The organism is Ottowia flava (assembly GCF_008017535.1).
Taxonomy (GTDB): domain Bacteria; phylum Pseudomonadota; class Gammaproteobacteria; order Burkholderiales; family Burkholderiaceae_C; genus Ottowia; species Ottowia flava.
This window is the reverse complement of the sequence record NZ_VRUA01000001.1, coordinates 57,672-113,574: the sequence shown is the minus strand read 5'-3', so window position 1 is coordinate 113,574 and position 55,903 is coordinate 57,672. Positions and strand designations below refer to the sequence as shown.

The 55,903-nt window shown below is 67.2% G+C and carries 51 protein-coding genes (1 of these 51 running past the window's edge); 22 read left to right on the top strand and 29 right to left on the bottom strand.

The genetic code is table 11. From position 1 onward, the window contains the following. Positions 1 to 1,012, top strand: the 3' portion of a protein-coding gene (locus FVQ98_RS00465) for a chorismate transformation enzyme, FkbO/Hyg5 family (RefSeq protein WP_147911459.1). 74 nt of this gene lie to the left of the window's left edge; 1,012 of the gene's 1,086 nt are visible here — the last part of the coding sequence; its start codon lies off the left edge, out of view; it ends in the stop codon at positions 1,010 to 1,012. A 168-nt stretch (positions 1,013 to 1,180) separates the two neighbouring features. Here the strand turns inward: FVQ98_RS00465 and FVQ98_RS00460 are convergent, their stop codons facing one another. From FVQ98_RS00460 to FVQ98_RS00445, 4 genes are all read right to left on the bottom strand, one after another. Then, the gene (locus tag FVQ98_RS00460) at positions 1,181 to 1,483 is read right to left on the bottom strand and encodes a hypothetical protein (protein ID WP_147911762.1); all 303 of its coding nucleotides are present in this window, start codon (positions 1,481 to 1,483) and stop codon (positions 1,181 to 1,183) included. 326 nt (positions 1,484 to 1,809) lie between these two features. Then, positions 1,810 to 2,214 carry a phage holin family protein gene (locus FVQ98_RS00455; RefSeq protein WP_147911458.1) on the bottom strand — a complete coding sequence of 135 codons (405 nt, stop codon included), beginning with the start codon at positions 2,212 to 2,214 and terminating at the stop codon, positions 1,810 to 1,812. Between the two features lie 327 nt (positions 2,215 to 2,541). Continuing rightward, positions 2,542 to 3,231: a hypothetical protein gene (locus FVQ98_RS00450; RefSeq protein WP_147911457.1), complete on the bottom strand. Its 690-nt coding sequence runs from the start codon at positions 3,229 to 3,231 to the stop codon at positions 2,542 to 2,544. Positions 3,232 to 3,619: 388 nt separating this feature from the next. Next, positions 3,620 to 4,660: a hypothetical protein gene (locus tag FVQ98_RS00445; RefSeq protein WP_147911456.1), complete on the bottom strand. Its 1,041-nt coding sequence runs from the start codon at positions 4,658 to 4,660 to the stop codon at positions 3,620 to 3,622. A 442-nt stretch (positions 4,661 to 5,102) separates the two neighbouring features. On the opposite strand from FVQ98_RS00445, the gene FVQ98_RS00440 reads away from it, so the two are divergent. After that, positions 5,103 to 6,146 carry a mandelate racemase/muconate lactonizing enzyme family protein gene (locus FVQ98_RS00440; protein WP_147911455.1) on the top strand — a complete coding sequence of 348 codons (1,044 nt, stop codon included), beginning with the start codon at positions 5,103 to 5,105 and terminating at the stop codon, positions 6,144 to 6,146. 41 nt (positions 6,147 to 6,187) lie between these two features. Then, a complete protein-coding gene (locus tag FVQ98_RS00435; RefSeq protein WP_147911454.1) occupies positions 6,188 to 7,210 on the top strand; it encodes a Bug family tripartite tricarboxylate transporter substrate binding protein in 1,023 nt (340 codons plus the stop codon). Between the two features lie 249 nt (positions 7,211 to 7,459). Here the strand turns inward: FVQ98_RS00435 and FVQ98_RS00430 are convergent, their stop codons facing one another. Continuing rightward, positions 7,460 to 7,828, bottom strand: coding sequence for a hypothetical protein (locus FVQ98_RS00430; RefSeq protein ID WP_147911453.1), 369 nt, complete (start codon positions 7,826 to 7,828; stop codon positions 7,460 to 7,462). Positions 7,829 to 8,029: 201 nt separating this feature from the next. On the opposite strand from FVQ98_RS00430, the gene FVQ98_RS00425 reads away from it, so the two are divergent. Next, positions 8,030 to 9,832, top strand: a complete 1,803-nt coding sequence (locus FVQ98_RS00425; RefSeq protein WP_147911452.1) for a GmrSD restriction endonuclease domain-containing protein — start codon at positions 8,030 to 8,032, stop codon at positions 9,830 to 9,832. Between the two features lie 174 nt (positions 9,833 to 10,006). On the opposite strand, the gene FVQ98_RS00420 is transcribed toward FVQ98_RS00425, so the two are convergent. The 4 genes from FVQ98_RS00420 to FVQ98_RS00405 form a co-directional block, all read right to left on the bottom strand. Then, entirely contained in the window at positions 10,007 to 10,180 is a 174-nt protein-coding gene (locus tag FVQ98_RS00420; protein ID WP_255507554.1) for a hypothetical protein, read from the bottom strand. A 252-nt stretch (positions 10,181 to 10,432) separates the two neighbouring features. After that, on the bottom strand, positions 10,433 to 10,630 hold the full coding sequence (locus FVQ98_RS00415; RefSeq protein ID WP_147911451.1) for a hypothetical protein: 198 nt from the start codon (positions 10,628 to 10,630) through the stop codon (positions 10,433 to 10,435). Next, positions 10,588 to 11,229 (bottom strand): zeta toxin family protein, encoded by a 642-nt coding sequence (locus tag FVQ98_RS00410; RefSeq protein WP_222707532.1) that lies wholly within the window; start codon positions 11,227 to 11,229, stop codon positions 10,588 to 10,590. The genes FVQ98_RS00415 and FVQ98_RS00410 overlap by 43 nt, the downstream gene beginning before the upstream one ends. After that, the gene (locus tag FVQ98_RS00405; protein WP_147911450.1) at positions 11,217 to 13,094 is read right to left on the bottom strand and encodes a glutamine--tRNA ligase/YqeY domain fusion protein; all 1,878 of its coding nucleotides are present in this window, start codon (positions 13,092 to 13,094) and stop codon (positions 11,217 to 11,219) included. The genes FVQ98_RS00410 and FVQ98_RS00405 overlap by 13 nt, the downstream gene beginning before the upstream one ends. Positions 13,095 to 13,366: 272 nt before the next feature. On the opposite strand from FVQ98_RS00405, the gene FVQ98_RS00400 reads away from it, so the two are divergent. Then, positions 13,367 to 13,729 carry a hypothetical protein gene (locus FVQ98_RS00400; RefSeq protein ID WP_147911449.1) on the top strand — a complete coding sequence of 121 codons (363 nt, stop codon included), beginning with the start codon at positions 13,367 to 13,369 and terminating at the stop codon, positions 13,727 to 13,729. Positions 13,730 to 14,291: 562 nt separating this feature from the next. Here FVQ98_RS00400 and FVQ98_RS00395 read toward each other — a convergent pair. Beyond that, positions 14,292 to 14,984, bottom strand: coding sequence for a GntR family transcriptional regulator (locus FVQ98_RS00395; RefSeq protein WP_147911448.1), 693 nt, complete (start codon positions 14,982 to 14,984; stop codon positions 14,292 to 14,294). A 154-nt stretch (positions 14,985 to 15,138) separates the two neighbouring features. Between FVQ98_RS00395 and FVQ98_RS00390 the strand changes: the two genes are divergently transcribed. The 4 genes from FVQ98_RS00390 to FVQ98_RS00375 all read left to right on the top strand — a co-directional run bounded on the left by FVQ98_RS00390 (position 15,139) and on the right by FVQ98_RS00375 (position 19,758). Continuing rightward, positions 15,139 to 16,122, top strand: coding sequence for a Bug family tripartite tricarboxylate transporter substrate binding protein (locus tag FVQ98_RS00390; protein WP_147911447.1), 984 nt, complete (start codon positions 15,139 to 15,141; stop codon positions 16,120 to 16,122). A 10-nt stretch (positions 16,123 to 16,132) separates the two neighbouring features. Continuing rightward, the gene (locus tag FVQ98_RS00385) at positions 16,133 to 17,290 is read left to right on the top strand and encodes a hypothetical protein (protein ID WP_147911446.1); all 1,158 of its coding nucleotides are present in this window, start codon (positions 16,133 to 16,135) and stop codon (positions 17,288 to 17,290) included. A gap of 152 nt (positions 17,291 to 17,442) precedes the next feature. Then, positions 17,443 to 18,765 (top strand): Rieske 2Fe-2S domain-containing protein, encoded by a 1,323-nt coding sequence (locus FVQ98_RS00380; RefSeq protein WP_147911445.1) that lies wholly within the window; start codon positions 17,443 to 17,445, stop codon positions 18,763 to 18,765. Positions 18,766 to 18,768: 3 nt separating this feature from the next. Next, positions 18,769 to 19,758: a PhnD/SsuA/transferrin family substrate-binding protein gene (locus FVQ98_RS00375; protein ID WP_147911444.1), complete on the top strand. Its 990-nt coding sequence runs from the start codon at positions 18,769 to 18,771 to the stop codon at positions 19,756 to 19,758. Positions 19,759 to 19,782: 24 nt separating this feature from the next. Here FVQ98_RS00375 and FVQ98_RS00370 read toward each other — a convergent pair whose 3' ends face one another. From FVQ98_RS00370 to FVQ98_RS00360, 3 genes are read right to left on the bottom strand one after another with little or no spacing between them, the layout of a single operon-like run. Beyond that, on the bottom strand, positions 19,783 to 20,283 hold the full coding sequence (locus FVQ98_RS00370) for a MarR family winged helix-turn-helix transcriptional regulator (RefSeq protein ID WP_147911443.1): 501 nt from the start codon (positions 20,281 to 20,283) through the stop codon (positions 19,783 to 19,785). A 4-nt stretch (positions 20,284 to 20,287) separates the two neighbouring features. Further along, positions 20,288 to 21,484 carry a Gfo/Idh/MocA family protein gene (locus tag FVQ98_RS00365; RefSeq protein ID WP_147911442.1) on the bottom strand — a complete coding sequence of 399 codons (1,197 nt, stop codon included), beginning with the start codon at positions 21,482 to 21,484 and terminating at the stop codon, positions 20,288 to 20,290. Continuing rightward, on the bottom strand, positions 21,481 to 22,449 hold the full coding sequence (locus tag FVQ98_RS00360) for a PDR/VanB family oxidoreductase (RefSeq protein ID WP_147911441.1): 969 nt from the start codon (positions 22,447 to 22,449) through the stop codon (positions 21,481 to 21,483). The genes FVQ98_RS00365 and FVQ98_RS00360 overlap by 4 nt, the downstream gene beginning before the upstream one ends. A 177-nt stretch (positions 22,450 to 22,626) precedes the next feature. Here FVQ98_RS00360 and FVQ98_RS00355 point away from each other — a divergent pair, with 177 nt between their 5' ends. From FVQ98_RS00355 to FVQ98_RS00345, 3 genes are read left to right on the top strand one after another with little or no spacing between them, the layout of a single operon-like run. Continuing rightward, positions 22,627 to 23,595: a Bug family tripartite tricarboxylate transporter substrate binding protein gene (locus FVQ98_RS00355; RefSeq protein WP_147911440.1), complete on the top strand. Its 969-nt coding sequence runs from the start codon at positions 22,627 to 22,629 to the stop codon at positions 23,593 to 23,595. A 21-nt stretch (positions 23,596 to 23,616) separates the two neighbouring features. Further along, on the top strand, positions 23,617 to 24,354 hold the full coding sequence (locus FVQ98_RS00350) for a sulfite exporter TauE/SafE family protein (protein ID WP_147911439.1): 738 nt from the start codon (positions 23,617 to 23,619) through the stop codon (positions 24,352 to 24,354). Between the two features lie 6 nt (positions 24,355 to 24,360). Then, on the top strand, positions 24,361 to 24,828 hold the full coding sequence (locus tag FVQ98_RS00345; protein ID WP_147911438.1) for a bacteriohemerythrin: 468 nt from the start codon (positions 24,361 to 24,363) through the stop codon (positions 24,826 to 24,828). A gap of 18 nt (positions 24,829 to 24,846) precedes the next feature. Here FVQ98_RS00345 and FVQ98_RS00340 read toward each other — a convergent pair whose 3' ends face one another. From FVQ98_RS00340 to FVQ98_RS00305, 8 genes are all read right to left on the bottom strand, one after another. Then, positions 24,847 to 25,695: a LytR/AlgR family response regulator transcription factor gene (locus FVQ98_RS00340; RefSeq protein WP_147911437.1), complete on the bottom strand. Its 849-nt coding sequence runs from the start codon at positions 25,693 to 25,695 to the stop codon at positions 24,847 to 24,849. 19 nt (positions 25,696 to 25,714) lie between these two features. Continuing rightward, a complete protein-coding gene (locus FVQ98_RS00335; protein WP_187265577.1) occupies positions 25,715 to 26,278 on the bottom strand; it encodes a retropepsin-like aspartic protease family protein in 564 nt (187 codons plus the stop codon). A 212-nt stretch (positions 26,279 to 26,490) separates the two neighbouring features. Next, positions 26,491 to 27,594, bottom strand: a complete 1,104-nt coding sequence (locus FVQ98_RS00330; RefSeq protein WP_255507553.1) for a sensor histidine kinase — start codon at positions 27,592 to 27,594, stop codon at positions 26,491 to 26,493. Then, positions 27,555 to 27,824, bottom strand: a complete 270-nt coding sequence (locus FVQ98_RS00325; protein ID WP_147911434.1) for a hypothetical protein — start codon at positions 27,822 to 27,824, stop codon at positions 27,555 to 27,557. The genes FVQ98_RS00330 and FVQ98_RS00325 overlap by 40 nt, the downstream gene beginning before the upstream one ends. A gap of 80 nt (positions 27,825 to 27,904) precedes the next feature. Next, on the bottom strand, positions 27,905 to 28,399 hold the full coding sequence (locus FVQ98_RS00320; RefSeq protein ID WP_147911433.1) for a DUF4188 domain-containing protein: 495 nt from the start codon (positions 28,397 to 28,399) through the stop codon (positions 27,905 to 27,907). Positions 28,400 to 28,412: 13 nt separating this feature from the next. After that, positions 28,413 to 29,102 carry a glutathione S-transferase family protein gene (locus FVQ98_RS00315; protein ID WP_147911432.1) on the bottom strand — a complete coding sequence of 230 codons (690 nt, stop codon included), beginning with the start codon at positions 29,100 to 29,102 and terminating at the stop codon, positions 28,413 to 28,415. A 47-nt stretch (positions 29,103 to 29,149) separates the two neighbouring features. Next, the gene (locus FVQ98_RS00310; RefSeq protein WP_147911431.1) at positions 29,150 to 29,449 is read right to left on the bottom strand and encodes a 2TM domain-containing protein; all 300 of its coding nucleotides are present in this window, start codon (positions 29,447 to 29,449) and stop codon (positions 29,150 to 29,152) included. Continuing rightward, positions 29,446 to 30,132, bottom strand: coding sequence for a DUF6622 family protein (locus FVQ98_RS00305; protein WP_147911430.1), 687 nt, complete (start codon positions 30,130 to 30,132; stop codon positions 29,446 to 29,448). Before FVQ98_RS00305 ends, FVQ98_RS00310 begins: the two co-directional genes overlap by 4 nt. A gap of 306 nt (positions 30,133 to 30,438) precedes the next feature. On the opposite strand from FVQ98_RS00305, the gene FVQ98_RS00300 reads away from it, so the two are divergent. From FVQ98_RS00300 to FVQ98_RS00290, 3 genes are all read left to right on the top strand, one after another. Continuing rightward, positions 30,439 to 31,044, top strand: coding sequence for an ankyrin repeat domain-containing protein (locus FVQ98_RS00300; protein ID WP_147911759.1), 606 nt, complete (start codon positions 30,439 to 30,441; stop codon positions 31,042 to 31,044). Positions 31,045 to 31,166: 122 nt separating this feature from the next. Further along, entirely contained in the window at positions 31,167 to 31,991 is an 825-nt protein-coding gene (locus tag FVQ98_RS00295) for an undecaprenyl-diphosphate phosphatase (RefSeq protein WP_147911429.1), read from the top strand. Positions 31,992 to 32,223: 232 nt separating this feature from the next. Continuing rightward, positions 32,224 to 32,541, top strand: coding sequence for a DUF2322 family protein (locus tag FVQ98_RS00290; RefSeq protein WP_147911428.1), 318 nt, complete (start codon positions 32,224 to 32,226; stop codon positions 32,539 to 32,541). A 43-nt stretch (positions 32,542 to 32,584) separates the two neighbouring features. Here the strand turns inward: FVQ98_RS00290 and FVQ98_RS00285 are convergent, their stop codons facing one another. After that, positions 32,585 to 32,899 (bottom strand): hypothetical protein, encoded by a 315-nt coding sequence (locus FVQ98_RS00285; protein WP_147911427.1) that lies wholly within the window; start codon positions 32,897 to 32,899, stop codon positions 32,585 to 32,587. A gap of 203 nt (positions 32,900 to 33,102) precedes the next feature. Here FVQ98_RS00285 and FVQ98_RS00280 point away from each other — a divergent pair, with 203 nt between their 5' ends. The 7 genes from FVQ98_RS00280 (at position 33,103) to FVQ98_RS00250 (ending at position 46,338) form a co-directional block, all read left to right on the top strand. After that, positions 33,103 to 34,716 (top strand): efflux RND transporter periplasmic adaptor subunit, encoded by a 1,614-nt coding sequence (locus FVQ98_RS00280; RefSeq protein ID WP_147911426.1) that lies wholly within the window; start codon positions 33,103 to 33,105, stop codon positions 34,714 to 34,716. 14 nt (positions 34,717 to 34,730) lie between these two features. Further along, positions 34,731 to 38,033, top strand: a complete 3,303-nt coding sequence (locus tag FVQ98_RS00275; RefSeq protein ID WP_147911425.1) for an efflux RND transporter permease subunit — start codon at positions 34,731 to 34,733, stop codon at positions 38,031 to 38,033. Beyond that, the gene (locus tag FVQ98_RS00270) at positions 38,030 to 41,347 is read left to right on the top strand and encodes an efflux RND transporter permease subunit (RefSeq protein WP_147911424.1); all 3,318 of its coding nucleotides are present in this window, start codon (positions 38,030 to 38,032) and stop codon (positions 41,345 to 41,347) included. Before FVQ98_RS00275 ends, FVQ98_RS00270 begins: the two co-directional genes overlap by 4 nt. Beyond that, a complete protein-coding gene (locus tag FVQ98_RS00265; protein ID WP_147911423.1) occupies positions 41,344 to 42,867 on the top strand; it encodes an efflux transporter outer membrane subunit in 1,524 nt (507 codons plus the stop codon). The genes FVQ98_RS00270 and FVQ98_RS00265 overlap by 4 nt, the downstream gene beginning before the upstream one ends. Positions 42,868 to 42,944: 77 nt before the next feature. Continuing rightward, positions 42,945 to 43,841, top strand: coding sequence for an HTD2 family dehydratase (locus FVQ98_RS00260; protein ID WP_147911422.1), 897 nt, complete (start codon positions 42,945 to 42,947; stop codon positions 43,839 to 43,841). 88 nt (positions 43,842 to 43,929) lie between these two features. Next, positions 43,930 to 45,093, top strand: coding sequence for an acyl-CoA dehydrogenase family protein (locus FVQ98_RS00255; protein WP_147911421.1), 1,164 nt, complete (start codon positions 43,930 to 43,932; stop codon positions 45,091 to 45,093). Between the two features lie 51 nt (positions 45,094 to 45,144). Next, on the top strand, positions 45,145 to 46,338 hold the full coding sequence (locus tag FVQ98_RS00250; protein WP_147911420.1) for a CaiB/BaiF CoA transferase family protein: 1,194 nt from the start codon (positions 45,145 to 45,147) through the stop codon (positions 46,336 to 46,338). A gap of 15 nt (positions 46,339 to 46,353) precedes the next feature. Here the strand turns inward: FVQ98_RS00250 and FVQ98_RS00245 are convergent, their stop codons facing one another. The 7 genes from FVQ98_RS00245 to nth all read right to left on the bottom strand — a co-directional run bounded on the left by FVQ98_RS00245 (position 46,354) and on the right by nth (position 55,854). After that, entirely contained in the window at positions 46,354 to 46,950 is a 597-nt protein-coding gene (locus FVQ98_RS00245; protein ID WP_187265576.1) for a hemerythrin domain-containing protein, read from the bottom strand. Positions 46,951 to 47,255: 305 nt separating this feature from the next. Continuing rightward, the gene (locus FVQ98_RS00240; RefSeq protein WP_147911418.1) at positions 47,256 to 48,227 is read right to left on the bottom strand and encodes a Bug family tripartite tricarboxylate transporter substrate binding protein; all 972 of its coding nucleotides are present in this window, start codon (positions 48,225 to 48,227) and stop codon (positions 47,256 to 47,258) included. A gap of 30 nt (positions 48,228 to 48,257) precedes the next feature. Beyond that, a complete protein-coding gene (locus FVQ98_RS00235) occupies positions 48,258 to 48,995 on the bottom strand; it encodes an enoyl-CoA hydratase/isomerase family protein (RefSeq protein ID WP_147911417.1) in 738 nt (245 codons plus the stop codon). A gap of 27 nt (positions 48,996 to 49,022) precedes the next feature. Next, entirely contained in the window at positions 49,023 to 51,149 is a 2,127-nt protein-coding gene (locus FVQ98_RS00230; protein WP_222707531.1) for an acetate--CoA ligase family protein, read from the bottom strand. 28 nt (positions 51,150 to 51,177) lie between these two features. Next, entirely contained in the window at positions 51,178 to 52,158 is a 981-nt protein-coding gene (locus tag FVQ98_RS00225) for a Bug family tripartite tricarboxylate transporter substrate binding protein (protein WP_147911415.1), read from the bottom strand. Positions 52,159 to 52,240: 82 nt separating this feature from the next. Further along, positions 52,241 to 54,625: a molybdopterin-dependent oxidoreductase gene (locus FVQ98_RS00220; RefSeq protein WP_147911414.1), complete on the bottom strand. Its 2,385-nt coding sequence runs from the start codon at positions 54,623 to 54,625 to the stop codon at positions 52,241 to 52,243. Between the two features lie 587 nt (positions 54,626 to 55,212). Continuing rightward, entirely contained in the window at positions 55,213 to 55,854 is a 642-nt protein-coding gene (gene nth / locus FVQ98_RS00215) for an endonuclease III (protein WP_147911413.1), read from the bottom strand. Between the last annotated feature and the right edge of the window lie 49 nt (positions 55,855 to 55,903).

The window sequence follows — 55,903 nt, the reverse complement described above, 5'->3', positions numbered from 1 at the left end:
GGGCATGCGACTGGGCGCAGCCGTGAACGCGGGCGACGTCACTGGCGCGCTCGCCCATCCAGCCGATCCAACGTCCTGGGTCGATTGCGCGCTGCCGCTTCTGCAGCCTGGTGCGGGCGTTGACGGACCCGGCGCGGCGCCTGTTGACGACCTGTGGCTCGCCGGCGGCGATGCCGAGGCGCTGCACAGCGGCCACACGGGCGCCGTGCGCTGGTGGCAGCGTGGCGCGTGGCTGGCGGCGGCGGTGGATTGGCCCGAGGTGGACGACGGCGCGGGCCTGCAGGCGCTGTCGGGCGCGGCGTACGACGCGCTGTTTGGCGTGCTGCAGGCGCGCGGCACGCCGCACGTGCTGCGCTTTTGGAATTACGTGGCGCGCATCAACGAGCCTGCGGTGGGGCTCGAACGCTACCGCCACTTCAACCTGGGGCGCCAGCAGGCGTTTGAACGCGCGCGCCGCAGTGCGTTTGAAGGTTCGCCCGCGGCCAGTGCGGTGGGCAGCCCGGCGGGCGCGCCGCTGCAGGTGCGGGTGATCGCGTCCACAGACCGGCGCAGCACGGCGGTCGAAAACCCGCGCCAGGTGTCGGCCTACCGTTACCCATCCGCCTACGGGCCGGCGGCGCCCACGTTTTCGCGCGCGGCGCTGCTGACGCGGCGCGACGGCAGCCCGCTGCTGGTCATCTCCGGCACCGCGTCGATCCTGGGGCATGAAACCGTCCACCTGGGCGACGTGCACGCGCAAACGCACGAGGCCTGCCGCAACCTGCAGGCGGTGCTGGCCGCCGCGCGCAAGCTGCCGGGCGGGCAGGCGCTGGAGACGTTGGCCAACGCAGCGCTCACCATCTACGTGCGCCACCCGGCCGACCAGCCGCGCGTGGCGCAGGCCCTGGCCGAGCAACTGGGTGCCGATGCCCCGGCGCTGGCCCACGCCGCCTGGTTGCAGGCGGATATTTGCCGCGCCGATTTGCTGGTGGAGATTGAGGCGGTGGTGCAAGGCCCGCCACTGGTCAAATAAGCCTCTGGGCCTAAATCAACCAGCGCGGGCAGCTACTCAAAAGATAGCGATCTGTGCGGAACGCGCTGGGGCGCGTGGCATTGGCGCAGGCGCAGGCGCAGGCGCTCACGGGGCGCTGAAGCAGAAGCAGTCGTTGAGCACGCGCGGCGCGCGCCGCCCGCCACCCCTTCATGCTTGCCAAACGCCCCAGCCGGCCGACCGCAGGTCGATCCCGATCTCCACCTCGCGCGCCGCCGCTTCGTCGTAGCGCAGGGGGTTGAAGCCCTCGTACAAATCCGGCAGCAGGCGCTGGCCGTAGCGCAGCACGTAGCGGTTGTGCTGGATGCCGGCCTTGTGCTTGTCAAAGCGCACATCCGGGTCCAGCCCGGTCATGCCGACGTAGACGCAGGGCTTGCCGCTGACGTACCCGGGGTTGCTGCGCAGAAAGCGCGCTTCGTTCAGCACCTCGGGCGACAGCTCGATCACGTACACATGGTAGTGCGGGCGGCCACGGCTGACGGGCTTGGGGGCGACGGTGTCGGCACGGGAGGATGCCGGTTTCGCCGCGCGCGTCTTGCGCGCGGGTTGGCGGGGGACGCTGGGTTGGGCGGGGGTTTTCGCCGTTGCGGCCTGCGCCGCCTGCACCGGCTTCGCGGACGCGCGAGCCTTCTTCTTCGGTGCCGCGGGCGGGACGGCGGCCGGATCGGCTGCGTCCGTGGCGCCGTCAACGGCGCCCGGCGCCCGCGCCGCCTTGCGCTGCGGCGCGCGCGGCTTCGCGTCGGCAGCGCCAGCGCGCGCCATGGTCAGCGTGCCGCGGCTTACACCCAGCCGCCCGGGCCGGGGCTGGTCTGGATGGTGAATTCGGGCGTGCCGCCCAGGATGAAGGCGCCCAGCACGAAGCTGATCAGCGCCATGAAGATGCTGGCCCAGAACGCCGTCCAGAAGCCATTCAGGTGAAAGCCGCTGACCAGCTTGGCCACCAGCATCAACATCAGCGCGTTGATCACCAGCAGGAACAGGCCGAACGTGACTACCGTCAGCGGCAGCGTCAAGAACACCAGCAGCGGCCGCACCACCGCATTGGCCAGGCCCAGCAGCAGCGCCGACACGATCAGCGCGCCCGCGCCGTCAAAACGCATCTTCTTGAACACATGGCTGGCCACCCACAGCGCAAACGCGGTGATGAGCCAGTGCAGAAGGAAGGGGGTGAGGTTGGCAAACATGGTCGGGCCGGTATTGGGGACAGCCGTTTATCGCACACTCCTGCGGGGCGGTGCGTCAATGCAGGCCGCGGTTGCAGACGATGGCGGGCGATGCCAACCGGCTGCAGCTTGCCGAACAGGCCGATGCAGGCGGCCGCATCCCGGGCGTCCAGCGCTGCAGGGCGTACCGGATACCAAAAAAAAAGCCACGCAGCAAGCGCTGCGTGGCGTGCGGCCAGGGTTGCCGCCACTTTGAATCCAACCGTCGTTCGCTCTCGTAAAGACCGTCGCCCGGCGGCCGCGGGTGCTGCGTCATGCCACGCTGTGGCGGCGCGACATGCGGCGATGTCAACGAGGGAAGCGGCGCCGTGCGAAGCCCGCGAGCATCACGCCCATGACGGCCAGTGCACCCGGCCACAGGGTCGGCACCGGCTGAGGTGCGATGGAAGTGAAGGTGTAGTGGGTGCAGCCGAGCGTGATCCGGTTGATCTGGTAATCCCCCAGCACGCCCGAGCCCAGCGAATAGCCGATCGCGCGCACGCGGGCGTTCGGGAAGGCGTTGAGCCATTCGTTCGAAGTGCCGAACCAGTTTGAGCCATTGCCGCCACCGGTGTGGGGGGCCCCATCCTTCACAAACTGGGTCGAGCCGTTGGACAGCCACCAGTTATTGCCATAGACCGTCTCGCCCACCAAGATGCCGTCCGTCACGCCGTCGTTGTTGAAGTCCACCACCAGTTGCGTCGATGGCGGGGTCGTGCCGGTGATCGAGGTGAAGCTGGCGGTCTGGGCAATCGTCTCTGCGCCCATGCCGCTGAGCGGGAAGTTGGTGGCGTAGTAGCCGGCCGCCTTGTCGGTAGTCGTACTCCCTCCGGTCCAGATGTGCATCGAACTGGGTGCCAATTCGTTGTGGCCGGTGGCGCGGGTCTCACTGAAATTCCAACTTCCGATGTTGGCCGGTGTAGTGACCACCGATTGGTAGCTTGTGCATGCCGGAATCGTGGCCTGCGCCTGCGCGCCCGATGCCCAAGCCAATGTCATGGCCCCCAAAACCCCCCCCGCTGCGACGCGGATCGAATGCTTGCAGTGCGTGCTTCCCATGCTTCCCCCAAATCTGAGTATGAAGATGTACATATTATGTATCTGAATGCACAAAATTCGCACATAAAAGAGATCTAAAGTATTAAAAAAACCACAAGTGCGGTGTTGGCCGTCAGGTGGGCAGACGGTGTCGGCTGCCGTTATCTGCAAAAAATGGCACCAGCGCTACAACCATCTGCGCGGGCAGCTTTTAAAAAGATAGCAAATTGCAATGGCGGAAAGCGATCGCCGTCGGCGCTACACGGCCGTCCGCGCGGGGGCGCCCAGCCGCGCGGGCAATAAAAAAGCCAGTCGGTGGACTGGCTTTCATGGGCGAAGGCAAATGCGGTCAGTTTGGCCGGCGACGCAGGCGCCATCCGCTGACCACCGTCACCAGCAGCGCCAGTGCGCCCAGCGCGCGCCAGTCGTTGACGGGCACCGCCACCGCCGCCGCCGACACCACCACCGTGGCCTCTCCCGCCACGCAGTTGGGCGGCGTGCTGGCCGGCAGGGGACACAGGCTGTACGGGAAGCGGTAACTGCCTGGCGCGGTCCCCGCGGGCACGGTGATGGTGCCGTCGGGGTTCATCGTCATGCCCGCAGGTGCTGTTCCGGGAACCAGCGTGGCGTTGGTGCCCAGCACCACCGCCGCGCCGCCCACGGTGTCGTTGTCGATCACCGATGGCGTCGTTTGCGTGGTGGTGTTCACCACGGGAAAGTTGTCCGGCGCCGCCGTCGTGCAGTTCACCACCATGTTGGTCGCGTTCGACGCAAAGCCCGTGTTGCCGCCAAAGTCGTTGACGGCAAAGACGATCGTGTTCGCGCCCGGTTGCCAGCCGCTCGCCACCGTGATGGCGTGCTTCTCGGTGTGGCGGTAGTTGGTGCCGTCGGCTGGGCCGAAGCCCGCGTAGATCGGCGTGGTGGGGCTTGGAGGCGCCTGCACCTGCACGTCGTTGACGTAGACCGACCACAACTGGTCGTCCGTCTGGGTGTCGTAGGTCAGCGAAAAGGTCGACGGGTCGACCGACGCGTCCAGGTTGATCGTCTGCTTGAAATAGAAATAGTGCGGGCTGCCGGTATTCGACGCCCCCGTGTTGTTGATCGAGATCCAGCTGGCGGCCGGGTCCCACCGGTAACCCGAATCCGACCCGTCGGCGGGAGGTGGCTCGTTCAGCGGCGTGGCGGACACCGCCGCCGCGTAACCCGTCGTCGGCGGGGTGGTCGGCGGTGGCGTGGTGCGCGTCACTGGGCCGACGGGCCCGGCGATGGTCCAGCCGGTGGTGGACGTGCTGAGCGCGGTCAGCGGCGTGCTGCAGGTGACGGGCACGCCTTGCGCGAAGGCCGCTGTGCCGACCATCACCAGCCCCAAGGCTGAGACAAGCTTTTTCATTATTTCCCTCTCCATGGATGACCAAGCCATCCTACTGAGCGGGCGCAGCGGCGACAGACAGGCGCGTGGCGCAAGGGACCCGCATCTGCGACATGGGTGTGTTCCAAAGTAAACATGGGTGCAGCGCCGCGGCACCAAAGTACGCAGAAATGGTCAGTTTTCTGGGTGGGAAATGGATACAAATTGGTGGCTGAATTAACACATTGGCTTCGGCCAATGGCCCCAAAAAACGGGGTGGTGCGCGCGTTCAGCCGCAGCGCGCGGCGTTCGCGGGCCACGCCTGCGGCGACCGCTGACAGACCGCGGGCGCTGGCTGTTGTGCCGCCAGTGGCGCGGTCAATCCGGCGGGCCAGGCGGTGCGCCCGGAAGGCTGCGTAGAAACCCTAATGGGTAGGGCAAGCTTGATATGTAACATTAAATGGAAAGTTAGCTAAGTAAATTCGTGGCCGTTCTTTCCCTTCATCCCTACCACCTTCCGCTGTCCCAACCCTACCGCTGGGCCAAAGGCGTCCAAACCCACCGCACCGGTTTCATCGCCCGCATGGCGCTCGACGGCGCCACCGGCCTTGGCGAGGCGGCGCTGCTCCCGCACGTGCTGCACGACCCTGCCGCCTTCGTGCGCCAGGCCGAGGCGCTGCTGGAGGGGCTGGACCCGCTGGCGCCCGACTGGCTGGACCAGTTGGCGCTGCGCGAATGCCCGCCCGCTATCCGCTGCGCGCTGTCGTCGGCGCTGTTCAGCTGGCAGGCGGCGCGCCAGGGCTTGCGCCTGGCCGAGCTGTTCGCGGGCGGCGACATGGTCGAAGAGGCCGTGCCCGTCAACGCCCTGGTGACCGACGCCACGCCCGACGCCTGCGTTGCCGCTACGCGCGCGCACGTCAGCGCCGGCATCCAGACCATCAAGCTCAAGTGCGGGCACGACCGCGACGCCGACCTGCGCCGCGTCGCCGCCATTCGCGACGCCTTCCCCGACATCGCCATCCGCATCGACCCCAACCAGTCGTGGGACCCGGCCTGGGCCGCCAGCCAGCTGCGCCAGCTGCGCCCCTTTGGCCTGCAGTACTGCGAAGAGCCGCTGCCGCCCGGCACGCCCATGGTCACCTACCGCCGCCTGCGCGAAGAGGCCGAAGTGCCGATCGCGCTGGACGAAAGCATCACCGACACCGCCGCGGCCGAACTGGCGCTGACGCAGGGTGCGGCCGACGTCTTCGTGCTCAAGCTGCAGCGCCTGGGCGGGCTGGACCGCCTGCTGGCCGTCGCGCGGCTGGGCCGGGCGCATGGCGTGGATTCGGTCGTCACATCGACCATGGAAACCACCGTCGGCATCACCGTCGGCGTGCACGCCGCCGCGTTGGTGCAGACGCCGGGGCTCGACTCCGGCCTGGCCACGTCCAGCTTCTTTGCCGACAACCTGGCGCCGCCCGAAGCCGTCTTTGACGGCTGCCTCAGCCTGCCGCCCGGCGCGGGCCTGGGCATTGCGCTGGCTTGATTTGTTCACCCCTTCCCACCCTTTTGACCTTGACCGCACCCATGCCCAACCGCAGAAACGTCCTCTCCACCCTGGCGCTGGCGCCCGCCTTGGCCCACCTGGGCGCCTTCGCCCAAGCCAGTGGCTCCTCCGCTGCCAGCAGCGCGCCCCGGCCCGCCAGCGGCTGGCCGCAGCAGGCCAGCAAGGTCTACGTCGGCTTTGCGGCCGGCGGTGGCACCGACGTCCTGGCGCGTCTGTTCGCCCAGCGGCTGGAGGCGCATTTCAAACAGCCCTTCGTGGTCGAGAACAAGACCGGCGCGTCCGGCGCCATTGCCGCCGTCGGCGTGGCCAAGGCGCCGCCCGACGGCCATAGCCTGTTGATGGCCGCCGACGCGCACCTGATCTACCCGCACCTCAGCACCGGGCTGACGTACAAGGCGGTCGACGACTTCACCCCCATCGCCTGCCTGTCGTCTGGCCCGCAGGTCATTGCCGTCCACCCCGACGTGCCCGCGGGCACCCTGGCCGAGCTGATCGCCCTGTCCAACAAGGACAAGAAGGGCCTGGCCTACGCGTCCGGCGGCGCCGGCACGCTGACGCAAATGGTGGTGGAGCTGATCAAGACCCAGTCCGACCTGAACATCACCCACATCCCCTTCAAAGGCTCGGGCCCCTCGCTCATCCCCGTCATCGCGGGCGAGATTCCGGTGCTGTCGTCGCCGCTGGGCATCGTGCTGCCGCACATCGCCAGCAAAAAGCTCAAACCCATTGCCGTCACCAGCGCCAAGCGCACCAAGTTCCTGCCCAATACCCCCCCCGTGGCCGAAACCAAGGGCTTTGAAGGGTACGAAGCCACGTCCTGGGTCGGCCTGCTGGGGCCCAAGGGCCTGCCCGCCGACATCGTCCAGGCCATCAACGCCTTCGCCGGCACCCTGGCCACCGACCCGGCCTTCGTCGAGCGCCTGGACAAGAACGCCTGGAGCCCCGTCAGCCTGAGCGCCGCCGACTTCAAGGCCAAGATGGAACGCGATTCGGCCAAGTGGAAGAAGCTGATCGACCAGCAGGGGATCAAGCTGGATGCGTGAGGGGCAGGGTGCCTAAGCGTGGCGGTAGGGCGGCTCAGCGGCGGTTATGAATAAAACAGGCCGCCAGCGCTACAACCACCTGCGCGGCCAGCTATTGAAATGATAGGGATTGGCGGCCGCTGACGCGCCCTCGGTGGGCCGCTAAATCACTTGCGCAGTTGGACGGTTGACCTGCCGGGCTGCTGGCTTGTTGAGCCACCGGCCTGACCGCATCCACGTCCCCGCGCGCGCAGCGGGGCACCGCCCAAGCTAGGCGCCAGGCTCCGCCAGCCAGCGCGCCTCAAACGCCTGCGCAAATTGCGCGTTCCCGCTCAGCGACAGCGTTAGCGTGGTGCGCCCGTGGTCGGCAGCGGTCAGGCGCACCTCGCCCGTGTCGGGCTGCCAGCCAAAAGGCAAGGGCTGGCCGTCATCGTCTTGCGCCTGCAAGTCCACATCCCAATCACCGCCTTCATCCAGCGGGCCGTACCGCCCGGCAAACGCGGTGCAGGCCCAGCGCAAGACTTGCTCCACCTCGGCTTGTAGCGCCGGCACCCGCGCCGCCGTCACGCTGGCCATGGCGTCCCAGTTGACGTGGCCGTGCTCGTCTTCGGTGGGGTCGAATAGGAGGTAGTTGAGCATGGGGAAGCGTGGCGGAAGCGGACAGAAAAAGGGCACGAAGGACTGATTGAGCACGTCGAGCTGCTGTTTAGCGGCTAAATGCTCGATATTTGCCGGTGACATTTGTGTAACGTTGCAGTAGATACGAAAAATTACGCTCCTTGTCTACAATTGCTAGGAACGCTGAAAGCAAGCTCAACGCCTATTCCTTCGCTTAGTCCCATGCAACAACAGAATCTTTCTATCGGTACCTTGGTCGATATGTACAAGCGAGGCGAGTTGCGCTTGCCGGAAATCCAGCGGCACTACGTATGGCAGGCCACGCGCGTGCGGGACTTACTGGACTCCCTGTACCGTGGATATCCCAGCGGTTCGGTGTTGATGTGGGAGACCGATGAGCCCGTGCCTACGCGCGACTTTGCGATCGCGCAGGACAGCACTGCATTCGCAGGCCGCAAGCTATTGTTGGACGGGCAGCAGCGACTGACCTCTCTGACAGCCGTGTTAAGCGGCTTGCCTGTGCAGGTGCGTGGACGCAAAAAACCTATCGATATCCTGTTCAATTTGGAGCACCCTGACGGCCCCCCTACGGATGTGGTGGAGGTTGAAAGCGATCAGGATTCTCCGCTGGCCAGCGATGACGAATTGCGCGATGAGGCAGACGAAGCTCTGGATGACAGCGTCATCGGCCACGATGCTACTGACTCACGCATCCGCGAAATGCTCAATCGCAGAGCCTTTGTCGTCGCCAGCAAAGCTTTGGCTAGCCAACCTCAATGGGTATCTGTCACGGAGGTTTTTAGAACCACTAGCGATGGAGAATTGCTCCAAAAAGCAGGAGTAACGTCGTTTAACGACCCGCGCTACACCCGATATTCCGAGCGGTTGCAGAGGCTGCGCGCAATTCGCAACTACCAGTATGTGGTGCACGTGCTGGAACGCGACAAGAGCTACGAGGAAGTGACCGAGATCTTTGTTCGGGTCAATTCGTTGGGCGCCAAGCTACGCTCATCGGATCTGGCGCTCGCTCAGATGACGTCGCGCTGGCCCAACTTGCTGCAGGAGTTGGAGAACTTTCAGCGCGAATGCGAGAAGTACGATTTCAGCATCGATCTGGGCCACTTGGTACGTTCGATTGTCGTTTTTGCCACCCAGCAATGTTTATTCCGCACCGTGGGCAGTATTCCAGTGCCGCAACTCCAGCATGGGTGGGCGATGGCGCAGAAGGGCCTGAGCTTCGCAATCAACTTTCTTCGCAGCAATGCCGGCATCGAAGACGAATCGCTGCTCTCTTCGCCGATGTTTCTACACGCCATTGCGGCCATCAGCCATACGCGGGACAACCGCCTGAGCGCCCAAGAGCAGCGCCAACTCTTGCGTTGGTTGCTGTTCGCGAACGCCCGTGGTCGTTACTCGCGCGGGTCCACGGAAACCTTGCTAAACGAAGATCTGGCCATCATCTTCCGTCAGAACAATCTCGATGCCTTGATGACGCCGGTCGAGTCGCAGTTCGGCCGTCTCTGGATCGAACCAGCCGAGCTGGTCGGCAAAGGTGTCACCAGTCCGCTATTTGCACTGTCATACATTGCGCTCAAGGATTCCGGCGCCAAGGACTGGTACAGCGGCCTTGGCTTGTCGCTGACCCATCAGGGCAAACTGCACTTCATCCAGTGGCACCACATCATCCCGAAGTCACTGCTCAAGGAGAGCGGGATGTATGAAAACAGCGAGATCAATGAAATCGCCAATATGGCTTTCATCACGGGTCAGACCAACCGTCGCATAAGCAACAAGGATGCCAGCATCTATCTCCAGAGCGTGGTCGCGCAGCAAGGGCAATCAGCGCTAGTCAGCCAGTGCGTGCCCATCGAGACAGCGCTTTGGGAGTTGCCTGCATATCGGCAGTTTTTGAACCAGCGGCGCGCGAAGCTCGCGCAATGCATGAACGATTTCATCCGCCGCAAGACGGAAGAAGGTGCCGGGAACGAAAACCCTGAACTCGCCAACTCGGTTGCCCAATCCTGAATTTACGTGAGAAAGAATCAGGCATAGCGCTCCGTCGTTTGTGTTGTGCGAGTGGACGAAGTTTGGGAATGCGTCGATTCGCTGATTGCTCACCGGAGCGATGGCGAGGCGAGTCTCCAGCCGCCATCAGATCAACCTGATGGGGAAGCTGCCGTATTTCCCCTGCCGAATCCGTCAACCCCGTGACGCGGTTAAGCAGCCGCGTGACCTTGGCACGTGGTCGTACCGGTCCACAATGAAATAGCCGTGGCGTTCGAACTCGAAGCGATCGTCGGATTGGGCGTTGGCCACGTTGGGTTCGACGTAGCCATGTTCGACCTTCAGGCTGTTCGGGTTGATTACGCTCAAAAAGTCGCGGCTGCCGACGTCGGGCTGCTCTCCGGCGAACAGGCGGAATTCGGTGGCCTAGGTGTCGTTGACACCGACCTAGGTGCGAACGCCTTTGAACCCGACGCTGTCGGCGTCGGGCTTGCCGAATTTGGTGTTCTTTGGCACGTTGGCCCGCGCCACGCTTACGCGAACAGCTTCTGAATGGATAGCAAAGCACCGCTGCAATGCAGATTGGACTTGCCGGTGGGCGTCATGCGCGCCTGCATGGCGCTACGCTGCCGCCGACTTGGACGGCTTGCCGCCCGCCGCTTTCTTGGCTTGCGCCGCAGGCGTGCCCGGCACGGTCTTGCCAAACGCCTGGGCCAGGCGATGCGCACGCTCGGCCGATTTGCGCAGGGCGGCGTTCAGCTGGCGCGCGGGCAGGATCAGGACTTGGGACTGTTCGCGGCGGATAGAAACTTTTGCCATGGCTTCTCTTGTAACACGTTCGTTGCGTTGTCGGCGGATTCGGCGATCAGTTGGGCGTGGTCGCCGCTGGAGTTGTCGAAGACGGCCCATTCGTCGGCCAAAGGGGCGTACAGCTGAACAAAGTTGGCGCGGCTGCGTGCGAAGCGGCGTTTGACGACGTCGGGCGGCACATCGTGGCCGCCCAGGCTGACGCGCAGTTTGACGCGGCGCACGGCCAAGGCGGCGCTGTCCAGGGTGAAGTAATAGATGGCGACGCGGTAGCCGCTGGTTTTCAACGCTGCCAGAAACGGCGCGAAGCTGCGGCTGGACAGGGTGGATTCAAACGCGAAGTCTTGCCGGGCGGCGGCCAAGTCACGCAGGCGGTGCAGCATGATGCGGCCGGCGGCGATGGCCACCGCGTCGGTCTGGGTGCCGCTCAGGCCGCGGGCGATGTAGTCGGCGTTGACGAAGGTGGGGATGCCCAGGGCGTCGAGGATGGCGTCGGCGTGGGTGGATTTGCCGGCGCCGTTGGGGCCGGCAAAGACGACGACGCGCGGGGCGCGGGCGCCGGTAGCGGCGCGGGCCGGCGCCTTCTTGGGTTGGCCCTTTATTTGCCCCACGAATCCTTCAACCCCGCAATCCGGTTGAACACCAGCTTGGCGCCCGGCTGGTGGTCGTGGCGGTCGGCGACGAAGTAGCCGTGGCGTTCAAACTGGAAGCGCTCTTCGGGTTGGGCGTTGGCCAGGCTGGGTTCGACATACCCCTGTTCCACGGTCAGGCTGTTCGGGTTGATGACGCTCAGGAAGTCGCGGCCGCCAGCGTCGGGCTGTTCTTCGGTGAACAGGCGGTCGTACAGGCGGAATTCGGCGGCTTTGGCGTCGCCCGCACCGACCCAGGTGATGACGCCTTTGACCTTGACGCTGTCGGCGCCGGGGGTGCCGGATTTGGTGTCTTTTATGAGCGTAGCCCGCACGGAGATTGCGCGGCCAGCTTCATCTTTAATAGCGCCGGTGCATTCGATGACGTAGCCGTATTTCAGCCGCACCTTGCTGCCAGGGGTGACGGTGCCGTCGGCGGCGGTTTGGGGCGGGAACAGGCGGAAGAAGCCTTTGGGCGGCACGTCTTCGTAGTCGGTGCGCTCGATCCAGACTTCTTTGCCCAAGTTGAAGTGGCGTTGGCCCATTTCAGGGTGGTGCGGGTGCACGGGGGCTTGGCAGGGGTCGACGTGGGTGTCGCTGCCGAAGACGTCGGCCCAGTTGTCGATGACGAGCTTTAAAGGCTCGATCACAGCCATGGCGCGGGGGACGGCGGGGTCCAGCGTTTCACGCAGGGCGGCTTCCAGGGCGGCGTAGTCGGTCCAGGCGCCGCCGATTTTGGTGACGCCGCTGCGTTCGGCAAACAGGTTGAGCGCTTCGGCCGTGTAGCCGCGCCGGCGCAGGCCGACGAGGGTGGGCATGCGCGGGTCGTCCCAGCCGTTGACGTGCGCTTCTTCGACCAGCTGGCGCAACTTGCGCTTGCTGGTGATGACGTGGCCGACGTTCAGGCGGCCGAATTCGTACTGGTGCGGGGGCGGGCTTTGCAGCAGGCCACCTTCACACAGCTTTTGCAGCAGCCAGTCGTAGAAGGGGCGCTGGTCTTCGAATTCGAGCGTGCAGACGCTGTGGGTGATCTGCTCCAGCGCGTCCTCGATCGGGTGCGCGAAGGTGTACATGGGGTAGATGCACCACTTGTCGCCGGTGTTGTGGTGGGTGGCGCGGCGGATGCGGTACAGGGTGGGGTCGCGCATGTTGATGTTGGGCGACGCCATGTCGATCTTGGCGCGCAGCACGGCGGCGCCGTCGGGCAGCTGGCCGTCGCGCATTTCGCGCAGGCGGGCCAGGTTCTCGGCCGGGGTGCGGGTGCGGAAGGGACTGTCGGTGCCGGGCTTGCCGAAGTCGCCGCGGTTGGCGCGCATCTCTTCGGGCGTTTGCTCGTCGACGTAGGCGAGGCCGGCTTCCACCAGGTATTCGGCCGCGCGGTACATGAAGTCGAAGTAGTCGCTGGCGAAGTATTCGTGCGGCTGGGCGACGCCGGGGCGGGCCGGGTCGTCGGCCAGGTGGTGGTCCCAGCCGAGCCAGCGCACGGTGTCGCGGATGCTGTCGACGTATTCCTGCTCTTCTTTTTCGGGGTTGGTGTCGTCAAAGCGCAGGTGGCACACGCCGCCGTATTCCTTGGCCAGGCTGAAGTTCAGCCAGATGCTTTTGGCGTGGCCGATGTGCAGGTAGCCGTTGGGCTCGGGCGGGAAGCGCATGCGCACCTTGGCCGGATCGGGCATGCCGGCCGCGTGGCTGGGGCCGTCGCCGGGCTGGCCGCCCCAGCGGCGCTGGGCGTAGGTGCCTTGTTCCAGGTCCTGCTCAATGGCGTGGCGCAGGAAGTTGCTGGGCTTGGCGGCGGCGTTGTCCGCGGGGGCCGGCGTGGTGCCGGCGGAGGAGGGCTTGGATGACATGCGGGAATTCTAGGCGGCGCCAGCCCAGGCATGGCGGGCAGGGGCGTTGCGCCGGCCCGGCGATGCGCGGGCGCCCGGATGTGGCGTCGGCGCGACCGTGAACTGTGCCCGCTCTATGGCGCTAAGTGCTTGATTTACAAGATTTTAGTTACGCTTGGATACGTACTTCACCGAAGGGATGTGGTCGTTTGGGGTGTGCCGACCGTTTAATCGGTGTCGAGGACGTGCGGCCCACCAAGGTCGCAAGCGCCTGGCTTTATCAGGAGAATGCAATGATTTCTGTGAAACGCATGGTGGCCGGCGGTTTGATCGCCGCAGCAGGCTTGCTGGGCGCCGCCGGCATAGCGCAGGCCCGCGACGTGTATTGGAACGTGGGCGTTGGCGGCCCCGGCATTTCGGTCGGCGTGGGCAACGCGCCGGTCTATGTGGCCCCACAGCCGGTGTACGTACCACAGCCGGTGTACGTCGCCCCGCGCCCGGTGTACTACGGCCCGCCGCCAGTCTATTACGGCCCGCCGCGCGGCTACTATCGCCCGGCGCCGGTGTACTACGGCCCGCCCGGTTACTACCGCGGTGGGCGTGGGCACCACCATGGCCGCGGTCATGGCCACCGCCACCACGGCGGCTGGCGTTAACCCGCTGAGGGTTGTGGCCGATCTGTAGTAAGGTCTTCCCCGTGGCTGCATCGGCAACACGCAGATTCGGCCCGGTTTCTTCCCGCTGGTAAGGGGCCCGAAGTGCCGTGACGCCAGCAACTCCAAGGTGACCACCCTTCTAGCCCGCCCGCCTAGGCGGGCTTTTCTTTGGCCCGCCGGCGCCTGACGCCGGTGCGAGGGCCGGGCGCGGCGACGCTGTGCTGAGGAAAGAGGCGCCCATTTGCTAGGTTTTGAGTAGCTGCCTGCGCAGGTGACTGTAGATCGGCGTGCCCCAATGGCTTGAAAATGAAAAAACCTGCCAGGGCGGCTGAAGGTGGACTTGCTTGGCGCGTGATGGGTGCCGTGGCGGCCTGATGCGGCTGGTGTTGGCGGCTTTTTTACTCCAGTTTTGATAGCTGGCTGCGCTGGTGGTTGTAGGGCTGGATGTCGATTGGGCATTGAAATGCTGACGCAGAGTGCGTCAGCTTGACGCCACCCAGGCGCTGTCCCGCTGCCTGCGGCGCGTGTCTTGCACCGTGCGCCGACCGCACGGCGCTGGTGGTCAGCCCGTCGCCATCAGCCGCTGCTTGTTGACCCGGCTGCGGTAGGCGTGTTCGCGCAGCAGCGCTTCGGCGCGCCCGGCCTCGCGCGCGCTGAGGGCGGTGACGATGTCTTCGTGGTCCTGCTGGGCGCGCTGCAGAAAGGCCAGTTCCAGCGCATTCGGCTGGCGGCCGATGGCCAGAGCGGCGGCGCTGGCCATCGGCGCGCGGGCGACGTGCTCCAGAGCGGAGGCGAGGGCGGCGTTGTCGGCCGCGGCCACCAACTCGCCATGAAAGCGCGCATTCAGCTGCACCCAGGGCGCCAGCGTGAAGGCGGCGTCGCCCAGGCGGCGTTCGGCGCCGGCCAGCAAATCGGCCCCTTCGGCCACGCAGGCGGCCAGGGCGGCGAGCAGCGTCGCGCTGGCGCCGCGCTCGGCCACCAGGCGCGCGGCCATGCCTTCCAGCACGCCGCGCACGTCGATCGCCTCGGACACGTCGCGCGGGGTCAGCATGCGCACGCGAAAGCCGCGCCGCGGCAGCTGTTCCAGGTAGCCCTCGCGCACCAGCTGCTCGAACGCCACGCGCACCGGCGTGCGCGAGACGGACAGCTGCGCGGCGACGTCCAGCTCGACCAGGCGCTGGCCTGGCTGCACGGCGCGGGACAGGATCTGCTGGCGCAGCGCGTCCAGCACGGCTTGAATCTGCGGGGTACCCATGCCCCCATTGTCATCGGCCGGCGCCGCTGTCAATGCATGCAATCGCTTAAAAAAGAAATGATCCAGATCATTAGATACCTAAAAATGCATGCAAAATACCGCCATGCGCGCGGCAAGAGGTGCGGCGCGCACGGAACCCCTGGAGACACCTGCGATGACTTTGAACCGCCGTGCGGCTGCTGCCGCCTTGCTGCTGACCTGCCTGTCTGGCGCTGCCTTGGCTGCGGGCAACTGGCCCGAAAAACCGATCAAGCTGGTGGTGCCGTTCCCGCCCGGCGGCGGCGGGGACAACATGGCCCGCCTGGTCATGACCCGCGTTGCCCAGGAGCTGGGCCAGCCGCTGGTCGTGGAAAACCTGGCCGGCGCCGGCGGCAACCTGGGCAGCGTGAACGCCGCGCGCGCCTCGGGCGACGGCTACACGCTGCTGTACGGCACCAACGGCACCTTCGGCATCAACCAGACGCTGTACCGCAAGCCGGGCTTTTCTGCGACCAACGATTTCGTGCCGGTGGGCCGCCTGACGACGATCGCCGCCATGGTGGTGGTGCGCCCCAGCATGAACGTGAAGACCATGGCCGACCTGACCAAGCTGTTCAAGGCCAGCCCGGGCAAGTACACCTTTGCGTCGGCCGGCAACGGCACCACGTCGCACATGGCGGGGGAAATGCTGAAGTCGGCGCTGGGCGTGGACATCGTGCACGTGCCCTACCGCGGCGGCGCCCCGGCCATCACCGACGTGATCGGCGGGCAGGTGGACACCATGATCGACGTGATGCCCAACACCGCGCCGCAGGTCAAGGGCGGCAAGCTGCAGGCCATCGCCGTGTCGACGGCCAAGCGCGTGCCCGGCTTTGACAACGTGCCGACCATCGCCGAAAGCGGCGTGGCGGGCGCCAACGGTTTTGACGTGGGTGCGTGGGACGCGATCTTTGCGCCCAAGGGCACGCCGGCCGAGGTGGTGGACAAGGTCAACGCCGCCATCCGCAAGGTGCTGGCCGACCCGGACATGCAGGCCCAGTTGGCGTCGCGCGGCGCCGTGCCGTCGCCCAGCACGCCGGCCGAGCTGCGCAGCTTCGTCGCCACCGAAGTCGACCGCTGGGGCAAGGCCGTGAAGCAGGCCGGCGCCACCATCGATTGAGGAGCCGGCCATGACCCCCGCCACCAACTTCGTCGGCCTGCCGCCGGCGGAAGACCCGCAGATCGTGGGCATCCGCGACCAGTTCCAGGCCATGGACAACTTCACCCAGGTGTTCGCCATTCGCCCGGGCGACCGCGTGCTGTTCCTGGCCGACCCGCTGCTGGACCCGCGCGTCATCCAAGCCGTGCTGGGCCTGGTGCGCTCACGCGGCGCCACGGCGCGCATTTACATGGAGCCGAGCACGCGCGTGACCGAGGTGCCCGAGGGCATCCGCGCGCTGCTGGAAGACGCCACCTTCGTGGTGTCGACCTGGTTCTGCTCGATCATCGACCCGCTGTGCATCCAGCTGCGCCGCCAAGGGCAGCGCTGGGTGAAGATCACCTACTTCCGCAACCTGGACCTGCTCAAGACGCCGCAGGCGCGCTTCCCGCTGGACGTGATCGGCGAGCTGACCCGGGCCACGGCGGCGCGCTACCCGGAAGGCGAGGCGTTCGATTTGCGCTTCACCGACGAGCGTGGCAGCGACTTCCGCATCCACTTCACGCCCGAGATGCGCCAGCGCCAGCTGGCCACCAACCGCTGGCGCGGCAAGATGACGGCCGAGGAAAACGGCGCCTACGTGCACTACCTGCCCACGCACGGGCCGAACCTGTGGGACCACAACTCGGTCAACAACGATTTGTCGGTGGCCACCGAGATGTCGGGCGTGCTGTACCCGCAATGGGCGATCGGCTTTGCCAAACCGTTCGAAGAGCGCATCGGCGTGCACTTTGACGGGGAATACGTGTCGCGCGTGGAAGGCGAGTCCGACGAAGCCAAGGTGCTGCGCGAGATGCTGGTCGGCGGACGCATGATCGAAGGCGGTGGTTGCGGCTTCAACCCCAAGGCGCCGCGCCACACGGTGTACCCGGCGGGCTCCAACGCGCCGGGGGCGCTGCACTTCGGGATCGATCTGGCGCAGCCCAGCGACTACATCCGCCGCGTCATGCCCGACTGGGAAGAGCCGCCGGTGCACATGGACCTGATCACGCTGGACGGCACGGTGCTCGCGGGCGACAACCTGTTGATCGACAAGGGTTTTCTGTGCGCGCTGCGCGACCCGGCGGTGGTCGAGCTGGCCAGCCGCTACGGCGACCCGATCGAGCTGCTGGAAGTGCCGGTGTACTAAGAAACGGCGGCCGCTGCGCCGGCGCGGCGGCGTCGGCCTGGGCCCAGGCGCGCTTGAAGGATTGACCGGGTCAAGCGATTTTGCTTGCAAATACTTAGGTCTCGAATAATAATCGGACCAAGTGAGTACCCATTGATGAAGGACCAGACACCATGATGACCGCCGCCGAAAACGATCTGCTTTGCCGCGTCGAGGGCGACGCGCCGATGGGCAGGTTGATGCGCCAACACTGGACGCCGGTCTGCCTGATCGAGGAGGTGGCCGAGCCCGACGGTGCGCCCGTCAAGGCGCGCGTTTTCGGCGAAGACCTGGTGGTCTTTCGTGATTCCGACGGCACCGTGGGCGTGCTCGACGAGAAATGCCCGCACCGCCGCGTCTCGTTGGTCTACGGCCGCAACGAAGAGGGCGGCCTGCGCTGCCTCTACCACGGCTGGAAGATGGACACCCAGGGCAACGTGCTGGAGATGGTGTCTGAGCCGGCCAGCAGCGGCTTTGTCGACAAGGTCAAGCACAAGGCCTATCCGGTGCAGGAGTGGGGCGGCTTCGTCTGGGCCTGGTTTGGCGCCGCCGACGCGGTGCCGCCGTTCACACCACCGGCCTGGGCGCCGACGGCCGACACGCGCGTGTCGGTCGCCAAGGTGCTGCTGCCCTGCAATTGGGCGCAGATACTGGAAGGCGCCATCGACTCGGCGCATTCTTCCAGCCTGCATTCATCCGACATGGTTCCGGCGCGGGTGGACGGCGCGCAGGCCACCGAGAACAACTGGTTGCGCCCCTCGACCGACAAATCGCCGCGTCTGCAGGCGCAGCGCGGAGACTACGGCTTCCGCTACGCGGCCATCCGCCGCCCGATCAAGGATGCGGCGACGCACGACTACGTGCGCTCTACGGTGTTCGTGGCGCCGTACTCGGTGCTGATTCCGCCGAACAACCTGTACAACGTGGCCAACGTGAACGTGCCGATGGACGACACGAACACGGCGTTCTATTTCATTGCCTGGGGCCACGCCAGCAAGACCCCCGAAACGGCCACCTGGCGCCGGTTCCTGCGGCAGACCATCGGCATCGATCTGGACGAGCGCTACCGCCCGCTGCGCAACGAGGACAACCGTTTCTGGCAGAACCGCGAAGCGATGAAGGCCGGCAACTTCACCGGCATCACCGGCTTTCCGAACCAGGACGTGGCCATGTGGATCAGCATGGGCCCGATCGCCAACCGCTCGGACGAGCGCCTGGGCGCCAGCGACCTCGCGATCGTCGAATTCCGCAAGCAGATGCTGGAAGCCGTCAAAGCCGTGGAGCAGGGCCAACCCGCGATCGGCACCGGCGAGCGCGCCATTCCGGCGGCCGTGTGTGCCTACCAGGCCGTGATTCCAAAGACCACCGACTGGCGCGAACACCCGGTGCACTACGTCTGGCTCGACAAGGTCGAGCGGGCCGAAGAACTCGAACCTTCTTATTCCGTGGGAGCCTGATCAATGGCCAAGCTGCAACTTTCCGTCGCCATGGGCGACTACGACCGCACCCGCGCGCTGCTGGACGGGCGCGTGCAGATCGACGGGGTCGATCCGGTCTACATGACGCTGTACCCGGAAGAAATGTTCTTTCGCGCCATGCGCAGCCAGGAATTCGACATCTGCGAACTCTCGTTCTCCAGCTACACCGTCAAGACCGCCAACGGCGACTGCCCGTACATCGCGGTGCCGGTGTTTCTGTCGCGTGCCTTCCGCCACACCTCGATCTACGTGCGCAAGGACCGGATCCACCAACCCGAAGACCTGAAGGGCAAACGCATCGGCGTGCCCGAATACCAGCTGAGCGCCAACGTCTGGGCCCGCGCCATCCTGCAGGACGACTACGGGGTGCGCCCGGAAGACGTGACCTGGGTGCGTGGCGGCATCGAAACGCCGGGCCGTCCCGAGAAGATTCCGCTCAAGCTGCCGCAGGGCGTGAAGCTGGAATCGGCGCCCGAGGACACCACGATTTCAGACATGCTGGACCGCGGCGAGATCGATGGCTTCATGGCACCGCGCCCGCCCAGCGCGCACGTGCTGGCCAACCCGAATGTGGGGTGGCTGTTCGACGACCCCACCGCCACGGCCAAGGACTACTACAAGCGCACGCAGGTGTTCCCCATCATGCATGTGGTGGGCGTGCGCAAGACGCTGGCCGAGCAGCACCCGTGGCTGCCCGGCGCGGTGTTCAAGGCGTTCTCGCAGTCCAAGGCCGCTGCGCTGGAGGCGCTGTCGGACACGTCGGCCACCAAGGTGACGCTGCCGTTCGTAGAAGAACAGCTCAAGGCCGCGCGCGAAACCATGGGCGAGGACTATTGGTCGTACGGCGTCGCGCCCAACCGCCAGACGCTCGAAACCTTCCTGCGCCACCACCATTCACAGGGCCTGTCGTCGCGGCACCTGGCGGTGGAAGAGATCTTCCACCCGGCCACGTACGAAAGCTACGTGATCTGAAGCCGCCGGGGGGAGGCCCCTGGCTTATTTCGCGTTGAGCGACTTCGCCGGGTCGTCTGCCGCAAGGTTCTCGACCATATCGAGCAGCGCCTTGCGCACCGTGGCCACGGTGCGCGCCGGCATGCCGTTCATGCTGACCGCGTTGACCTCTTCGGCGAGCGGCACGAGCACCGGCTCAAGATCGCGCCCCTTGGGCGTCAGGAAGACGTGGACGTTCTTGCGGTTGCCTGCGAGTTGCCGACGTTCGATCAAGCCGGCCGCTTCCATCGCCTTCACCGCACTGAACGTGGTGGGCTCCATGACGCCTGCGGATTCGCTCAGTTCGCGCTGCGTCAATCCGTCGGTCACCCAAAGAATGCGCAGGAACGTCCAGTGGCCGAACGACACGTCGTGCATGGCCAGGCGCTGCTGCAGCGCACGCATCTGCATGCGGGCCACGTCGCGGATCAGGTGCGCGAGACGGTCGTGCGGGAGCACCTCCCGCCAGTGGTGGAGCAAGCGTTCGGTGCCGTGTCGGTCGTTCATAGGTTCAAGCGGGGGCGGCGACCTGCCTTTCGAGGGCGATGTCGGTGCCCGCGGCTTCGGACTGAAGCATCGCCAGGCAGACTTCGAGGGTCGCGCGCGACCATTCTCCACTATGCAGAGGTGAATTTCCTTCACGCGCGACGCCCCACAGTTCGTCGATCACTTCCGCGCGGGGGACGTGCGGCAGCACGACCGGTACGAACTCGGCGCCGGCCTGCGAAGTGATCTCCACGCCGGTCGGCGTCAGCCGCAGGTCGGCGTGGTCGCAGCTCACGATGACGGGGCCGAAATGCTGCGCGGCGGTAGGGGTGCTGGGCGTGGGCATCGCAAAGGCGCTGCCACCAAAATTGCGCGCAGCCTTCAGCGCGACCTCAGCCGCTTCGCTGCTGGCCGCGGTCAGGCGAGCGCGGGTGGCTTGATGGGCGTCTGGCGCCTTGGGGGTGCCCATCTCGCCCACGCCGTCCATCTGCCGGTCGCTGTCATAGAACCCGTAGCCGTTGTAGCTCAGCGACGCCAGGGCGCCGCCCGCAAACTGGAGCAGCGCGCTGTAGGCGCCTTCCGTTGGCCGGTCGGGGTCCCACCGGCCCATGAGGGCGCGCACCGAGGTGGCGAGGCCGCCAGCCAGCAGCCGCACGGTATCCACCTGGTGCGCCGCCTGGCTGAAGACCACACCACCGCCTTGCCGCGTGTCCAGCTCTTCCGGACGGCGGGGGCGGTACAGAAAGTCGGTGTATTGCAGCGCGTGGACCATGCGCACCGCACCGTATCGGCCGCTGGCGATCAGCTCGCGTGCCTGCAGCACCGGCGCATTGAAACTGTGGCTGTGGCCCACAATCAGGCGCGTCCCGGCCCGTGCGCAGGCGTCGACCATGGCGTCGGCGTCGGCCAGGCTCAACGCCAGTGGCTTTTCCACCAGCACATGCTTGCCGTACCGGGCCGCCAGCTGGACGTGGCGCGCGTGCAACTGGTGCGGCGTGGCGATGTACACCCATTCGACGTTGGGATCGGCGCAGACCGCTTCCTCGTTGTCCGCTGCGTTGCCGTGAAAGGTCCGCTCGAACGCGGCGCGCGCTTCGGCGTGGGGGTCGAACGCCGCCACCAGCTGCACGCGCGCATCGCCCAGGAAGGTGGGCAGCATCAGGGTGAAGGCGCGGCCCAGGCCCAGCACGCCCAGGCGGATCGGGTCGGCGACTGCGCTCACAGGTCGATCACCAGCGGGCCCGCCTTGGCGCGAGACACGCAGACCATGATGTGGTCGGCCTTTTCCTCGTCCAGCAGCACCATGTCGCGGTGGTCCGCCTCGCCGCTGATCAGCCGCTGTTTGCAGGTGCCGCAGGTCCCGCTTTCGCAGGAACTGGCCACTTCGATGCCCTGGTCGCGCACCACTTCAAGAATCGATCGACCCACCGGCACTTCCAGCTCGACGTTGGAGCGCGCCAGCTTCACGGTGAACGGCTGGTCGTCGGCGTGCGGCTTGGTGTCGCCGCCAAAGCTTTCGAAATGCACAGTGCTGCTGGGCCAATGGCCGGTCATGTCCTTGACGGCGTCCATCAGGCCGCGTGGCCCGCAGCAATACACATGCTGGCCAGCCACGGTGCCTGGCTTCTCCAGCACCGGCCACAGGTCGTAGGAGTTGGCCGGGTCGCCGTGGTCATGGTGCACCACGACGTAGGGCTTCAGGCCGGACGCGGTGATTTCGTCCAGAAAGGGCGTGTCTTCGGGGCTGCGGGTGAGGTAGTACAGCTTGAACTTGCGGTCGCCGGCGCTCACGAGCGTGCGCGCCATGGCCAGCATCGGCGTGATGCCGATGCCACCGGCGATCAGCACGAAGCTTTTCGCGCGCTCGTCCAGGGGAAACAGGTTCTCGGGCTCGCCCACCTGCAGCAGATCGCCCTCGTGCAAATCGTCCGCCATGCTGAGCGAGCCACCACGGCCGTCGACTTCGCGCTTGACGGCAATCACGTAGCGGTCCCGTTCCTCGGCGTCGTTGCTGAGCGAATACTGGCGCGTGTGTCCGGAAGGCGTGTGCACCTTGACATGCGCGCCAGCGGCAAACGGCGGCAGGGGCTGACCATCGGGGTCGCGCAGTTCAAACAGCTGGACCTCGCGCGCGGCGCGCTCGGCCCGGGCCACGCGCAGAGGCCGAAAGCTCTCGGTGATGCTCATCGTGGTGCTCCTTAGGGGATGTTCGGGGAAGGGGAGGGAATTCGCGTCTTGACTTTTGTCAAAACTGAACGAGAATTTGTATCTTAGATGGCTAAGTATTTTTCTGCAAGCCGCAGGTGTTCCGGATGGGCCGGAGCACGTGCGGCCATGTTGGGCCGTCATCACAGGAGACCCACGATGAAAGCAACGATTTTCGGACTGGCCGCGCTGGCCGTCACCGCAATCCCCATCAGCGCTGCGGCGCAAACCTACCCCAGCAAGCCGATCAAGTTCATCGTGCCTTACGCGCCAGGTGGGCTGCCCGACACGGTCGCGCGCTGGGTGTCGCAGAAGCTCACCGAACGCCTCGGCCAGAGCGTGGTGGTGGACAACAAGCCGGGTGGCAATGGCGTGGTGGCGTACCAGTCGCTGCTGTCCAGCACGCCGTCGGACGGCCACGCCTTCATCGTGTCGGACGGCTCCATGCTGTCGATCACGCCGCAGATCAACAAGAACGCCAGCTACCGCGTCGGCCAGGAACTGCTGCCGGTGTCCGAGATCGCGACCTCGCCGCTGTTCATCGTGGGCCATTCGAAGACCGGCGTGAACAGCTTCAAGGACTTCGTGGCGCAGGTCAAGGCCAAGCCGGGCGAGTACACCTATGGCTCCTCGGGCATCGGCAGCACGCACCACCTCACCATGGAGGCGCTCAAGGCCGCGCTCAACCTCGACATCCGCCACATTCCGTTCCGCGGCTCGGGCCAGTCCACGCCGGCGCTGGTGGGCGGGCAGGTGGACTTTTCGGTGGCGGCGTTGCCGTCGATCCAGGGCTTCGTCAAATCGGGCCAGGTCAAGCTGCTGGCCAGCAACGCCTTGCAGCGGTCCAAGCAGGCCGCTGACGTGCCGACGGTGTCCGAGACGGTGCCGAACTTCGACTTTGCCGTGGTGGTCGGCGTGCTGGCGGCCAAGGGCACGCCGCAGGCGGCCATCGACCGCATCAGCAAGGAAATTGCCGAGGTGGTCAAGCAACCCGAGGTGATCAAGACGTTCCATGAGGCCGTGGTCGAACCCGTCGGCGCCGGTCCGGCCGAATACGGCAAGGTCATCGCTCGCGAGAACGAAGCCATGGCCAAGGCCGGCAAGGTCGCTCAGCTGAAGTCCGACTGACGAGGGCTCGCGACGCGGTTTATGGGAGAAACGGGACCGTGGCTGTTGTCGGCCGGTGCGCTGGTCGTCGGCGGCCTGGTCAAGGGGGCGCTTGGGGTCGGCCTGCCGCTGGTGGCGGTGCCGCTGCTGGCCCTGTGGCTGCCGCCGGCACAGGCCATTGGCCTGCTGGCGGCGCCGGTGGTCCTGTCCAACCTGATCCAGTCGGTCGAAGGCGGCCAGCTGGGGCCCTCGTGGCGGCGTTTTCGCTGGCTGGTGCTGGCGCAACTGGTGGCAACCGTGGCCACGGTGCGCATGACGCTCGATCTGTCGCCGGCGCAGCTCAACGCCATGGTGGCCGGTGCGGTGCTGCTGGCGGTGTTCCTGCTGGCGCTGCAGCCCAACGTGCAGATCCCGCCGCAGCACGAAAAGTCGATCGGCGTGGCGGTTGGCCTGGGCTCGGGCTTGCTGGGGGGCGTCTCGTCGCTCACCGGGCCGATCCTGATCACCTACTTCATGGCGCTGCGCCTGCAGCGCGACGTGTTTGTCAGCAGCATCAGCCTGGTGTACCTGGCCGGGTCGCTGCCGCTGTACGGCGCGATGGTGGGTTTTGGCAAGATATCGCCTGCCGAACTGGCGCTGTCGGTGGTGGCGCTGCTGCCCGTGTATGTGGGCATGCGGCTGGGCCGCCAGGTGCGCCAGCGGCTGAACGAAAAACTGTTCCGGCACGTGGTGCTGGCGCTGCTGGTGGTGATCGCCATCATCCTGCTGACCAAAGGCTGACCTGACATGAGCTCCATCGCCCTCGACCACCCCGCCGCTACCACCGACGCTCTGCGCTGGCGCGACGGCTTCCTGCTGGGCCACGCGCCGCTGGACGACATGCACCGCGAGTTTGTCGAGGTCGTGGCGGCGCTGCAGACAGCGCCCGATGCCGATTTGCCCGCCGCGCTGGCGCGCGTGACCGAGCACCTGGTCGCCCACTTCGCGCAGGAAGACGGCTGGATGCAAAGCACCGGTTACCCAGCCACCGAATGCCATGTGAACGAGCACGCCGCCGTGCTGGCCACGGCGCGCGAGATGCCGGCGCTGCTGGCGGCGGGCCGCACCGAGGTTTGCCGCCGCTTCGCGCAGGAGCTGGCCAGCTGGTTCCCCGGCCACGCCGACTACCTGGACGCGCCGCTCGCGCACTGGATGGTGCACCAGCGCTTTGGCGCCGGCAAACCGGTGGTGATCAAGCGCCGCGACGCCGCCTGAGGCGCGCGCCGCCCAGCGTCACAGGCTCTTGAAGCGCCCGGCGTACAGCCGGCTCACCGTCAGCGTTTCGTCGGTGCCGCGCAATGTCAATTGCAGGCGGCCGGCTTCGTCGCGGCGCACGGTGTCGATGGCGTCGGCGCGCACGGCGGCGCTGCGGTGCACCTGCCAGAACGCGTCCGCATCCAGCTGCGGCAGCAAATCCTTCAGCGCCGTGCGCACCAGGTGTTCGCCCGCGGCGGTGACCACGCGCACGTACTTGTCGGCCGCCTGCAGCAGCAGCACGTCCTGCACCGGCACCATCTGCACCAGGTTGCCGCCGCTGCCCGGTTGGCTGACGGGCAGCTGGCGCAGCGTCGGCACGCTGGCGGGCGCGCCGCCGCCGGGCAGGGCGGCCAGCAACTGGCGCAGCTGTTCCAGCGTGGGGCCGCCGGGCAGCTCGTTTGCTATGGTTTGCGTAGCTGCTTGCGCAGGTGGTCGTAGGGCTGAGCGCAGTTTTTGCACCGTTTTGGCCAAGCGCGCCGGCTGCACGGGTTTGAGCACATAGTCCACCGCCTGCGTCTCGAACGCCTGCACCGCGTACTGGTCGTAGGCGGTGACGAACACCAGCGCCGGGAACGGCCGCGCGTCAAAGTCCCACTGCTCGGCCAGCTCGGCCGCGGCGTCCAGGCCGCTCTGGCCGGGCATGCGGATGTCGAAGAACAGCACGTCGGGGTGCAGCGCCAGCGCCTGTTCCACTGCCGACAGGCCGTCGCCCGCGGTGGCCAGCACCTGCAGCTCGGGCCAGGCCCGGGCCAGCTCGGCGCGCAGGGCGGCGGCCAGCAGCGGCTCGTCCTCGGCGATCAGGGCGGTGGGCGCAGCGTCGGCCATGGTGGGGGCAAGAAAGCGTTCAGCGCGGGCGCAGCGTCATGCGGTCCTGCGCGATCTGCACGTCGTAGTGGCGCAGGAAGGACTGGCCCAGCAGCGCTTCGTCCGCCTCGTCCATGCGCAGGCCGGTGGTCACGCTGATGTCGTTGCGCGTCAAGTGGCCGGCCTTCACTGGCACGTCGTGCACCTGACGGCCCTCGCGCTCGCCGTTGGCGGTGCGCAGCGTGACCGGGCGGCCGTCCGGCAGGCGCGCCTGCTGGGCAATGAAGCTGCTGATCGCCACGCTGCTCGCGCCCGTGTCGACCATGAAGCGCACGGGCGTGCGGTTGATTTCGCCCGGCACGTAGAAGTGGCCGTCGGGGCTGCGCGGGATGACCAGATCGCCGCCGGTGTCGGCGTAGGGCTGCAAGGCCGCGCGGCCGCGCTGTTCCCACCACGAGAAGCCGAACCACAGCAGGGCGCCCACCGCCAGCCAGAAGGCGAGCAGCGCCAGCGTGTGGGTGCGCAACTGGCTGCCGGTGCTGCGCCCGGGGCGCGGCGCGGCTTCGGCGGGTTCGGGCGTGGCCAGGGGGTTGGGCGCGTTCATGGCGTGGAGCATACCGAAGCCGCCCGGCCGCGCGCATGACAGCGGCGGCGGGCGCGCCCTCGCACTTGCGGCCGACCCACGGCGCCGCTGGCCGGGGCGTCAGGCGGCGTGGTCACGCGACCGGCCAAGCGCTGCGTTGCCCCGAAAATGCTCTCAGTACGATAGCTGCCTGCGCAGTTGGTTGTAGCGCCAGAGGCCAATTGGGCTTGAAATCACCGACCAGGGCCAACGCCTGCCGCTGGCGCCAATGGCAAGGCCAGCCGCACGCGCGTGCCCGTCCCGGGGGCCGACTGCCACTCCACACGGCCCGCGCCCGCGTAGGCGGTGGCCACGCGTTCGCGCACCTGGGTCAGACCGAAGCGGTCGGGCGCCACCTCGGCCGGCACGAAGCCCACGCCGGTGTCTGCCACTTCCAGCTGCAGACGGTCGCCCTCGGCCCAGGCGCGCACGGTCAAGTCGCCCCCTTGCACGCGCGGCTCCAGCCCGTGGCGGATGGCGTTTTCGACCAGCGGCTGCAGCAGCAGCGGCGGCACCGGCACGTCGCGCAGGGCGTCCGGCAGCACCAGCGTGACGCGCAAGCGCGGGCCCATGCGCAGCGCCATCAGGTTCAGGTAGTCGTCCAGCCGCGCGAACTCGGCCGACAGCGGGTGCGCGGTGCTGCGGCTGGCGTTCAGCGTGGCGCGCAGGTAGTCGTTGATGCGGTCCAGCATCTGCTGCGCCGCGGGCGGGTCGATGCCGATCAGCGCGCGCAGCGTGGCCAGGGTGTTGAACAGCATGTGCGGCTCCAGCTGGCTTTGCAGCAGGCGCAGGTGGGCTTCGCTGGCGTCGCGTTCGGCCGCGTTGCGGCTGGCCTCCAGGCTGGCGGCGTGGCCGCGCATGTAGAAATACAGCGTGGCGACGCCGCCAGCGGCGATGGTGATGATCAGGCCCAGGCGCCCGTCGTCGGCGCTGCGCATATATCCGTCGCCCGACAGCCAGCGACCGATCGGGTCGCCGACCAGAAAACCGGCGGCGATACCCAATGTTGCCAGCCCAACGCCACGCCAACCCTTCGGCCAGCCCACGCCGCCCTCGACGGAGGGGTGACAGTACTTCGCCGGGATCGGCAGGCGGCCGAATTCAATGACGGCCCAGGTAATCAGTCCGATGCACAGCGCATTGATCACGTGCATCCAGTAGCTGTTCGCAGGCCAGATCGCGGTGGTGAGCACCGCGACACCAAAGCAGAACGCCACCACCTGTAGGCTATGGCGGGTCGCGTCGCGCCAGAAGTCGTTCATCCTGGCTGGCTGGACGGTGTCGCGGCGGTGGGGCACAGTTGTTGGTTGAAAAATTGCACGATCGCAGCATACGCGCGCGGGATCTCGCGGCGGTGGCAACCGGGCGGGTCGTCCATCACCCGGGCTGCGCGCGGCGGCAGCTTGGGCGGTGACTGCGACAGGGCAGCGTCGCTGGGGTAAACGATGGCCATGCGCCCGTGCGTGGCGGTGGCCGGCAGTTGCACCAGGCCGGTGGCGCCATGGGCCAGCCCAGTGAAGGTCAGCAAGCCGAGAAGTGCTTTTGTTTTGATAGCTGATCGCGCATATGGCCGTAGGGCTGGACGCCAATTTGTCTTAAAAATATCGATCATGAGACGTCGCCTTCACCGTGGGGCGGCACGTGCAGCCGACGCGCGGCGGTGGCGCGCTCGCCCGTCGCCGGCACGCCTTCGCCCGCGCGCGCCAGGCCGAAGGGCGGCATGTTGACGTACACGCTTTCGTGGCGGCCGGGGGCGACCAAATACGTTTCGTGCCAGATGCCGACCGTGCCGTCGGTGCCGATGCGGCGGTTGAAGTCGCGGCAGGCGGGCAGGTGCTCGGCCTGTTTGTCGTGCGCGTAGGCCAGCAGCTGGTCCAGCGTGCGCCAGTACTGCAGCATGAGCGTGGTGCGGCCAAACCACGATTCGGTGTGCAGCAGGCCGAGTTCGGGCGCGCGCATCAGCTCGCGCACCATGCGCGGCATGGCGCTGGCCACCGGCCACCAGCGGTCGATCCGCAGCGGGCGGTTGACGCGCATGCCGATCAAGAACAGCACGAGCTCGCTATCGATCCGGGCGGTCAGGCGTTCGGGTACCGGGCGCATGGGGGCGTTCCGGTCAGGACAGCAGGTCGTAGTCGCCGCCGCGCGCCAGCGCGCGCTGGTAGGCCGGGCGGGCGTGGATGCGCGCCAGCCAGTCGACGAGGCGCGGGTGGTCCTGCGCGTTCAGCCCGGCGCGGGCCTGCGCGGCTTCGAGCGGGAAGCTCATCTGCACGTCGGCAGCGCTGAAGGCATCGCCCGCGAACCAGTCGCGCCCGGCCAATTCGCCTTCCAGGTAGCGCAGGTGCGTGGCCAGCTGCGGGTCGACCAGCGTCCCGAGCATCTTGTCGGCGATGCCGCGCGCGATCGGCTTGGCGAAGAAGGGCATCGGCGCGCTGCGGATGCGGTTGAAGACCAGCTTGAGCAGCAGCGGCGGCATGGCCGAGCCTTCGGCGTAGTGCAGCCAGTAGCGGTAGCGCACGGCGTCGTCGCTGCCCGGCGCGGGTGCCAGCCGGCCGTCGCCATAGCGTTCGACCAGGGTTTCGATGATGGCGCCCGATTCGGCCAGCGTCAGCCCGTCCACCGTCACCACCGGCGACTTGCCCAGCGGGTGCACGCGGCGCAGCTCGGGCGGGGCCAGCATGGTCTTGGGGTCGCGCTGGTAGTGCACGATCTCGTACGGCAGGTCCAGCTCTTCCAGCAGCCACAGGATGCGCTGCGAGCGCGAGTTGTTCAGGTGGTGGACGGTGATCGGTGTGTTCGGGGTCATCGCGGTGGTCCGTTTCAGCGGTAAGTGTCAGCGTAGCGGATGCGCCGTCAGCGCGGTTGTCGCATCAACGCCTGGCGTTCACGTTCGACCAACTGCTCGCGCCAGCGGGCGCCGGGGCTCAGCAGCCAGACCGCCGCACCGTGGATCGCCAGCCCCAGGCCCCAGCCGAGCAGCGGGTAGGCGTGCCAGCTCTGCCCGTTGCCCAGGGCGATGGCCGCCAGGCCGACGTTGACGAGCGCGTAGACCAGCGCGTGGGTGTACCAGCCCAGCTTGGCGGCGGCGCGGCGGCGGGCCAGGCGTTCCAGTGGGGGGTTGGTGGTGCGGGTCGAAGGGGTCGCGGCGGTCATGAGGGTTCTCCTGATAGTCGATGAGGCTCAGTGTGTCGGGCGGCGGCCTGCCGCGCCATCGCCATGCGATGCAATGCCGACGAGGGGCGTGAATGACCGTGGCGGGCGATGAACGGCAGCGCCTCAGGCGGCCAGAGGGTCCCTTTGGCCGGCTGGCGCACGCACCGCAGCACGCGCAGTGTGCGGGCCATGAACAGGCCGGACATCGCCCCGTACAGCGCGGTGACGGTGAAGGCAAAGGCACTCTGGTGGGCCAGGGCAGGCTCCATCGCCAGCTGCACGCCGATGCCGTACTTCATCAGGAAAACGGCGGCGATCAGGGCCATCGGCACCCAGCTGCCGGGCAGGTGAAAGCTGCGCGTGGCGGCGTCGTAGCGTGTGCCGGGCGGCGGTGCGGCGCGCCCGGCCAGGGCCAGCATCGCCACCGCGCAGAGGGCCCACAACGCCAGCAGCGCGGCGAGTTGGCCCGTGCTGCCGAAAGCGGACTGCACGCCCCACAGCGCCAGCCCGGTCATGCACAGGGGCAGGGCGACCAAGCGGTTGAAGTGCACCTGGCGGTCTTGTGTGGCGGACAGGCCGAGCCAGGCGAGCCCGGCCGCGATGCCGCCGACCCACAGGGGCGTCTGGCGCACGACGTCGACGATGGCGGCAGGGTGTTGGACGAGCAGGGTGGTGAGCAGCATGGGAGGTCTCCAGGGGCGTTGGTCGATGGCGCGACTGTGCCGGGCTGCGGGTGCCTGCGCGAGCGGGATGCGACGAAACGCGCCATGGCGGCGCGAGCCGCACCCAAGTGGCGCGAGCGGCCGGGTGGCGGGCCTTACTGGGTCAAGCAACGCGCGTCACGTCCCGTCGCCATAATCGCCCGCATGTCCCCTCTCCTTCGCGTGTCGCACCGCCCCGATCGCCGGCAATGCTTGGCCACGCTGGGCGTCGCCGCGCTGACGACGCTGCTGGCTGCGCCTCGGGCGCATGCCCGCACGCTGCCCATCATGACCCCTGAAGATGCTTCTGCGGCGTTGCTGAGCGCCGCTGCTGCGGGCGACGTCCCCGCCATCGAACGCGCGCTGGCCAGCGGCGCGCAGATCGAAACCCGCGACGAACGCGGCCGCACGCCGGTGCTGCTGGCGACCGCGGGCGGCCACGTGGCGGCGGCGCAGGCGCTGATCGCCCGCGGTGCCAACGTCAACGCGCAGGACGCGCAGCAGGACAGCGCCTTCCTGCTGGCCGGCGCACGCGGGATGACCGAGATCGTGCGCGCGGCACTGGCAGCGGGCGCCGACTGGCGCATCACCAACCGCTACGGCGGCACGGCGCTGATCCCCGCCTGCGAGCGCGGCCACGTCGAGACCGTGCGCCTGCTGCTGACCACCGACATCGACGTCGACCACCTCAACCGACTGGGCTGGACGGGGTTGCTGGAGGCCGTGATCTTGGCCGACGGCGGCCCGCGCCACCAGGAGATCGTGCGCCTGCTGCTGGCGCGCGGCGCGCAGGTGAACCAGGCCGACCGCGACGGCGTCACGCCCTTGCAGCACGCCGAGCGCATGGGCCAGCGCGAGGTGGCGGCGCTGCTGCGCGCAGCCGGCGGACGCTGAAGGTCGCCTTAAGAAATTTCAGGGAAACAGCGCTCTGGCCCGCGTAGAATCTGCGCGGGCAGCTACCAATGATGTAGCTGTCAGGCGCCGCACCCTCACATCTCTGCACGGAAGGAATTCGTTTGGACACCGTTTTACTGGTCAAGGCCGCGATCATGGGCATCGTGGAGGGGCTGACAGAATTCCTGCCCATCTCCTCCACCGGCCACCTGATCCTGGCCGGCAGCCTGCTCGATTTCACCGGCACCAAGGCCAAGGTGTTCGAGATCGCCATCCAGACCGGCGCGATCCTGGCCGTGATCATCGTGTACTGGCAGAAAATCCGCGAAACGCTGGTCTCGCTGCCCAGCAGCCGCCAGTCGCAGCGATTTGCGCTGAACGTGCTGATCGGCTTCTTCCCGGCCGTCGTCCTCGGCCTGCTGTTCGGCAAGGCCATCAAGGCCCACCTGTTCACGCCGCAGGTGGTGGCCACGACCTTCATCCTGGGCGCCTTCGTCATCCTGTGGGCCGAGCGCCGCCCGCAAAGCGCGGCGCGTGTGCAGAGCGTGGACGACATGACGCCGCTGGACGCGCTCAAGGTGGGACTGGTGCAGTGCTTGGCCATGATTCCGGGCACCAGCCGCTCGGGCGCGACCATCATCGGCGGCATGCTGTTGGGCCTGTCGCGCAAGGCGGCGACGGACTTTTCCTTCTTTCTGGCCATTCCCACGCTGATCGGCGCGGGGGTGTATTCGCTCTACAAGGAGCGCGCGCTGCTGTCGGCGGCCGACCTGCCGATGTTCGGCGTGGGTCTGCTGTTTTCCTTCCTCAGCGCCTGGGTCTGCGTGCGCTGGCTGCTGCGCTACATCTCCAGCCACAGCTTCGTGCCCTTCGCGTGGTACCGCATTGCGTTCGGTGTGATCGTGCTGGTGACCTGGTCGATGGGCTGGGTGGTGTGGGCGGACTGAGCGAGAACGGCTGGGTGCGCCTGGCGCGCGGGGTGGACCGTTGGAGGGTGCGCGTGGCGCTCCCGTTGGCTGGTTGGCGATCAGCCTCTTGTTCGCGCCGGCGGCCGCTGGCGTGCTCCGGCCGCTCGCCAGCGTGGCGGCTGGCAGGCGGAGGACCGACGGTGTTGATAGGGCGGGTGTGCGGAACACTTGCCGCTGCGGCCGGGCGCCGCCTTCGCTTACGATCGGTGCCATGAATTTCAAGGAAACGCTCGACACCCTGCCGCCCGCCGACCAACTGCGTGGCCTGGACATCGTCGACGCGCAAGGCGCGGTCGTTCACCACATCCCGGCCGCGCCGGGCAAGATGGGCTCGCTGCGGGTCTACAACGCGCTGGCCGAGCGCTTTGCCGGCGCGCTGAACCCCGAATCGGTGGCCCAGGGCCTGATCTGGTTCGCCGAACACGTGCCGGACGCGCAGGCGAACCCGGGCGCGCACCCCAACATCGATTTGCTGCTCAAGCCGGACACGGCCACCGCCGGTTGGCGCCTGGTGCCCCTGCCGGCCTGACGCCGCGGCTCCGACGCCGGGGCGCCCGGCGTCACCATAGCGTTTAGACCATCACGAAGCCGGCGGCGACCATGCCGGTCAGCGCCAGCAGGAACAGCGTGTCGGCGACCCGCTCCAGCGTGCGCGCAACGCGCGCGTGGCGTGTGCGCAGCGCGATGAAGATCGCGTAGGTGCACAGCAGGAAGAACAGCGCGGACAGCACCAGCATGTCGTCGGCGATGGTGGCGGTCGCGGTGGCATGGTCCACCGTGTGCAACAAGGCCACCGCGGTGATCGACAAACCCGCCAGCGTGCCGGCCACCGCCAGCAGCTGCAGTAGCTCTTCGCGCATCCAGGTGCGGTTTTCGGATCGGTCCATGCTGATACCCCCGGGCCGCACGGTAGCAGACGCCCGCGCGCCGTGCTGCCGGTTTACGCAACCTTTGCCGTCGCCCCGCCGCGCTTTACAAATCTTCAAAAGGCCGACAAGCGCCGAGCCGGGTGCAGCCGCTACGATGCACCGGCGGGTGGGGTTGCGCCAGTGCAGCGCCGACCGGCACCCAGAACAATTCATCGTCGCCCATGTCCACATCCGAGTCCCGCCCCGCCGACCCCGCCACCAGCGCGCCCGAGGCACTGCCGCCTCCGGCCCCCCGGCCGCGGCGGCGCTGGCTGGGGGTGCTGCTGGCGCTGGTGTTCGTCGGGCTGCTGGCGGGCGGTGCGTACTGGCTGGTGCAGCGCGCCAAGGCGCCGGCCACCGGTGCGCGACCGGCCGGCGTCGGCGGCCCGGGCGGCGGCATGCGAGGCGGCCGCCCGGGCGCCAGCAGCGTCACCGTGGGCTCGGCGCTGGCCAGGCAGGGCGAGCTGCCGGTGCTGGTGGAAGCGCTGGGCACCGTCACGCCCCAGACCACCGTGGCGCTGCAGGCGCAGGTCAGCGGCACCTTGACGGACGTGCTGTTTACCGAAGGCCAGCAGGTCACCAAGGGTCAGCTGCTGGCGCGCATCGATCCGCGCCAATACGACCAGGCGCTGGCGCAGGCCAAGGCGCAGCGCGCCCGCGACGACGCCCAGCTGTCGGCGGCACAGGTCACGCTCAAGCGCTACGAAACGCTGTGGAAGCAGGATTCCATCGCGCGCCAGGACGTGGACACCCAGGCCGCGCTGGTCAAGCAGCTGGCCGCCACGGTGGCCAGCGACCGCGCCAACGAGGCCGCGGCGCAGCTCAACGTGAACCACACGCGCATCGTCGCCCCGATCACCGGCCGCATCGGCCTGCGCGCCGTGGACCCGGGTAACCTGGTGGCGGCCGGCAGCGCCACCGGCATCGCCACCATCACCCAGATGGACCCGATCGACGTGGTCTTTGCCGTGCCGCAGGACCGCGTGCCGGCCGTGCTGGCGGCGCAGCGCGCCGGGCGCCTGCCCGTCACCGCGCTGGACCGCGCGCGCAGCCAGACGGTGGGCGAAGGCGTGTTTTCCACGCTGGACAACGTGATCGACACCGCCACCGGCACGGTGCGTGCCAAGGCGCGCTTCACCAACACCGATGGCCAGCTCTTTCCCAACCAGTTCGTCAACGTGCGCCTGCAGCTGGGCGCTTCGGTCGGCGTGCTGGTGCCGGTGACGGCGGTGCGCACCGGTCCGCAGGGCGACTACGTGTACGTCATCGACGCCGAAGACGTCGCCCACACCCGCGCCGTGACGCGCGGCCTGGCCACGGTGGACCAGATGCTGATCGCCAAGGGCCTGCAGGCCGGCGAGCGCGTGGTGACCGAAGGCGGCGACCGCGTCAAGGACGGCGCCAAGGTGCAACTGCAGGGCCGGGCGCCGGCCGGCGGCGCGTCGGGGGCGGCCGCGGCACAGGGCCGCGCCAGTGGGGCGCGGCGCGGGGCATCGGCGCCATCGGCCGGCGCATCGGTGCCGGCCGACGCGGCATCTGGCGCCGATTCAAGGCGAAATGGGGCGCCAGGCGGCGCCACATCTGCGCAGGCAGCTAGGGAAAACGCAGCAGGCGGGGCTGCGGGTGCGCCCCCCGGCACCGCGTCGCCCGCGGTGCAACAGCCCGCGTGGCTGGAGCGCCTGCCCGCCGACGAGCGCGAAAAGGTCATGGCCCTGCCGCCCGACCAGCGCCGTGCCTACATCGAGCAACTGCGCGCCCGCCGCCCGGCCGGTGAAGGTGGCGCCGCGCGCAACTGAGGCACGGGCAGCGCATGAACGTCTCGCGCCTTTTCATCCAGCGCCCGGTCGCCACCGGGCTCTTCATGCTGGCAATCGTGCTGGCCGGTCTGGTCGGCCTGCGCTTTCTGCCGCTGGCGGCGCTGCCGCAGGTGGACTACCCGACCATCCAGGTGCAGACCTTGTACCCGGGCGGCAGCCCGGACGTGATGAGTCGCACCGTCACCGCGCCGCTGGAGCGTCAGTTCGGTCAGATGTCGGGGCTGGAACGCATGAGCAGCACCAGCGCCGCCGGCGTGTCGATGGTGACGCTGCAGTTCGCCCTGACAGAATCCATGGACGCGGCCGAGCAGCAGGTGCAGGCCGCCATCAACGGCGCGTCCACGCTGCTGCCGGCCGATTTGCCGGCGCCGCCGGTGTACGCCAAGGTCAACCCGGCCGACGCGCCGATCCTGACGCTGGCGATCCGCTCGGCCAGCCTGCCGCTGACCGAAGTGCAGAACATGGTCAACACGCGGCTGGCGCTGAAGATCAGCCAGATCAGCGGTGTTGGCCTGGTCACGCTGGCGGGCGGGCAGCGCCCGGCCGTGCGCGTGCAGGGCAACGTCGAGGCGCTGGCTGCGCTGGGCCTGGGGCTGGATTCGATCAGCAGCGCCATCAGCTCGGGTAACGCCAGTGGCGCCAAGGGCAGCTTCGACGGGCCCAAGCGCGCCTACACCATCAACAGCAACGACCAGCTGATGACGGCCGAGCAGTACCGCGAGCTGATCGTCGCCTACAAGAACGGCGCGCCGATCCGCCTGAAGGACGTGGCGCAGGTCGTGGACGGGTCCGAAAACGACCGGCTGGGGGCGTGGACAGGCATCAAAAATGAGAGCGGTTCGCGCACGGCGGATGCGGGTCAGCAAGCCAACGGGCCGCAAGAGGCGAGCGCCCCCGCGGGGGGCAGCGCAGCAGGCGCAGCCGCGGAGCGTGGGGGCGCACTTTCCCCAGCGATCATTCTGAATGTGCAGCGCCAACCCGGCGCCAACGTCATCGCCACCGTCGACGCCATCAAGAAGCAGCTGCCCGCGCTGCAGCAGTCGCTGCCTGGCAGCGTGTCGGTGGAAGTGCTGACGGACCGCACGCTGGGCATCCGCTCGTCCGTCGAACACGTGCAGATGGAGCTGATCCTGGCCGTGGTGATGGTTGTGCTGGTGATCTTCTTCTTCCTGCACAGCCTGCGCGCCACGCTGATCGCCTCGATCGCGGTGCCGATTTCGCTGATCGGATCGGTCGCGGTGATGTACCTGCTGGGTTATTCGCTCAACAACCTGAGCCTGATGGCGCTGACCATCGCCACCGGCTTCGTGGTGGACGATGCCATCGTCATGATCGAGAACATCTCGCGCCACCGTGAGATGGGCAAGCCGCCGTTCCAGGCCGCGCTGGAAGGCGCGGGCGAGATCGGCTTCACCATCATTTCGCTGACCGTGTCGCTGATCGCGGTGCTGATCCCGCTGCTGTTCATGCAGGAAGTCATCGGCCGGCTGTTCCGCGAATTCGCCGTCACGCTGGCGATCACCATCCTGATTTCGGCCGTGGTGTCGTTGACGCTGGTGCCGATGATGTCGGCGCGCTGGCTGGAGCCGCTGGACCATGCGGCCCAGCGCGGCATGGGCCGCTGGGTGCAGGGCAAGCTGGACTGGGTGGTCGGCAAATACGACCGCGGCCTGCACTGGGTGCTGGCGCACCAGCCGTTGACGCTGCTGGTGGCCGTGGCCACGCTGTTGATCACCGCGCTGCTGTACTGGGGCATGCCCAAGTCGCTGTTCCCGACACAGAGCACTGGCCAGCTGCAAGGCCGCGTGCAGGCAGACGCCACGGTGTCGTACGACCGCATGGCCGGCCTGCAGCACAGGGTGGCCCAGCTGGTGCTGGCCGATCCGGCGGTGCAGTCGCTCAGCTCCGTCGTCGGCGTCGATGCGGCCAACAACACCATGCTGAACAACGGGCGCCTGACCATCAACCTGGCGCCGCGCGGCCTGTTTGGCGACAGCGAGGCGGCGATCATGCAGCGCTTGCGCGACCAGGTGGCGCAGCAGGTGTCCGGCGCCACGCTGTACCTACAGCCGACGCAGGATTTGACCGTCGATTCGGCCAGCGGACCGACCGAGTTCCGCTTCGATCTGGAAGGCGTGAACACGGCGCAGGTCAACGAATGGGCGCAAAAGCTGGTGCAGCGCCTGCAAAGCGTGCCCGAGGTGCGCCACGCCACCACGGACGCGGGCGCTTCGGGCCTGGCGGCCATGGTGCACATCGACCGCGACACCGCGTCGCGCCTGGGCGTCACGGCCAGCGCGCTGGACAACACGCTCTACAACGCCTTTGGCCAGCGCATCGTTTCCACCATCTTCACCGAGACCAACCAGTACCGCGTGATCCTCGAAGCCGCGCGCAGCGACGTTGGCAGCCTGGGCGCGCTGCGCGACCTGCCCGTGAAGACCACGGGCGGTGGCACCACGCCGCTGTCGTCGTTCGCCACCGTGGTCGAAGAGCCGGCGCCGCTGCAGGTCACGCGTGTGGGCCAGTACCCGGCGGCCACCGTGGGGTTTGATCTGGCGCCCGGCGTGTCGCTGGGCACGGCGGTGAAGGCGGTGCAGGCGGCGGCCCAGGCCGAAGGCCTGCCGGCGGCGATTCAGCTGCACATGACGGGCGCGGCCGGTGCGTACGAAAGCTCGTTGTCCAACCAGCTGTGGCTGATCCTGGCCGCCGTGGTCTGCGTCTACATCGTGCTGGGCGTGCTGTACGAAAGCTATGTGCACCCGCTGACGATCCTGTCCACGCTGCCCTCGGCCGGCGTGGGCGCGCTGCTGGCGCTGTGGATCACCGGGCACCCGCTGGACGTGGTGGGCATCATCGGCCTGGTGCTCTTGATCGGCATCGTCAAGAAGAACGCGATCATGATGATCGACTTCGCCATCGAGGCCGAGCGCGGGCAGGGCAAGTCGCCGCAGGAAGCGATCCACCAGGCCGCGCTGCTGCGCTTTCGCCCCATCCTCATGACCACGCTGGCTGCGCTGGCCGCCGCGCTGCCGATGATGCTGTCGGTCGGCGACGGCGCCGAGCTGCGCCGCCCGCTGGGCCTGGCGATCTTCGGCGGCCTGGTGCTGTCGCAGCTGCTGACGCTGTTCACCACGCCCGTCGTGTACCTGTGGTTCGACCGCCTGGGGCAGCGCTTCGGGCGCAAGAATGCTATCGAAACAGAAGCTAGCCGCGCAGATGGCTCTAGCGCTGGAGGCCAGTTTGGCTCAAATTCTGCCGACGCAGCCAATGGCGCGCCGGAGGGGCAGGCGTGAACCTGTCGCGCCCCTTCATCGAGCGACCGATCGCCACGGTGCTGCTGACGCTGGGCATCGCCCTGGCGGGCATCGCCGCGTTCTTTCTGCTGCCGATCGCGCGGCTGCCGGCGGTGGACTTTCCGGTCATCAGCGTCAGCGCCAACCTGCCCGGCGCCAGCCCGGCCGACATGGCGCGCACCGTGGCCACGCCGCTCGAACGCACACTGGGCACCATATCGGGCGTGAACGAGATGACCTCGTTCAGCGGCACCGGGCAGACGCGGGTCACGCTGCAGTTTGACCTCAAGCGCAACATCGACAGCGCTGCGCGCGACGTGCAGGCCGCCATCAACGCGGCGCGCGTCGATTTGCCGGCCAACCTGCGCAGTACGCCCAGCTACCGCAAGCGCAACCCCGCGGCCCAGCCCTTCATGATCCTGGCGCTGACCTCGGACACGCGCACGCCGGGGCAGATCTACGACGCGGTCAGCAACATCGTCAGCCAGCGGCTGCTGCAGGTGCAGGGCGTGGGCGACGTCGAGCTGGGCGGCGGCTCGCTGCCGGCCGTGCGGGTCGAGCTGAACCCGTTCGCGCTGAACGAGCTGGGCCTGACCAGCGAAGACGTGCGCGCCGCCATCCAGGCCAACAACGCCAACCGGCCCAAGGGCGTGGTCGAGGTCGGCAGCGCCGACGACGGCCGCGCGCTGCAGGTGCTGACGCCCGCGCCGGGCCTGCGCGCCTCGGCCTACCGCAACCTGATCGTGGCTGTGCGCGACGGCAACGAGGTGCGTCTGCAGGACGTGGCCAACGTCATCGACAGCGTGCAGGACGTGCGCACGCGCGGCATGTTCAACGGCAAGCCGGCGATCGTGGTCAACATCACCCAGCAGCCCGACGCCAACCTGATTGAAACCGCCGACGCCATCGACGCGCTGCTGCCGCAGTTGCGCGCCCAGCTGCCGCAGGACATCAACCTGCAGGTGGCGATCGACCGCACCGGCTCGGTGCGCGCCTCGGTGCACGAGGTGGAGATTACGCTGGTGATCGCCGTCATCCTGGTGGTGCTGGTGGTCGGCCTGTTCCTGCGCAACCTGCGCGCCGCGCTGATCCCGGCCGTGGCCACGGTGGTGTCGCTGCTGGGCACCTTTGCGGCGATGTACGCGCTGGGTTATTCGCTCAACAACCTGACGCTGATGGCGCTGACGGTGGCCACCGGTTTCGTGGTGGACGACGCCATCGTCGTGCTGGAGAACATCGCGCGCCACATGGAGCAGGGCATGCCGCGGCGCGAGGCCGCGCTGGTCGGCGCGCGCGAGGTCGGCTTCACCGTGCTGACCATCAGCCTGTCGCTGGTGGCGGTGTTCATCCCGCTCTTGCTGCAGGGCGGGGCGGTGGGCGCGATGTTCCGCGAATTCGCCATGACGCTGTCGATCGCTGTGGTGATATCGCTGTTCATTTCGCTGACCACCACGGCCATGATGTGCTCCGCGCTGCTGCCGCGCCACCTGGGGCGCCGCCCGGACGCGCCGGCTCGCCAGAGCGCGATGGGCCGTCTGCGTGCGCGCGTGGGCCGGCTGGGTGAGCGCGCCGGTCTGGCGGTCGAGCGCGGCTACGGTCACGCGCTGGACTGGACGCTGGCGATGCCCTGGGTGGTGGTGGCGGTGCTGGTCGTGGTGGTGGGCTTGAACGGCTACCTGTTCAGCTCGATCACCAAGGGCTTCTTTCCCGAGCAGGACAACGGCCAGATGAACGGCGGGCTGCGCGCCGACCAGAGCATCTCGTCCAGCGCGCTGGCCGACAAGCTGCAGCAGGCCATGGACATCGTGTACGCCGACCCATCGGTCGGCACGGTGGTGGGCTTTTCGGGTGGCGGGGGCGCGGGCGGCGGTTTTCTGTCGGCGGCGCTGAAGCCGGCCAGCGAGCGGCCGGCCAAGGAGAAGACGCGCGATGTCATCAACCGCCTGCGCCCGAAGCTGAGCCAGATCACCGGGCTGACGGTGTTCCTCAACCCGGTGCAGGAGCTGCGCATGGGCGGGCGCAGCAGCAACAGCACCTACCAGTACACGCTGAAGGCCGACAACGCGGCCGACCTGAAGACCTGGGTGGCCAGGTTGGCCGACCAGATGCGCACCGATCAGCGCCTGACCGACGTCGACAGCGACCAGACCGAGAACGGCGTTGAAACCTACGTCGCCGTCGACAAGAACCGCGCTGCCGAGCTGGGTGTGAGCAGCTCGGCCATCAATTCGGCGCTGTACAACGCCTTTGGCCAGCGCCAGGTGGCCACCATGTACAGCGATCTGAACCAGTACGCGGTGGTGATGGAATGGGCACCGCGCTACGCCCAATCGCCCATCGTGCTGAGCGACGTGTACGTGCCGGGTTCCGGCACGGCGGCGGTCAATGCTAGTAAAAGCGTAGCTGCCAGCGCAGGTGGTTCTAGCGCCAACGGCATATTGGGTGCATTGTCTGCCGGCCAGGGCAGCTCGGCGTCCACCGCGGGCACTTCGGCCAACCCCGGCCTGCGCAACGCCTCCACCGGCCAGGCGATATCGACCACGCCCACGGCGATGGTGCCGCTGTCGGCCTTCGCCACGTTTGCCGAACGCACGGTGCCCACCATGGTCTGGCACGACGGCGGGGAGCTGTCCAGCACCGTGTCGTTCAACCTGGCCGACGGCGTGTCGCTGGAGCAGGGCCGCACCGCTGTTCAAGAGGCCGAAAACGCCATCGGCATGCCCAACAACGTGCGCGGCGCCTTCAGCGGCGCCGCGGCCGAGGCGGCCAACCAGCAGTCGCAACAGGCGTGGCTGATCCTGGCCGCGGTCGTCGTGATCTACATCGTGCTGGGCATCCTGTATGAAAGCCTGATCCACCCGCTGACGGTGCTGACCACGCTGCCCAGCGCGGGTTTCGGCGCGGTGGTGGCACTGCTGGCGCTGCGCATGGAGTTTTCGATCATGGCGCTGATCGGCGTGTTCCTGCTGATCGGCATCGTCAAGAAGAACGCTATCCTGATCATCGACTTCGCCCTGGACGCCGAGCGCGCGCGCGGCCTGTCGGCCGTCGAAGCGGTGCGCGAAGCCTGCCTCAAGCGCTTTCGCCCGATCATGATGACCACGCTGGCTGCGGGCCTCGGCGCGCTGCCGCTGGCCATCGGCTTCGGCCAGGGCGCGGAGCTGCGCCAACCCCTGGGCGTGACCATCATCGGCGGGCTGATCGCCAGCCAGATCCTCACCCTGCTGACCACGCCTGCGGTCTACGTCCTGCTGGACCGCCTGCGCCGCCACCCCGCCGACGAGCGCTACCTCGCTCGGGCCGTCACCGCATGAACGCCATTGCCCTTTCACCGCACCGCCTCGGCGGCGCCGCTTCCAACCCTGCCGTGACGCCGAAGCGCACGGCGCTTGCCTTGGCGCTGCTGCTGGCGCTGGGCGGTTGCAGCCTGGCGCCAGTCGACCAGACGCCGACCGTGCCCTTGCCCGCGGCCTGGAAAACCGCCGCACCGCAGGCCGGCTGGATCAGCGCCGAAGTGGCGCGCGAATGGCAGGCCGGCCGCTGGTGGACGCTGTTCGAAGACGCGCAGCTCGATGCACTGATCCAGCGCGTCGAGATCGGCAACCAGAACCTTGCCATCGCGCTCGCCAACGTTCAGCAGGCGCAGGCCTTGCTGCGCCAGCAGCAGGCGCAATTGTTTCCCACCGTGGGCGCCAGCGCGGGGCAGCAGCGCAGCGGCGGCGAAGACCGCAGCACCACGCGCTCGGCCAACCTGGGCCTGAATGTCAGCTGGGAGCCCGACCTGTGGGGTCGCCTGGGCGATGCGGCCCGCGCGCAGGGCGCCAACGTGCAGGCGAGCGAGGCCGACCTGGCCGGTGCCCGTTTGTCGGCGCAGGGCAGCCTCGCGCAGGCTTATTTCACCGTGCGTGAACTGGATGCCGAAATCGCGCTGATGGACGAGATCATCACGGGCTACGAACGCAGCGCGAAGATCACCCAGAACCGCTACGACGCCGGCATCGCCGCGCGCACCGACACGCTGCAGGCGCAAAGCACGCTGGACAACGCCCGCGCCAGCCGCATCGCGCTGCAGCGCAGCCGCGCCCTGAGCGAACACGCCATCGCGCTGCTGGTCGGCGAGACGCCGGCCGGCTTCACGCTGCCGGCCGCCACCTGGATCGACCGCGTGCCGGCCGCGCCCACCGGGATGCCGTCCGAGCTGCTGCTGCGCCGGCCGGACGTGGCGTCGGCCGAACGCAGTGTGAGCGCCGCCAACGCCCGCATCGGCGTGGCACGCGCGGCGTACTTTCCGCAGTTCTCGCTCACGGGCAGCATCGGTGCCGCCGGCAGCCACCTGGGCGACCTGATCTCGGCGCCCAGCCTGCTGTGGTCGCTCGGCCTGTCGCTGGCCCAATACGTGTTTGACGGCGGCGCGCGCACCGCCGCGGTCGACCAGGCGATTGCCGCGCACGAAGGCGCCACCGCCAGTTACCGGCAGACCGCGCTCAGTGCGATCAAGGAGGTCGAAGACCAGCTGACCACGCTGCAGACCCTGGCCGAGCAGCAGGAGCGCACCCGCGCGTCCGCCGAGGCCGCCGAGCGCATCGAGCAGCAGATGATGAACCGCTACCAGTCCGGTCTGTCGGCCTACACCGAGGTGGTGACGGCGCAGGCCAGTGCGCTCAGCGCCCGCCGGTCGTTGATGCAGCTGCAGCTGCAGCGCCAGCAGGCCGCCGTGGCCTTGATGCAGGCGCTGGGCGGGGGTTGGCAGATGCCGTGGGCGCCCGCGGGCGCTGGCGCAGCGCCAACGGCGTCCGCGGCGGCGCTGCCTGCCGTTCCTGCCGCACCGCCCTGACGGTTGGCCCGTGACGGGCAGGTCGCTGCGTCGCGCACGCGGTTGTGCCGCGCTCGCTTTGGCGGCACCATCGGCGCATGGTCAGCCCTGATATCCCTGACATCCCCGGCAGCGCAACCCCAGCGCCTGAATCCTGGGTCGGTCGCAGCGAAACCCTGCACGATGACATCTGCGCCGCGCCCTTGCGTGGCCTGGCGGCAACCTTGGACGACGACGGGCCAGCGCCCGAAGTGGGCACGCCCGTGCCGCCGCTGGCGCACTGGTTGTACTTCCTGCCGCGCGCGCCGCAGCACCAATTGGGCGAAGACGGCCACCCGCGCCGCGGCGGTTTTTTGCCGCCGATCGCGCTGCCGCGCCGCATGTGGGCCGGCGGCGAGCTGACCTGGGCACTGGACAACCCCTTGCGCGTGGGCGACGCGGCCGAGCGGCGCTCGCGCATCGCGGCGGTCACGCCGAAGACCGGGCGCTCGGGCGACATGGTGTTCGTGCAGGTGCTGCACGAAGTGCACAACGCCCGCGGGCTGTGCCTGACGGAGACGCACGACATCGTCTACCGCGGCGCCGCGCGCCCGGGTGAAGCGCCCCCCGCGCCCGTGATGGCCGACACCGGGGCGCCCTGGCAGCGCACGCTGGTGGCCGATGCGGTGCTGCTGTTTCGGTACTCGGCGCTGACGTTCAATGGCCACCGCATCCATTACGACCGCACTTACGTCACCGAGGTCGAAGGCTACCCCGGCCTCGTGGTGCACGGCCCCCTGATCGCCACGCTGCTGGCCGACATGCTGCGCCGCCATGCACCGCAGGCGCGGCTGCAGCGCTTTCGCTACCAGGCGCTGCAGCCAAGCTTCGACGGGCAGCCCTTCACGCTGAACGCCACACCCGACGCGACCGAGCGGCACTTCCGCCTGTGGGCCAGCAACGCCGAAGGCCACCTGACCATGCGCGCCGAGGCGGACGCGGTATGGTCGCTCTAAGCTTCGGCGGATCTGAATTGTGAATCAAATGGGCCTCTGGCCCTACATCAATCTGCGCGAGCAGCTCCTGATTTGATAGTAAACGGCCATGCGCTCTGACGACAACGACCCCCACCGCGCGCTGCGCGATGCCGTGCGCGCCCTGTGCGCCGACTTTCCGGACGCGTACTTTCGCGAGGTCGATCAGGCGCGCGCCTACCCCGAGCAATTCGTCGATGCGCTGACGCGTGCCGGCTGGATGGCCGCGTTGATCCCCACCGAATACGGCGGCTCCGGCCTGGGCCTTGCGGAGGCGTCGGTCATCATGGAAGAGATCAACCGCGCCGGCGGCAACTCGGGTGCCTGCCACGGCCAGATGTACAACATGAACACCTTGCTGCGCCACGGCAGCCCCGCGCAGAAGGACCACTACCTGCCCAAGATCGCCACCGGCGAGTGGCGCCTGCAGTCCATGGGTGTGACCGAGCCGACCACCGGCACCGACACCACGCAGATCAAGACCACGGCGGTCAAGAAGGGCGACCGTTACGTCGTCAACGGCCAGAAGGTGTGGATCAGCCGCATCCAGCACAGCGACTTCATGATCCTGCTGGCGCGCACCACGCCGCTGGCCGAGGTCAAAAAGAAGAGCGAAGGCCTGTCGATCTTCATGGTGGACCTGCGCCAGGCCGAGAAAGCTGGCATGACCGTGCGCCCGATCCTCAACATGGTGAACCACGAAACCAACGAGCTGTTCTTCGAGAACCTGGAGATTCCGGCCGAGAACCTGATCGGCGAAGAAGGCAAGGGCTTCAAGTACATTCTGGACGGCCTGAACGCCGAGCGCACGCTGATCGCCGCCGAGTGCATTGGCGACGGCCATTGGTTCATCGACCGCGTCACGCAATACGCCAAGGACCGCATCGTCTTCGGCCGCCCGATCGGCCAGAACCAGGGCGTGCAGTTCCCGATTGCCGAGGCGTACATCGAAGTGGCAGCCGCCAGCCTGATGCGCTGGAAGGCGTGCGAACTGTTCGACGCGCACCAAGCCTGCGGTGCCGAGGCCAACATGGCCAAGTACCTGGCGGCCAAGGCCAGCTGGAAAGCCGCCAACGCCTGCATCCAGTTCCATGGCGGCTTTGGCTTCGCCTGCGAATACGACGTGGAGCGCAAGTTCCGCGAGACACGGCTGTACCAGGTGGCACCGATTTCGACCAACCTGATCCTGAGCTACGTGGCCGAGCACGTGCTGGGTTTGCCGCGGTCTTTTTAAGGTAAATAGGCTTGTAGCCCTACAACCATCTGCGCAGGCAGCTATTGAAACATGAGTGATTTACGCCCAAGGCCGCTGGACGGCATCACTGTCGTTTCGCTCGAACATGCTATCGCCGCGCCCTTCGCCAGCCGCCAGCTGGCCGACCTGGGTGCGCGTGTGATCAAGGTGGAACGGCCGGGGCAGGGCGACTTCGCGCGGGCCTACGACACGCGCGTGAAGGGCTTGTCTTCGCACTTCGTCTGGACCAACCGCAGCAAGGAAAGCCTGGCGCTGGATTTGAAACAGCCGGCCGCGCTGGCGGTGCTGAAGGCGCTGCTGGCCAAGGCCGACGTGCTGATCCAGAACCTGGCGCCGGGCGCGGCGGCGCGCATGGGCTTGTCGTTCGACGCGCTGCACGCGCTGCACCCGCGCCTGATCGTGTGCGACATCTCGGGCTATGGGGCCGATGGGCCGTACCGCGACAAGAAAGCGTACGACCTGTTGATCCAGAGCGAAGCGGGCTTTCTGTCGGTGACCGGCACGCAGGACGTGCCCAGCAAGGCAGGCATCTCGGTCGCCGACATCGCGGCGGGCATGGCCGCCTTCACCAGCATCCAGTCGGCGCTGCTGCTGCGCGCGAAGACCGGCGAGGGCAGCCACATCGACGTCAGCATGCTGGAAGCGCTGGCCGAATGGATGGGCTTTCCGATGTACTACGCCTACGACGGTGCGCCGCCACCGCCCCGCGCCGGTGCCAGCCACGCCAGCATCTACCCGTACGGCCCGTTTCCCGCGGGCGATGGCGGCACGGTGATGCTTGGGCTGCAGAACGAGCGCGAATGGGCGGTGTTCTGCGAGCAGGTGCTGGGGCGGGCGGACTTGCTGGCCGATCCACGCTTTGCCAGCAACGCCCAGCGCAATGCGCATCGCGAGGCGCTGCACACCGAAATCGTCACGGCCTTTGCAGCGCTTTCAACCCCGGAGGTGCAGGCGCGACTGGATGCCGCGCGCATTGCCAACGCCCATATGAACGACATGGCCGACCTGTGGGCGCACCCGCAGCTGGCGGCGCGTCAGCGCTGGCAGGGCGTGCCAACGCCTGCCGGCCCAGTGCAGGCACTGCAGCCGGCGGGGCGCAGCAGCGCGTTCGAACACCGCATGGGCGCCGTGCCAGCCGTCGGGCAGCACACGACGGCGATCCTGCGGGAACTGGGCTGCGATGAGGCGCAGATCGCGGCGCTGCGCGCGGCCAGAGCCGTGTGACAACGGGAAGTCGCGCTAGCCGTACAACGGGTACAGGAAGCGCTCTTCGTTCTCGATCCGCTTGGCGAGCAACTCGGCCAGTTCTTCCACGTCGTGGGCGAAGGCTTCGTGCGAGTCGGCATTCAGGGCGCCGGGTGCGTCGTAACGCTTGAGAAAGGCCAGTGCCTGCCGCGTGACACCGTGCATTTCGCGTCGGAACTCGTGCATCAGCAGGGCTTCCTCCGAGTCGTGAGGGAGGTATTGCTGAAGGTAAGCATAAAGATGTACATTTTCCTTCAGCACATGCGCGTTCAATCCAGACCTGAAACGCTGCAGCGTGAGGGCGGTATTGAGGTAGTCGCGCGCCTCGTGTGCAGTGCGGATGATTTCCAGCTGCAGCGTTAGCTGGTCGTGCTCATCGTGCAGAATGCTGCGCAGCTTGCGGTTGTGCCGGATACCGGTGCGCAGTGGCGCAGTCACCTGAATCACCCCGCTGGCTGCTGCTGGGCGCGCTTTCGACGATCTACCGGAAGGCGCCTTGGGTGCGTTGGGAACCGGGCTTTTGTTGGCGGGCCCTTCCGTCCGGGCAGGTGCCGTCGAACGTTCCCAGAGTTGCCGGATGAGCTGAATCAAGATGCACCTTTCGAAGCGAGAATTTGAAAACCAAAGTGCAAGAAAAATGCCCTTGCTCTCAGTCAGGATTATCGAATTCGAAAGAGTAATAAAGTGCTACTTGATTGGGTATGAATGTGAATTGACTGTGAGATATGACCGGATTTGACCGACCAGTGGGTGCTCGCAACCAGAGTCCGGAAAAAGCCATATGACCGGAAGCCGAGCGCGGGCAGGCAACGAAGGCGACTCGACTCAGAGCCGGGCGGCGCGTGCGTCAGAGGGCTTGTCCGCCGGCAGCGCACGCCCTACCCGGGCGTGATGCTTCATTCGGCTTTGATGCCTTCTTTCTGGATCACGTCCTTGAGGTAGTTCGCGTCGCGTCGCACGCGCTTGGCGAATTCGGCAGGCCCCTCATAGTCGGGGTACATGGCGGACAGCTGCAGCTGTTCACGCACGCCGGGCTGCGCCAGGACCTTCTGGGCTTCGGCGGCCATGCGAGCAACGATGGCGTCCGGCGTGCCCTTGGGTGCGAACAGGCCGAACCAGCTTGGTGCGCTCACTTCAAACCCCTGCTCCTTCAACGTCGGGATGTTGGGCAGGTCGGGGTTGCGCTGGTCGCTGGTGGTGGCCAGGCCCTTGAGCTCACCGGCTTTCACGCGCGGCGCGGGCACCGGGTCGTACATGACATCGATGCGCCCGCCCATCATGTCGGTCATGGATTCCACGGCGCCCTTGTACGGCACGTGCGTGACCTGAATGCCAGTCTGCTTGTGCAGCAGCACGCCCGTCAGGTGCACGATGGAGCCGACGCCGTTGGAGGCGAAGGTGAACTTGTTCGGGTTGGCCTTGGCGGCCGCGACAAATTCCTTGTAGTTGTTGAAGGGCGCGTCTTTTCGCGCGGAGATCAGGCCGTAGGATGAGCTGAGTTTGGCCACAGGGACGAAGTTTTCCCACGTATAGGTGGTCTTGCGGATGTAGGGCGCCACCGCCACCGTCGCGGTAGGGCCGACGAAAAAGGAGTAGCCGTCGGGTGCCTGGCGGGATGCATATTCGGTCCCCAGCATCGCGCCGGCGCCGGGCTTGTTTTCCACGATGACCGGCTGGCCCAGAGCCTTGGACACGCGGTCGCCAATGAAGCGCGTGATGATGTCGGACGACCCCCCCGGCGGATAGGGCGTGATGAAGTGGATGGGCTTGGAGGGCCAGGCGGCCGTGTCGGCTGCGAAGGCGCTGGTGCTGACCAGGAGGCAGGTGCCCATGAGGGCGAGCGTGGTCCGGCGTGAGGCGGTAAACATGGTGTTGGGTCTCCTTGAGTGGTTGTCGGTTCAGGCGCCTTTGAAGCGCGGCGCGCGCTTTTCGCGAAAAGAAGCGACGCCTTCCTGGATGTCTTCACTGTTGGCAATGCCGTCCAGCAGGCGGCGCTGGGGGTAGTAGCGTTCGGTGGGGGACTGGGGCAGGGTGTTGCGCGCGATCTGCTTCATGGCCTGCACGACCAGCGGGGCGTTGGCCGCGATCTTGTTGGCGATCTCCATAGCGGCCGTCAGCGCCTGGCCTTTGGGCACGACGCGGTTGACTAGGCCGATCTCGTAGGCGCGCTGGGCGCTGATCGGGTCGCCGGTCATCAGCCATTCGAGGCCCGCCTTGTACTGTAAGCGGGGCGGAAAGCCCGCCATCACACCGGCAAACGCGCCGATCTTGGCTTCCGGGTAGATGAACTGCACCTGTTCCTCGGCCACGGCCATGTCGGCCAGCATGACCATGGTCGAAGCCGCGCCCACCGCCACGCCGTTGATCGCGCAGATGATGGGCTTGTCGCAGGTGACGGAAAGGTTGGGCATGGTCAGCCAGATGTCGCGCGGCATGTCCTTCAGGTCGGCGCCGGCACAGAAGGCCAGATCGCCTGCGGCGGCCAGCACCGCGACGCGATCGTCCTCGCGTTCGAAACGCTGCCAGGCCTGCTGCATGAGCTGGACGACCTCGTTGTTGATGGCGTTGCGCGCCTCGGGGCGGTTGAGCGTGATGATGGCGACGCCATCTTTGGATTCATAAAGTACAGCGGACATGCGAGGTGTCTCCTTGAGTGACTGAGGTCAGGCCAGCGTGGCCCGGGCGTCGGCGGCCGCGATGCGGTCACCGGCCACAAAAAGCGGATTGATGTCGAGTTCGAGCACGCGGCCATCTCCGCTCATGGCGAGCTGGCCCAGGCGGACGATGGCGTCTGCGACGACATCAAGGTTGGCCGGCGGACGCCCGCGGTAGCCTGTGAGCAGCGGCAGGCTGCGCAAGCGCTCCAGCATGGCGCGCGCGGTGGCATGCGAAACCGGCGCGGGCGTAAGCTGCACATCCTTCATCAGCTCGACCAGCACACCGCCGGCGCCAACCATGACCAGCGGGCCAAAGTCCGGATCGCGCTGGATGCCCAGGATCAGCTCGGCGTCGGCCTTCCACATCTCGGTGACGAGGTAGCCATCCAGCCCTGGCACGCCAGCACGACGAGCGGCCTCTGCTATGGCCTCGCACGCCGCTCGAACTGCGTCGTCGCCCTCGATGCCCAGACGGACCGCGCCAATGTCGCTTTTGTGCACGATCTGGGCGCTCACCGCCTTGATGGCCACGGCGCCGCCCAGCTCGCGCGCAGCCTGCACAGCGCCATCGACATCCGTGGCTTCCCGCCAGCGCGTGGTAGGAATGCCCGCTGCCTCCAGCAAGCGGCGTGCTGCCGGCTCGGTCTGGAACCCTGGTTTCAGGTCAACGGGCAGCGCGGGTGGCGCGGCCGCGCACGCGGGTGGTTCAGGTTCGGTGCGCTCGGCGAATGCCTGCAGCACCGCCAGTGCATCGTGCGTGCTGTCGAAGTAGCCCTGACCCGCATCGCGCAGCATGCGGCGCGCGATGTCGCCGTGGTTGCCGGCGCCCTGAACGAACAGCAGCGGCTTGTCGCTGCGGTCGGCCGCGGCGATGGCGGCTTCAACGACGCGCTCCTGCCCTGGTTGCGTGGTTAGCAGCAGCATGCCCGCGCCCACCGCCGGGTCGTGCATGGCACGATCCAGCGCAATGCCGACCGAACCGCCTGCCACGTCCGGATCGGGCGGCACCATGTGGTTCAGCATGCCAAAGTCGAACGGCAACTGACGATGCGTGGCGGGCAGGACGTCGGCAACCGCGGCTTCGGTCTCGGCGGAGAGCGCCGGCAGTGCCAGCCCGTGTGCTTCAAGCGCATCGACCAGCAATGCCCCACCGCCGCCCGAGCCCGAGAACACCGCAACCTGGTTCGTATGGCAGCGCTTGCCACGCTGGAGAAGCTGGGCGCCTTGCAGCAGATCGTAGATGTTCTCGAACAGGTAGACGCCCCAGCGGCGACAGGTCGCCTCGAACGCGGGCCAAGCGCCCGCCAAGCTGGCTGTGTGCGACGCAGCTGCTTTCGCGCCGGCTTCGCTGCGGCCGGACTTGGCGATGCAGACCGGCTTGCCCGCGGCCGCTGCGCGCGCCAGCAAGGCGGTAAAGCGTTCGGCGTCCTTCACACCCTCCATGTACAGACAGATGACGTCGGTCAGCGGGTCGTCGATCAGGTACTCGAAGAAGTCGTTCAGGCCCAGATCCGCCTGGTTGCCCACGGAAATGGTAGACGAGAAGCCAGCGCCCACGTCGATGCCGCGCGAGATCATCGCGCCCATGAGCGCACCACTCTGGCTGGCCATGCCAATGCCGCCGCGCGGCAACTGCTCGATGCTGCCCATGACCACGCCCGTGGTGGCGCACAGGTTGTGGTGCGCGTTCATCAGGCCCATGCAGTTGGGGCCGATCAGGCGCACGCCGCCGCTGCGCGCAAGCGCGACGAGTTCTTCCTCGTCGGCGCGGCCTTCGGGGCCTGTCTCGGCGAAGCCGGCGGTGATGCACAGTGCGCAACCGACCTTCTTGGCGATGCAGTCTTCGATGGCGGCACGAATGTGCTCTCGCGGTACCAATAGGATGGCGAGATCGACGGAGCCCGGACAGTCGCGCACAGACGGATAGGCCGGCAAGCCCATCAGCTCGGTCGCGCGCGCATTGATGGGGTAGAGCGGGCCGTCGTGACGGTGGCGGAGCATATAGCGCAGCAATCGGCCCCCCCATTTGGCTTCGCTGTCGGACGCGCCGACGATGGCGACGCTCTGAGGATGGAGGATTTCACGCACCGTCTGGTGGGGAGCAGGCACTGTCGTCATAGAGGGATCGTTCAAGTGGTCCATGGGAGGGTGGTCACCGGGGTCAGCTGCCGCGGATGCCGATGGACGGCAGCAACTCGCCATTCATCTTGTAATCGGCGGCAGTGGCCTGGCGGAATTGCTCGGGCGTTTGCCACGAAGCGATGGAGTTCGCACGGATCAGCGCGTCCTGAACCGACTTTTGCTGTAGCACCTTTTCGAGTCCTTCGGACAGTTTGTCCATGACGGACGCGGGCGTGCCCTTGGGCGCGAGCAGGCCCCAGCCCGCGCCCTTCGATGTGGAGATGTCAAACCCGGCTTCGTGCAGCGTGGGCACCTTGGGCAGATCCGGATGGCGCTTGCGGTACATCACGCAGAGGGGCTCGACGCGGTCGGCCTTCACCATGGGCGTGACGGCGCCATCGATAATGAAATCGATCTCGCCTGCAACCAAGGCATTCACGGCGGCGGCCGAGCCGCGGAACGGGACATGCAGGAATTTGGTGCCCGTGTCTCGCGCCAGTGTCAGACCGTAAACATGGCCCGCTGAGGCTTCGCCCGCCGAGCCGAACGACAGCTTGCCCGGGTTTTCCTTCGCGTAGGCGATGAATTCCTTGACCGACTTCACGGGCAGTGTCTTGCGCACCGCCATCACGGCGATGTAGTCGGCAATGCCGCCGGCGCACTCGAAGCTGTCGATCGAATAATGGAGCTTGCGCAGGTGCGGCAGCACGGTAAAACTCGAGGCCGCTCCCAGCAACAGGGTCTGGCCGTCGGGTGGCGCAGCGGCAACGAAATCGGTGCCGATCTGTGTCGTTCCTCCCGGCTTGTTGTCCACGAAAAAGTTGGCGTTGAGCGTCTTGCCAAGGTGCTCGGCAATCAAGCGGCCCAGGATGTCGGACGAGCCGCCAGGCGGGAACGGAACCACGAGTCTGATGGGCTGAGAAGGCCACGGGGCCTGCGCTCGTGCGGCCGCCGGGAGCAGCAGTGATGGCGCGAACAAGGCCAGCGGAACCAGCAATCGTGATCTATCGGGTCGGGTCATGGGTGTCTCCTGAAAAAAATTGATGTGAAAGATCGGGATGGTTGGCGCAGTTGCTCACTGGGGCCATCGCACTCATGCGAAGTCATGCTGCAGGCTCCAAGTCCGCCACGATCTCGGGAAGCTGGTACGGGGTGGGCGCCAGTGGCGGGCCGTCGTAGCGTTCGATTTGCACCAGACAGGTCTGCGCGATGCAACCCTGAGACAGGCTCGACGCGCCCATGTCCAACGTCAGCACGTTGGGATTGCCGTGCTTGTCGGGCCCGATGGCGCCCGCGCGCCAAGAGGCCGGGTCGTACCAGGCGCCGGTGGACAGGCGCGCTACCCCCGTGCGCAGCGCGTCCGAGATGCGCACGGCAGCGAGGCAACTGCCGCGCGCGTTGAAGATGCGCACAACGTCGCCATCGGTCAATCCACGGGCAGCGGCATCCTGCGGTGAAAGCGTGACCGGCTCGCGGCCGCCGACCTTGTTGGCCTGGCTGTAGGCGGCGTGATCAAGTTGACTGTGCAGTTTGGTGTGGGGCTGGTCGCTCAACAGATGCAGTGTGTGCCGGTCGCTTGCGGCATTGCCAAGCCATTCCACAGGCTCCATCCACGTGGCCTGACCGGGGCAGTCGGCATAGCCGAATGAAGCGATGCGCTCGCTGAACAGCTCCAACTTGCCGCTGGGCGTGTTCAAGGGGTGCGCGAGCGGATCGGTGCGGAAGTCCGCGAACATCACGACCTCGGCTTCTGGTTCGGCCAGATCGATCGTGCCCTGGCGCCAGAAGGTGCCGAAGTCCGGCAGGTTCACGCCAGCCTCCCGGCATTTGTTGCGGGACTCCGCGTACATCCATTGCAACCACCCATGGGCGTCGCGGCCTTCGGTGAAGGCGTCAAATGCCCCCAGCCGCGCCGACAGATCGCAGAAGATGGCGTAGTCGTCGCGTGCGCCATCCACAGGCGCGAGGAGTGGTTTCATGGCGATCATGAAGCGCTCACGTGAGGCGTAGCCGATGTCCTCACGCTCCAAAGAGGTGGTGGCTGGCAGCACCACGTCGGCGAGCTTGGCGGTCGGCGTCCAGTACTGCTCGTGTACGATGATCGTCCGCGGTTTGGTCTGCCACGCCCGGTGCAGGCGGTTCAGATCCTGATGGTGGTGAAACGGGTTGCCACCCGCCCAGTAGATCAGGTGAATGTCGGGGTAGCGGTGCCGAGCACCGTTGTAGTCGAACGCCTCACCGGGTCGCTCGAGCATGTCGGCGATGCGCGCCACCGGAATGAAAGCGCCCACCGCATTGCGGCCCTGCGGCAGCGTGGGGCCGGGGATGCGCAGGTTGTCGTTACCGATCATGTTCGTGGTGCCGTAGCCCACGCCAAAGCCGCCGCCCGCCAGACCGATCTGCCCCAGCATCGCCGCCAGCGTGATCAGCGCCCAGAACGGTTGTTCGCCATGGTGCGAGCGCTGCAGTGACCACGAGATGTTCAGCATCGTGCGCGCAGCCGCCATGTCGTGCGTAAGCGCGATGATGCGGCCAACGGGCAACTCGGTCAGCGCGGCGGCCCAGGTGGCGTCCTTGGGTTGGCCGTCGGTGTGGCCAAGCAGGTAAGCTTCGACCTTGTTGAATCCGACGCAATGCGTGCTGAGGAAGGTCCGGTCGTGCAACTCGGCCGTCAGGAGCGTGTGGCACAACGCCAGGATGAGCGCCGTGTCCGCGTGCGGTCGGATCGGCAGCCATTCGACCGGACCGCCCGTATCCAGGTTGTCCGACACCGGGCTCACATTGATGAAACGCACACCCGCCGACGCCATGTCGCGCAGGCCTTGATCCACGACATGCGCCGTGGCGCCACCCGAGCTGACTTGGGCATTCTTTGCCGGAACACCGCCGAATGTCACGAACAGTTGCGTATGGCGCGCCATGACACGCCAGCTGGTGTGCTTGACGAAGAGCTCGTCGATCGGCGCGACGATGTGTGGCAGCAGAACCCGCGCGGCGCCCAGGCTGTACGAATCGGCATGGCGCACATAGCCGCCCACGCTGTTCAGAAAGCGGTGCACCTGACTCTGGGCGTGGTGAAAACGCCCAGCGCTTGACCAGCCGTAGGAGCCGCCAAAAATCGATTCGTTGCCATGCTCGCTGCGGACTTCTTCGATGGCGTGCGCGACAAGGTCCAGCGCCTCTTCCCACGAGACTTCGACGAAAGGCTCGTCGCCGCGGCGCTCGCCGTGCACCTGCGGCTGTCCGGCGCGCCGCGCCGCCAGCCAGCTCTGCCGCGCGACGGGGCGGCGCACCCGCACCGGCCCGCGCGCAGCGTCCAACATCGACAGCCCGATGGGTGAGGGTGAGGGATCGCCCACGAAACCCTTCAGGTGCATCGCGTCGCCTTCTCCCACAGCTTCGTAGACGCCCCAATGAGCGGCGGTCAGTCGCGGCTCAGGGCGCGCGGGATGCGCAGCCACGACTTGCGGAGATGGGTCGGTTTTCATCGGCAGACTTTCAGTTGGACTGGTCGGCCAGATGTGCGGGCAGCAACTCGGCTGCGGAAATTGCTGCCTGCCAGTGGCGCGATCCTCAATCGGGCTGCAAGTGAAAGGGCACGCGCGCCGAAATTCAGAGCCAGTACCGGTATGACGCACCGATCAGGGCGTCGGTGCGGGCGCGGCGTTTCAGAATGAAACCGAGCGGCAGAAGGAGAGGACATCGCGATTCAACGACCAGAAGCGTTTCATCGTAGGATGTTCCTTATTCTGAATCTAGATTTCCATATATTGGAAATTTGTGAACGAGCAGGCTAGAGGGAGCAAATCAATCCTGCGGTCTTTTCTCGGGTTTTCCCTAGGACCTCCGGACAGGCTGCCAATCAGCATCTTGGTCACTCAACCCTGTTGCGACGAGCAGCTTCGATCCGCAGCCTGCGTGCCGTATTGGTTGGAAGCCGAGGCATACGGAAAATGCCCCGACCACACCGCATGAGTACCCTGTGTAGTTTCCTGGCAGCTGGTGCGCAGCGCGACCCCGGCCGCGAGCGGCGCCGAATCAGCAAGCTCGATTCGGCTGGAGGATCGATGGCGGGTCAGCGCTCTGCGCGGACTTTCGGTTCGAAATCGCAGCAGCTCGCCACCGCGCATTCCCAGCACTTCGGGCGGCGCGCCTGACAGACGTAGCGGCCGTGCAGGATGAGCCAATGGTGGGCGTGGGGCAGGTATTTTTCGGGCACACGCTCGAGCAGTTTCAATTCCACGGCCAGCGGCGTCTTGCCTGGCGCAAGCCCCGTCCGATTGCTCACACGAAAGATATGCGTATCCACCGCCATGGTCGGCTCGCCAAAGGCGACGTTCAGGACGACATTGGCGGTCTTGCGGCCAACGCCCGGTAGGGCTTCCAGTTCGGCGCGGGTGCCCGGCACTTCACCGCCGTGGCGTTCGACCAGGATGCGGCAGGTTTCCAGCAAGTGCTTGGCCTTGCTGCGATACAGCCCGATCGTTCGGATGTGGCTTTCGAGCCCCTCCTGGCCCAGCGCAAGGATCGTCGCTGGCGTGTTGGCTACGGGAAAGAGGCGCCGCGTCGCCTTGTTGACGCCGACGTCGGTGGCCTGGGCGGACAGCAGAACCGCAGTCAGAAGTTCGAACACGCTGGTGTATTCCAGCTCACTGGCGGGCATCGGGTTGGCGGCCTGCAGCGTGGCGAAGAAGGTGTCGATCTGTTGCGGTGTCATGCGTGGGTCCGTGACCAGGGGGCGGTTGTCGTCGAACGGGGTCTACAGC

What these genes read in the sequence shown, in the direction of transcription:
- FVQ98_RS00455 (WP_147911458.1), bottom strand. Translation starts at nt 2,214, where the DNA reads ATGTTTGCCAACCTCACCCCCTTCCTTCTGCACTGGCTCATCACCGCG.
- FVQ98_RS00450 (WP_147911457.1), bottom strand. Translation starts at nt 3,231, where the DNA reads ATGACATTGGCTTGGGCATCGGGCGCGCAGGCGCAGGCCACGATTCCG.
- FVQ98_RS00445 (WP_147911456.1), bottom strand. Translation starts at nt 4,660, where the DNA reads ATGAAAAAGCTTGTCTCAGCCTTGGGGCTGGTGATGGTCGGCACAGCG.
- FVQ98_RS00435 (WP_147911454.1), top strand. Translation starts at nt 6,188, where the DNA reads ATGCCCAACCGCAGAAACGTCCTCTCCACCCTGGCGCTGGCGCCCGCC.
- FVQ98_RS00430 (WP_147911453.1), bottom strand. Translation starts at nt 7,828, where the DNA reads ATGCTCAACTACCTCCTATTCGACCCCACCGAAGACGAGCACGGCCAC.
- FVQ98_RS00425 (WP_147911452.1), top strand. Translation starts at nt 8,030, where the DNA reads ATGCAACAACAGAATCTTTCTATCGGTACCTTGGTCGATATGTACAAG.
- FVQ98_RS00415 (WP_147911451.1), bottom strand. Translation starts at nt 10,630, where the DNA reads ATGGCAAAAGTTTCTATCCGCCGCGAACAGTCCCAAGTCCTGATCCTG.
- FVQ98_RS00405 (WP_147911450.1), bottom strand. Translation starts at nt 13,094, where the DNA reads ATGTCATCCAAGCCCTCCTCCGCCGGCACCACGCCGGCCCCCGCGGAC.
- FVQ98_RS00400 (WP_147911449.1), top strand. Translation starts at nt 13,367, where the DNA reads ATGATTTCTGTGAAACGCATGGTGGCCGGCGGTTTGATCGCCGCAGCA.
- FVQ98_RS00395 (WP_147911448.1), bottom strand. Translation starts at nt 14,984, where the DNA reads ATGGGTACCCCGCAGATTCAAGCCGTGCTGGACGCGCTGCGCCAGCAG.
- FVQ98_RS00390 (WP_147911447.1), top strand. Translation starts at nt 15,139, where the DNA reads ATGACTTTGAACCGCCGTGCGGCTGCTGCCGCCTTGCTGCTGACCTGC.
- FVQ98_RS00385 (WP_147911446.1), top strand. Translation starts at nt 16,133, where the DNA reads ATGACCCCCGCCACCAACTTCGTCGGCCTGCCGCCGGCGGAAGACCCG.
- FVQ98_RS00380 (WP_147911445.1), top strand. Translation starts at nt 17,443, where the DNA reads ATGATGACCGCCGCCGAAAACGATCTGCTTTGCCGCGTCGAGGGCGAC.
- FVQ98_RS00375 (WP_147911444.1), top strand. Translation starts at nt 18,769, where the DNA reads ATGGCCAAGCTGCAACTTTCCGTCGCCATGGGCGACTACGACCGCACC.
- FVQ98_RS00370 (WP_147911443.1), bottom strand. Translation starts at nt 20,283, where the DNA reads ATGAACGACCGACACGGCACCGAACGCTTGCTCCACCACTGGCGGGAG.
- FVQ98_RS00360 (WP_147911441.1), bottom strand. Translation starts at nt 22,449, where the DNA reads ATGAGCATCACCGAGAGCTTTCGGCCTCTGCGCGTGGCCCGGGCCGAG.
- FVQ98_RS00355 (WP_147911440.1), top strand. Translation starts at nt 22,627, where the DNA reads ATGAAAGCAACGATTTTCGGACTGGCCGCGCTGGCCGTCACCGCAATC.
- FVQ98_RS00350 (WP_147911439.1), top strand. Translation starts at nt 23,617, where the DNA reads ATGGGAGAAACGGGACCGTGGCTGTTGTCGGCCGGTGCGCTGGTCGTC.
- FVQ98_RS00345 (WP_147911438.1), top strand. Translation starts at nt 24,361, where the DNA reads ATGAGCTCCATCGCCCTCGACCACCCCGCCGCTACCACCGACGCTCTG.
- FVQ98_RS00340 (WP_147911437.1), bottom strand. Translation starts at nt 25,695, where the DNA reads ATGGCCGACGCTGCGCCCACCGCCCTGATCGCCGAGGACGAGCCGCTG.
- FVQ98_RS00335 (WP_187265577.1), bottom strand. Translation starts at nt 26,278, where the DNA reads ATGAACGCGCCCAACCCCCTGGCCACGCCCGAACCCGCCGAAGCCGCG.
- FVQ98_RS00320 (WP_147911433.1), bottom strand. Translation starts at nt 28,399, where the DNA reads ATGCGCCCGGTACCCGAACGCCTGACCGCCCGGATCGATAGCGAGCTC.
- FVQ98_RS00315 (WP_147911432.1), bottom strand. Translation starts at nt 29,102, where the DNA reads ATGACCCCGAACACACCGATCACCGTCCACCACCTGAACAACTCGCGC.
- FVQ98_RS00310 (WP_147911431.1), bottom strand. Translation starts at nt 29,449, where the DNA reads ATGACCGCCGCGACCCCTTCGACCCGCACCACCAACCCCCCACTGGAA.
- FVQ98_RS00305 (WP_147911430.1), bottom strand. Translation starts at nt 30,132, where the DNA reads ATGCTGCTCACCACCCTGCTCGTCCAACACCCTGCCGCCATCGTCGAC.
- FVQ98_RS00300 (WP_147911759.1), top strand. Translation starts at nt 30,439, where the DNA reads ATGACCCCTGAAGATGCTTCTGCGGCGTTGCTGAGCGCCGCTGCTGCG.
- FVQ98_RS00290 (WP_147911428.1), top strand. Translation starts at nt 32,224, where the DNA reads ATGAATTTCAAGGAAACGCTCGACACCCTGCCGCCCGCCGACCAACTG.
- FVQ98_RS00285 (WP_147911427.1), bottom strand. Translation starts at nt 32,899, where the DNA reads ATGGACCGATCCGAAAACCGCACCTGGATGCGCGAAGAGCTACTGCAG.
- FVQ98_RS00280 (WP_147911426.1), top strand. Translation starts at nt 33,103, where the DNA reads ATGTCCACATCCGAGTCCCGCCCCGCCGACCCCGCCACCAGCGCGCCC.
- FVQ98_RS00275 (WP_147911425.1), top strand. Translation starts at nt 34,731, where the DNA reads ATGAACGTCTCGCGCCTTTTCATCCAGCGCCCGGTCGCCACCGGGCTC.
- FVQ98_RS00265 (WP_147911423.1), top strand. Translation starts at nt 41,344, where the DNA reads ATGAACGCCATTGCCCTTTCACCGCACCGCCTCGGCGGCGCCGCTTCC.
- FVQ98_RS00260 (WP_147911422.1), top strand. Translation starts at nt 42,945, where the DNA reads ATGGTCAGCCCTGATATCCCTGACATCCCCGGCAGCGCAACCCCAGCG.
- FVQ98_RS00255 (WP_147911421.1), top strand. Translation starts at nt 43,930, where the DNA reads ATGCGCTCTGACGACAACGACCCCCACCGCGCGCTGCGCGATGCCGTG.
- FVQ98_RS00250 (WP_147911420.1), top strand. Translation starts at nt 45,145, where the DNA reads ATGAGTGATTTACGCCCAAGGCCGCTGGACGGCATCACTGTCGTTTCG.
- FVQ98_RS00240 (WP_147911418.1), bottom strand. Translation starts at nt 48,227, where the DNA reads ATGTTTACCGCCTCACGCCGGACCACGCTCGCCCTCATGGGCACCTGC.
- FVQ98_RS00235 (WP_147911417.1), bottom strand. Translation starts at nt 48,995, where the DNA reads ATGTCCGCTGTACTTTATGAATCCAAAGATGGCGTCGCCATCATCACG.
- FVQ98_RS00225 (WP_147911415.1), bottom strand. Translation starts at nt 52,158, where the DNA reads ATGACCCGACCCGATAGATCACGATTGCTGGTTCCGCTGGCCTTGTTC.
- FVQ98_RS00220 (WP_147911414.1), bottom strand. Translation starts at nt 54,625, where the DNA reads ATGAAAACCGACCCATCTCCGCAAGTCGTGGCTGCGCATCCCGCGCGC.
- nth (WP_147911413.1), bottom strand. Translation starts at nt 55,854, where the DNA reads ATGACACCGCAACAGATCGACACCTTCTTCGCCACGCTGCAGGCCGCC.